This window comes from Halomonas sp. G11 (assembly GCF_001663515.1).
In the GTDB taxonomy this organism is placed as follows: Bacteria; Pseudomonadota; Gammaproteobacteria; order Pseudomonadales; family Halomonadaceae; genus Vreelandella.
Genome location: NZ_LYXG01000040.1, coordinates 113970 through 154572, shown reverse-complemented (window position 1 = coordinate 154572; position 40603 = coordinate 113970). Strand labels below are relative to the sequence as shown.

38 protein-coding genes and 1 riboswitch are annotated in these 40603 nt (G+C 58.8%); of the genes, 23 read left to right on the top strand and 15 right to left on the bottom strand.

Annotation, left to right across the window (positions count from 1 at the left end; all coding sequences use genetic code 11):
* The 5 genes from ADS46_RS14485 to epmB form a co-directional block, all read right to left on the bottom strand.
* Positions 1-620, bottom strand: a 620-nt coding sequence (locus ADS46_RS14485) for an urea amidolyase associated protein UAAP1 (protein ID WP_066321217.1), incomplete at its 3' end; no start/stop codon positions are given.
* Entirely contained in the window at positions 617-1411 is a 795-nt protein-coding gene (locus ADS46_RS14480; RefSeq protein ID WP_066321215.1) for an ABC transporter ATP-binding protein, read from the bottom strand. The genes ADS46_RS14480 and ADS46_RS14485, both read right to left, overlap by 4 nt.
* On the bottom strand, positions 1408-2235 hold the full coding sequence (locus tag ADS46_RS14475) for an ABC transporter permease (RefSeq protein WP_066321213.1): 828 nt from the start codon (positions 2233-2235) through the stop codon (positions 1408-1410). The genes ADS46_RS14480 and ADS46_RS14475 overlap by 4 nt, the downstream gene beginning before the upstream one ends.
* A gap of 60 nt (positions 2236-2295) precedes the next feature.
* Complete coding sequence (locus tag ADS46_RS14470; protein ID WP_066321212.1) at positions 2296-3372, bottom strand: putative urea ABC transporter substrate-binding protein; 1077 nt, start codon at positions 3370-3372, stop codon at positions 2296-2298.
* 57 nt (positions 3373-3429) lie between these two features.
* A riboswitch (guanidine-I (ykkC/yxkD leader) is annotated at positions 3430-3552 on the bottom strand.
* A 208-nt stretch (positions 3553-3760) separates the two neighbouring features.
* Positions 3761-4780 carry an EF-P beta-lysylation protein EpmB gene (epmB, locus tag ADS46_RS14465; protein ID WP_066321210.1) on the bottom strand — a complete coding sequence of 340 codons (1020 nt, stop codon included), beginning with the start codon at positions 4778-4780 and terminating at the stop codon, positions 3761-3763.
* Positions 4781-4885: 105 nt separating this feature from the next.
* Between epmB and efp the strand changes: the two genes are divergently transcribed.
* Entirely contained in the window at positions 4886-5452 is a 567-nt protein-coding gene (gene efp / locus ADS46_RS14460) for an elongation factor P (protein ID WP_066321208.1), read from the top strand.
* Positions 5453-5523: 71 nt separating this feature from the next.
* Complete coding sequence (epmA, locus tag ADS46_RS14455) at positions 5524-6504, top strand: EF-P lysine aminoacylase EpmA (RefSeq protein WP_066321207.1); 981 nt, start codon at positions 5524-5526, stop codon at positions 6502-6504.
* Positions 6505-6522: 18 nt separating this feature from the next.
* On the opposite strand, the gene asd is transcribed toward epmA, so the two are convergent.
* Genes asd through rsgA form a run of 3 tightly spaced genes read right to left on the bottom strand, consistent with a single transcriptional unit; the run spans position 6523 to position 9246 of the window.
* Positions 6523-7356 (bottom strand): archaetidylserine decarboxylase, encoded by an 834-nt coding sequence (asd, locus tag ADS46_RS14450; protein WP_066321206.1) that lies wholly within the window; start codon positions 7354-7356, stop codon positions 6523-6525.
* Positions 7357-7366: 10 nt separating this feature from the next.
* Positions 7367-8209 carry a sulfurtransferase gene (locus ADS46_RS14445; protein ID WP_066321205.1) on the bottom strand — a complete coding sequence of 281 codons (843 nt, stop codon included), beginning with the start codon at positions 8207-8209 and terminating at the stop codon, positions 7367-7369.
* Complete coding sequence (gene rsgA, locus ADS46_RS14440; RefSeq protein ID WP_066321203.1) at positions 8206-9246, bottom strand: small ribosomal subunit biogenesis GTPase RsgA; 1041 nt, start codon at positions 9244-9246, stop codon at positions 8206-8208. The genes ADS46_RS14445 and rsgA overlap by 4 nt, the downstream gene beginning before the upstream one ends.
* A gap of 88 nt (positions 9247-9334) precedes the next feature.
* Here rsgA and orn point away from each other — a divergent pair, with 88 nt between their 5' ends.
* Entirely contained in the window at positions 9335-9916 is a 582-nt protein-coding gene (orn, locus tag ADS46_RS14435) for an oligoribonuclease (RefSeq protein ID WP_066321201.1), read from the top strand.
* Between the two features lie 14 nt (positions 9917-9930).
* Here the strand turns inward: orn and queG are convergent, their stop codons facing one another.
* Positions 9931-11022 carry a tRNA epoxyqueuosine(34) reductase QueG gene (gene queG / locus ADS46_RS14430; protein ID WP_066321200.1) on the bottom strand — a complete coding sequence of 364 codons (1092 nt, stop codon included), beginning with the start codon at positions 11020-11022 and terminating at the stop codon, positions 9931-9933.
* 127 nt (positions 11023-11149) lie between these two features.
* Here queG and ADS46_RS14425 point away from each other — a divergent pair, with 127 nt between their 5' ends.
* The 11 genes from ADS46_RS14425 (at position 11150) to ADS46_RS14375 (ending at position 24210) form a co-directional block, all read left to right on the top strand.
* Positions 11150-12643, top strand: a complete 1494-nt coding sequence (locus ADS46_RS14425) for an NAD(P)H-hydrate dehydratase (RefSeq protein WP_066321199.1) — start codon at positions 11150-11152, stop codon at positions 12641-12643.
* An 11-nt stretch (positions 12644-12654) separates the two neighbouring features.
* Entirely contained in the window at positions 12655-13152 is a 498-nt protein-coding gene (tsaE, locus tag ADS46_RS14420) for a tRNA (adenosine(37)-N6)-threonylcarbamoyltransferase complex ATPase subunit type 1 TsaE (RefSeq protein WP_066321198.1), read from the top strand.
* A gap of 50 nt (positions 13153-13202) precedes the next feature.
* Positions 13203-14642, top strand: a complete 1440-nt coding sequence (locus ADS46_RS14415) for an N-acetylmuramoyl-L-alanine amidase (RefSeq protein ID WP_234346841.1) — start codon at positions 13203-13205, stop codon at positions 14640-14642.
* A gap of 30 nt (positions 14643-14672) precedes the next feature.
* On the top strand, positions 14673-16577 hold the full coding sequence (gene mutL / locus ADS46_RS14410; RefSeq protein WP_066321196.1) for a DNA mismatch repair endonuclease MutL: 1905 nt from the start codon (positions 14673-14675) through the stop codon (positions 16575-16577).
* 45 nt (positions 16578-16622) lie between these two features.
* Positions 16623-17561, top strand: a complete 939-nt coding sequence (gene miaA, locus ADS46_RS14405; protein WP_066321195.1) for a tRNA (adenosine(37)-N6)-dimethylallyltransferase MiaA — start codon at positions 16623-16625, stop codon at positions 17559-17561.
* 136 nt (positions 17562-17697) lie between these two features.
* A complete protein-coding gene (hfq, locus tag ADS46_RS14400) occupies positions 17698-17946 on the top strand; it encodes an RNA chaperone Hfq (protein WP_066321194.1) in 249 nt (82 codons plus the stop codon).
* A 37-nt stretch (positions 17947-17983) separates the two neighbouring features.
* Complete coding sequence (gene hflX, locus ADS46_RS14395; protein ID WP_066321190.1) at positions 17984-19294, top strand: ribosome rescue GTPase HflX; 1311 nt, start codon at positions 17984-17986, stop codon at positions 19292-19294.
* 138 nt (positions 19295-19432) lie between these two features.
* Positions 19433-20692 (top strand): FtsH protease activity modulator HflK, encoded by a 1260-nt coding sequence (gene hflK, locus ADS46_RS14390; RefSeq protein WP_066321189.1) that lies wholly within the window; start codon positions 19433-19435, stop codon positions 20690-20692.
* The gene (hflC, locus tag ADS46_RS14385) at positions 20693-21577 is read left to right on the top strand and encodes a protease modulator HflC (protein ID WP_066321187.1); all 885 of its coding nucleotides are present in this window, start codon (positions 20693-20695) and stop codon (positions 21575-21577) included. It begins immediately after the preceding gene.
* A 144-nt stretch (positions 21578-21721) separates the two neighbouring features.
* Positions 21722-22915 carry an ATP phosphoribosyltransferase regulatory subunit gene (locus tag ADS46_RS14380; RefSeq protein ID WP_066321185.1) on the top strand — a complete coding sequence of 398 codons (1194 nt, stop codon included), beginning with the start codon at positions 21722-21724 and terminating at the stop codon, positions 22913-22915.
* Complete coding sequence (locus ADS46_RS14375) at positions 22915-24210, top strand: adenylosuccinate synthase (RefSeq protein WP_066321184.1); 1296 nt, start codon at positions 22915-22917, stop codon at positions 24208-24210. Before ADS46_RS14380 ends, ADS46_RS14375 begins: the two co-directional genes overlap by 1 nt.
* Before the next feature lie 86 nt (positions 24211-24296).
* On the opposite strand, the gene cobO is transcribed toward ADS46_RS14375, so the two are convergent.
* Entirely contained in the window at positions 24297-24896 is a 600-nt protein-coding gene (gene cobO / locus ADS46_RS14370; RefSeq protein WP_066321182.1) for a cob(I)yrinic acid a,c-diamide adenosyltransferase, read from the bottom strand.
* Positions 24897-25098: 202 nt separating this feature from the next.
* Here cobO and ADS46_RS14365 point away from each other — a divergent pair, with 202 nt between their 5' ends.
* The 4 genes from ADS46_RS14365 (at position 25099) to ADS46_RS14350 (ending at position 30077) form a co-directional block, all read left to right on the top strand.
* Positions 25099-25584, top strand: coding sequence for a YajQ family cyclic di-GMP-binding protein (locus ADS46_RS14365; RefSeq protein ID WP_066321180.1), 486 nt, complete (start codon positions 25099-25101; stop codon positions 25582-25584).
* A gap of 64 nt (positions 25585-25648) precedes the next feature.
* Positions 25649-28279 carry an aminopeptidase N gene (pepN, locus tag ADS46_RS14360; RefSeq protein ID WP_066321179.1) on the top strand — a complete coding sequence of 877 codons (2631 nt, stop codon included), beginning with the start codon at positions 25649-25651 and terminating at the stop codon, positions 28277-28279.
* A 35-nt stretch (positions 28280-28314) separates the two neighbouring features.
* On the top strand, positions 28315-29274 hold the full coding sequence (gene yegS, locus ADS46_RS14355) for a lipid kinase YegS (protein ID WP_066321178.1): 960 nt from the start codon (positions 28315-28317) through the stop codon (positions 29272-29274).
* Positions 29275-29342: 68 nt separating this feature from the next.
* Positions 29343-30077 (top strand): hypothetical protein, encoded by a 735-nt coding sequence (locus ADS46_RS14350; protein ID WP_066321173.1) that lies wholly within the window; start codon positions 29343-29345, stop codon positions 30075-30077.
* A gap of 71 nt (positions 30078-30148) precedes the next feature.
* On the opposite strand, the gene ADS46_RS14345 is transcribed toward ADS46_RS14350, so the two are convergent.
* Entirely contained in the window at positions 30149-30352 is a 204-nt protein-coding gene (locus ADS46_RS14345) for a cold-shock protein (RefSeq protein ID WP_066321172.1), read from the bottom strand.
* Positions 30353-30485: 133 nt separating this feature from the next.
* Here ADS46_RS14345 and ADS46_RS14340 point away from each other — a divergent pair, with 133 nt between their 5' ends.
* Positions 30486-31142 carry a LysE family translocator gene (locus ADS46_RS14340; protein ID WP_066321171.1) on the top strand — a complete coding sequence of 219 codons (657 nt, stop codon included), beginning with the start codon at positions 30486-30488 and terminating at the stop codon, positions 31140-31142.
* A 29-nt stretch (positions 31143-31171) separates the two neighbouring features.
* Here the strand turns inward: ADS46_RS14340 and ADS46_RS14335 are convergent, their stop codons facing one another.
* Positions 31172-33106 (bottom strand): transglycosylase SLT domain-containing protein, encoded by a 1935-nt coding sequence (locus tag ADS46_RS14335; protein WP_066321170.1) that lies wholly within the window; start codon positions 33104-33106, stop codon positions 31172-31174.
* 96 nt (positions 33107-33202) lie between these two features.
* Between ADS46_RS14335 and ADS46_RS14330 the strand changes: the two genes are divergently transcribed.
* The 4 genes from ADS46_RS14330 to sixA all read left to right on the top strand — a co-directional run bounded on the left by ADS46_RS14330 (position 33203) and on the right by sixA (position 37225).
* The gene (locus tag ADS46_RS14330) at positions 33203-33550 is read left to right on the top strand and encodes a YkvA family protein (RefSeq protein ID WP_066321168.1); all 348 of its coding nucleotides are present in this window, start codon (positions 33203-33205) and stop codon (positions 33548-33550) included.
* A 100-nt stretch (positions 33551-33650) separates the two neighbouring features.
* Complete coding sequence (htpG, locus tag ADS46_RS14325) at positions 33651-35555, top strand: molecular chaperone HtpG (protein WP_066321166.1); 1905 nt, start codon at positions 33651-33653, stop codon at positions 35553-35555.
* A gap of 118 nt (positions 35556-35673) precedes the next feature.
* Entirely contained in the window at positions 35674-36741 is a 1068-nt protein-coding gene (locus ADS46_RS14320; RefSeq protein ID WP_066321164.1) for an NAD(P)H-dependent glycerol-3-phosphate dehydrogenase, read from the top strand.
* Entirely contained in the window at positions 36734-37225 is a 492-nt protein-coding gene (sixA, locus tag ADS46_RS14315) for a phosphohistidine phosphatase SixA (RefSeq protein ID WP_066321162.1), read from the top strand. Before ADS46_RS14320 ends, sixA begins: the two co-directional genes overlap by 8 nt.
* 50 nt (positions 37226-37275) lie before the next feature.
* Here sixA and gatB read toward each other — a convergent pair whose 3' ends face one another.
* The 3 genes from gatB to gatC all read right to left on the bottom strand — a co-directional run bounded on the left by gatB (position 37276) and on the right by gatC (position 40543).
* Entirely contained in the window at positions 37276-38730 is a 1455-nt protein-coding gene (gene gatB, locus ADS46_RS14310) for an Asp-tRNA(Asn)/Glu-tRNA(Gln) amidotransferase subunit GatB (protein WP_066321160.1), read from the bottom strand.
* Positions 38730-40190 (bottom strand): Asp-tRNA(Asn)/Glu-tRNA(Gln) amidotransferase subunit GatA, encoded by a 1461-nt coding sequence (gene gatA, locus ADS46_RS14305; protein ID WP_066321159.1) that lies wholly within the window; start codon positions 40188-40190, stop codon positions 38730-38732. Before gatA ends, gatB begins: the two co-directional genes overlap by 1 nt.
* 65 nt (positions 40191-40255) lie before the next feature.
* Positions 40256-40543, bottom strand: a complete 288-nt coding sequence (gatC, locus tag ADS46_RS14300; protein ID WP_066321240.1) for an Asp-tRNA(Asn)/Glu-tRNA(Gln) amidotransferase subunit GatC — start codon at positions 40541-40543, stop codon at positions 40256-40258.
* Between the last annotated feature and the right edge of the window lie 60 nt (positions 40544-40603).

Genomic DNA, 40603 nt, shown 5'->3' with positions numbered 1-40603 from the left:
AGGGCAATATCGACGCCGCGGCGGGGGTAGTCTGGGCTGGGATCGAGGGGGTGGGGGCAGGTGTGCAGCAGTACCAGGGTGTCCATCTCGAAACGCAGCGTGACGCTTTGGCCGGGCTTGCAGTGGCCCGGCACGTAGCGCAATTTGCCCTCGTCGTCGCTCTCGACCCGGGCGAACAGGTTGAGGTTGGCGGCCATATCCCGGCGGCCCAGGCCATATTTGGCAAGCTCGACCAGAAAGGCGTCGAAGCCGGTGTGGGTCCAGTCGTTGTGGCCCTGCTGATAGCTGACCGGCTGCCAGCCCTTGGCCAGTAAATGCCGGGGCATCAGGTTGCCGCCCACGCTGTCGTGCCAGCCCAGGTCGTCGTGAGTGATGGAGGCAAAGATTCGCCCCATGTCCGAATAAAGGCAGTGGCCCTGGGTCAGCTTGAAGGTGTGCTGGCACTTTAACGTGTCGGGCAGGTTTAAACGCTCGAGCAGGTTTTCCGGGTTGTAGCACAAAAGCCCGACGTTGCTGTCGGCGTGTTGGGCGGTCAGGGTCAGGGTGGTGCCACGGCGCAGGCGCAGCGACCAGTGATGACCGCCGGGTAAATGGGTGGTGTAGTCTGGTTCGCGCTTCATAGCAGCGTCTCCTGGGTGTGGGTTTGCAGGCCGCCCTGCTGCAGTGTTTCCTTCAATGCTTCAGACGGGCGGTCTCGCGAGATGGGCAGGTCGTAGGTGATCGTGGCGCCATAGGCTTCCGGCGCCTGGGGGTCGTGGCGGGTTTTATCGAAGACCCATAGCCGGGTGCCCAGCTCAAACGCCTCTTTCAAGTCGTGGGTGATCATGAAGATGGTCAACTGCTGCTCTTGCCACAGGCGGTTGATCAGCACGTGCATATCCTGGCGGATACCCGGATCCAGCGCGCCGAAGGGCTCATCGAGCAGCAAAATACGTGGCCGCATCATCAGCGCCTGGGCAATGGCCAGGCGCTGCTGCATGCCGCCGGAAAGTTCATGCGGGTATTTATCCAGGGCCTGGTCGAGGCCGACTTCTTCAATACGCTCGCGGGCTTTTTCAATCCCGCGACGCCTGGCGGCACCGAAACTCTTGCCCAGTAATTTAGAGCTGCGCAACTCATCGGCCATCATCACGTTGCCCAGCACCGTCAGGTGAGGGAACACCGAGTATTTCTGAAACACCACGCCACGATCGGGGCCTGGCTCGTTGGGAATGGGGTGGTCGTCCAGCATCAAGCTACCCCGCGAGGTGGCTTCGGTACCCAGCAGCATTTTTAGGAAGGTGGTTTTGCCGCAGCCCGAGGCGCCCACCAGGGTGACAAACTCGCCGGATTCAACACTGAAGTTGAGATTCTCAAGGACAACATGGTTGCCGTAATGCTTTTCTAACCGTTTGGCCGCCAGCAGGCTCATGCGTTGTCTCCTTCACTTGCGTGGTACCAGGGGAAGGCCAGGCGTGATGCCCAGGCCAGCAGCTGGTCAAGAAGAAATGCCAGCAGAGTGATCCAGGCCACATAGGGTAAAATGACGTCCATGGAGAGGTAGCGGCGTACTAGAAAAATGCGGTAACCAAGCCCTTCCTGGGCGGCAATCGCTTCGGCGGCGATTAAAAACAGCCAGGCGGTGCCCATTGCCAGGCGGGTCGCGTTTAATAGCCGAGGGGTAAGCTGGGGCAGCAGCACCCTCAGCAATACTTGCCAAGAACTGGCGCCCAGCGTTTGGGCTTTAATCAGTTGTTCATCGGGTAGACGTAATGCATGACCCTGAAGGTCGCGAATGAGAAAGGGCGTGACGCCAATCACAATCAGCGCGATTTTGGCGGCTTCACCAGTGCCAAAGGCAATAAACAGGATGGGCAATAGCGCCATCGGCGGAATCAGCGAAGCAACGGTAACCAGTGGGGAAAGCTTGGCGCGCACGAGGGGAAGCCCGCCGTTTAATATGCCCACAATCAGGCCGATCAGTGCGCTAATGCCTACGCCAATGACAATACGCTCAAGGCTGGCGAGGGTATCGCTCCAGAGTAAAATTTCACCGGTGCGAGCGTTCTCGGCGGTGGCCAGGTGGTGAAATGACTGCGCCATCTTGGCAGGCGTAGGCAGTAGGGGGTCGTTGGGGTTTTCCGCAAGCCTTGCATTAGAAAGACTTAGGTAGAGCATCCCCAGCAGTACAAAAGGCAGCAGACCCAAGAGCCAACGGCCGCCCCTGGAGGGCGTTGAGTTAATTAATCGCTTCATGGCGGTGTCCACAGAAGATGCAAGCAGGGGGAACGGCGAGCGCCGCTCCCATTGCGCGAATTATTGAGCGTCGATATAAGCTTGAGTGAAACTTGGATCGAAGCGCAGTCGCACATTGCTTTCATCGCCAAACACACCGCTGGGGGTTTCGATGCCGACGACGCCCGCATTGGGTGCCATGTCGCCGAGCAGACCGTGTTCAAAGCTGAATTGGGCGACCCTTTCCATGGTCTCGAGCAGGTCAGGGCTTTCAATCAATTCGAGGGCTTCGGCTGGGTCGGTATAGAGATATGTCGCGGCTAATTGCTCTTGATACCCTTCAAGGTCAGTGCCCGCTGCATCGGCCATGAGCGTTAGCGCGTCTTCATCTTCGTTGGCCATTACCTCCATGACCTCGTACCAGGCCCCTACCAGCGCGTGGCCTAATTCCGGGTTATCAGCAAGGGTTTGCGTATTCACTACCATGAGGTCAAGAATTTCGCCGGGAATTTCGGCAGAGGTGTACACCACATTGGCATCCGGCATCTCGGCAATCGCGCTGAGTTGAGGGTTCCAGGTGGTGACGGCTTCGGTGGATTCGCTCGAAAATAGGCCGACAATGTCAGCATCCGAGCTGTTGACGGTTTCGATGTCACGCTCTGTCAAGCCGATGCTTTCCAATGCGCGAGCCAATAAGTAATGCGACACGCTGAACTGGACAAGATTGACCTCGAGGCCCTCGATATCCGTGAGGTCGTCATTGTCTTTCAACACAATGCCATCGTTGCCATTGGAATAGTCACCGACGATTAACGCAGTGGAGTCGACGCCGCTGGCAGCCGGAAGCGTGAGGGCATCCATATTCGTCATGGCGCAACCATCGACGTTGCCCGATGTATACTGGTTGATGGACTCGACGTAGTCGTTCACCTGCACCACATCGATGCTGATGCCGTACTCGTCGGCCCATTTGTCGACCACGCCTTCAACGTCGGCGTAGGCCCAGGGCATCCAGCCAGCATAGATCGACCAGCAGACGCTGAATTCATCGCGTTCCTGCGCCTGGGCGGGCGTGATGGCAAGCGTTGATGCGAGTAGCGCGGCAGATAAGGGGGCGAGGGAGAAACTTTTGAGGGCGTTACGATTGGCAAGGGTCATGGCAGCCTCCAGCGGCAAAGGGAAAACTCGGGGGCATCGGCGCATCACTGCACCTTATCCTCCCGGGCTTTTGTCCCGCCGTGTAACCTACTGCCTAAGCATTAGGTCGATTGCTCTCGGACCAGCCACAGCCATCAGGGGGCATACGTTGATGGTGTCGGAACCCTAGCGATCTATTGGAAACTCAATTGTTGGGCAGCGTTAGCCGCCAATACCCCGTTTGTTACGCCTAGACACACAGCAAAATCGTGGCCGATCCAGTCTAAATCTTTTCTTTTCAGATAATTACAGTGCAGGCGACGCTAGAGCGCCATAAGCATCGCCTCGATGCGTGTGCGTTAATGGTGCATGAGCGCTGGCTGCTGCACTGATTTGAGACGCTTAGGCATTAAAGCGGTATCTTGCTGCCCTCGCCGGGAATTTCACGCACTAGCCGCGGCATCAAGAATCCCGGCAACAGGTCGCGCAGCGCAGCCACCAAGTCACGGGCTTCTTCATCCGAGACATCGAAATGTGCAGCGCCCTGCACGGGGTCCAATACGTGCAGGTAGTAGGGCAGAATGCCTGCTTCAAATAGCCGTTCCGACAGTGTGGCGAGGGCTGTTACGCCGTCATTAACACCACGTAGCAGGACACTCTGGTTGAGTAGCGTCACTCCGGCCTGCTTAAGCCGCGCGCAGGCATCGATCACTGCCTGATCGATTTCATTGGCGTGGTTGATATGCAACACCACGACTTTTTGCAGGCGAGTGGCAGATAGCCATCCGATCAGGGCGTCATCAACCCGGTCGGGAATCACCACCGGTAGACGCGTGTGAATGCGCAGCCGTTTGAGATGCGGGATGCTTTCAAGCTGCTCGACCAGCCAGGCCAGTTGGCGGTCATTGGCGGCTAGCGGGTCCCCCCCGGAGAGAATCGCTTCGTGAATGGAGGTGTCGGCGCGCAGGTAGTCGAGGGCTTCCTGCCACTGAGCCCTGGAGGGCGAATTCTCGCTGTAGGGGAAATGGCGGCGAAAGCAGTAGCGGCAGTTGATGGCACAGTTAGGGCTGGCGATCAGCAGCACGCGGCCCGCATACTTGTGAATCAACCCTTTGGCAGGCTGATGATCCGCCTCCTCGAGGGGGTCGGTGACATAGTTTGGCGGTGTCAGGGCCTCGTCGTCGAGCGGCAGCACCTGACGCAGCAGTGGGTCATGGGGGTTGCCGGGGGTAATGCGCGATAAGTAGGCGTCGGGAACGCAGATATCAAACAGTTGATGGCCCGTGCGAGCACCCGGTAGCCATTCATCGCTCAAGGCAAGCTGCTGGCACAGGACCGCCGGGTCGCGAATCGCTTGCGATAGCTGCCGCTGCCAAGAAGGGGCTTGGGTAATAAGTCGCTCGTCGGCGATAATGATGTTCTCCTGCAAAAAAGACCTCCTTCGGGTTATCATGCGCGCACTTATTCAACAACGATCCTCAGAGGCGAAGCGACACCTCGCTTCAGTTACTGAAATGCATCATTGAGAGGCAATATGGCGAACTATTCTACCAACGAATTCAAGGGCGGTTTGAAAGTAATGCTCGACGGCGATCCTTGCTCGATCATCGAGAACGAGCTGGTCAAGCCGGGCAAGGGCCAAGCCTTTAATCGCGTCAAGCTACGTAACCTGATGACCGGCCGCGTGGGAGAGCGGACCTTCAAGTCGGGTGATTCGTTAGAGGGTGCTGACGTCATGGAGCTTGAGATGGAGTATCTCTATAACGATAGCGAAATGTGGTACTTCATGAAAACCGACGGCTCCTTTGAGCAGTATGCGGTGGAAAAGAAGGCACTCGGCGAGACCGAAAAGTGGTTGAAGGAGCAGGTGCCTTATACCGTTACCTTGTGGAACGATAACGCCATTCACGTAGCACCGCCGAATTTCATTGAGCTGGAAGTGGTCGAAACCGACCCCGGTTTGAAAGGCGATACCGCCCAGGGCGGTTCCAAGCCTGCCACCTTGTCTTCCGGTGCCGTGGTGCGTGTGCCGCTGTTCATCAATGAAGGGGAAGTCCTGAAGATTGATACACGCAGCGGAGAATACGTATCGCGGGCCTAGAAAGGCGCCAGGAACGCGATATATTGACAGCCACGCCCCAGGGCGTGGCTTTGTTTTTGGGAGAAAGGCCAATGACGGAAAGTTGGCGACCAACGGCCACCATCGAGACGCTGCGTGAGCGAGCCCGTTTACTGGCGAGCGTGCGACGTTTTTTTGCTGCGCGCGATGTCCTGGAGGTGGAAACACCGGTGCTGGGGCAGGGGGGTAGTACCGATGTCCACCTGGTGTCGCTGGCAACGATGGCACGTACGGATAGAGGCCATCGTCGGCTGTGGCTGCAAACCTCGCCGGAATTTCATATGAAGCGGCTGTTGGCAGCGGGTAGCGGGCCCATTTTTCAGCTGGCAAGAAGCTTTCGTGATGGCGAAGTGGGCGCCCGGCACAACCTCGAATTCACCATGCTGGAATGGTATCGCCCAGGATTTACCTTGGCCGATCTGATCGACGAAACCACGGCGCTGGTCGCTAATATTCTGCCCTGTTTTCATGGACCGGTGGTGCATTACCGCTATCGTCAGCTGTTTCATACCTATCTAGCGGTCGACCCGTTCACGACGTCGCTTGAGGCATTGCGCAGGCTTGCGACCGAGCGCGGTCAGATGCCAACCGGGTCGATGGCGAACGAGGGGCGCGATACGTGCCTCGATTTGCTGATGGGGCTGGCGATCGAACCGCAGTTAGGGCGCAATGAATTGAGTGTGGTGCTGGATTACCCGGCAAGCCAGGCGGCGCTGGCACGCCGCCATCAAGATGCTGACGGTGAGTGGGTCGCTTCACGCTTTGAGCTTTATCTAAACGGCATTGAATTGGCCAACGGTTACGATGAGCTGACCGATGCGGCTGAGCAGCGCGCCCGCTTTATGGAAGATAATGCCGAGCGCCGCCGCCTGGGCTTGCCCGAGGTGGACATCGATGAACGCCTGCTGGCCGCCTTAGAGCACGGCATGCCGGATGGGGCCGGGGTGGCGCTGGGCATTGACCGTCTGGTGCAACTGGCGCTTGGCAAAGCACGCCTGGAAGACGTGCTGGCGTTCTCGACGCCTAATTGCTAGCCATCACCGGATGAGCCCTCAATAACTCCCGAGCGACTCGCCCATGCTGACCATCGAGGCGAGGGGCTGCTCTGTGAAATTGACCGCTTTGGCGAAGCACATCACCACCGTGGAGCCGAGCTTGAAGCGGCCCATTTCAGCGCCTTTTTCCAGGGTGATCGGTTGGCCAAACTGCATGCGCTGAGGATGGCCGGACAGTGGCGTGACCTGGCCCGACCAGACGGTTTCGATCGCCGCGACGATCATGGCCCCTACCAGCACCATGGCCACTGGCCCCTGCTCGGTATCAAAGATGCACACCAGGCGCTCGTTACGGGCGAATAGCCCCGGCACATAGTTGGCCGTGGCCTGGTTGACCGAGAACAGCCGCCCAGGCACATAGACCATTTCCCGCAAGGTGCCGGTGACCGGCATATGTACCCGGTGGTAGTCCTTCGGCGAGAGATACACGGTCGCAAAGCTGCCGCCGAGGAATTCCTCCGCCATTGCCGTATCACCGCCGAGCAGGGTTTGCGCAGAGTAGGTATGCCCCTTGGCCTGCACCAGTTGGCCAGCCTGGAGGCGGCCATACTGGGAAAGGGTGCCGTCGGCGGGGCTGATGATGCCTTCGTGAATCGGACGGGCATCGGCCTTTAGCGCGCGCGTGAAAAAGTCGTTAAAGGTGGCATAGGCCGTCGGGTCAGGCTCCAGAGCCTGGCTCATATCCACGTTGAAACGCTTGATAAAGGCGTTGATCAGGGTGTTTTTTACCCAGGGATTGTCGCACTGGGCAAATTTCCCTGTCAGCCGCGACAGGGCATGCTGCGGTAATGGGTACTGAAGCAGGGAAAAAGCGTGTTGGGAAACAGTCACAGTGGTGTTTTCACTTCTCAATCGGTGTGTCGTCGCGGTTGCCCCATTCGCCCCAGGAGCCCGCATAGCCGCGCATATTGAAGCCCAGTGCCTTGCCGACCAGCCAGGTAAAGCTGCTGCGGTGGTGGCTCTGGCAGTGGGTGGCGATTTCCATTTCAGGGGTCAGGCCGAGTGCATCCAGCTCGGTAACCAGTTCGGCGTAATCGCGGATGCGCAGCGCCCGGTGGCGATCCATGACGTTCAGCCAGTCCATGTTGACCGCCCCCGGAATATGCCCCAGGTGCTTGTTGTTACCCTTCTCGCCCTCGTATTCGGCGGTTGAGCGTGCATCCCAGATGGCAAACTGTTTATCGTCGAGCTTCTGTTTGATCTCGTCGCAGGTAATCAACGCCTGGGGGTTCAGGATTTCGGCCCGATAGTCGCTGGGTGTCGGCGCCTTGGGTTCGGTACTTTCTTCAAGCCCTTCATCGCGCCAGGCGTGTATGCCGCCGTTCAGGTAGGAATAGCGGGTATGGCCGACAAGTTCCAGCGTCCACAGTAGCCGCGCCGCCCAGCCGCCGCCTTCGTCGTCGTAGGCAACGACATGGGTATCACGGGTAAGGCCCAGCGCGCTGAACAGCCGCGAAAGCGCCTCAACGCTGGGAACGTCGCTGGGAACAGGCCCTTCGCCCCGCATCAAATGGCGAAAATCAAGGAAAACGGCGCCGGGTACATGGCCCTGGCGATAGCTGTCGGCGTTTACCGGCACATCGATGATGAGTAGCTGAGGGTCGCCCAGGCACGCCTGAAGCTGCTCGGGCTCGACAATCAGCGGTAGCACGTTGGTTTCAGACGAATGGCGCTCGGTGCTCATGGGCGACTCCTTATGGGTTCAGCGTTCAGGCTATCAACAATACGCCTGTAGCTGGCAAATCGTTCTGGATGGATGTTGCCTGCCTCGACCGCTTCAAGTAAAGCACAACCCGGCTCAGCGCGATGGCGGCAGTCGCGGAACCGACAGTGGCCGATAAACGGCCGGAACTCAATGAAACCGTCGGTGACCGCCTGTTCATCAAGATGGATCAGGCCAAATTCACGAATCCCGGGCGAATCGATCAATTCGCCGTCGATGACCTCATCCGTGCGCATGGCATAAAGCCTTGCCGTTGTCGTCGTATGGGTGCCTTTGCGTGAATCCTCGGACAGCGCCCCGATGCGCAGGCTTTCATCGGGCAGCAGCAGATCGATGAGCGATGACTTGCCCACGCCGCTCTGACCGACAAATACCGACGTGCGTCCTTCGAGCTGGCGGCGTAACGCATCAAGCCCTGAATCTGTCGCGGTGGTCGTGCGCACCACGGTATAACCCAAATCGCGGTAGCGCTCCAATAGCTGCCCCAACTCGCCACCATCGTCCGGTAGCAGATCGGTTTTATTGAGCACCAGCACCGGTGCAATGCCAGTGGCCTCGGCAGCCACCAGGTAGCGGTCGATCAAATTGGGGTGAGGCGCGGGTTCGACGGCAAAAACGATGAGTATCTGGTCAATATTAGCGGCCACTGGCTTGAGCAGACCGCGCGCATCAGGGCGCTTTAGGACGCTGGCACGTTCATCGCGGGCCACCACCACCCCGGAGCCCTCCTGGCCTGCCCGCCAGATGACCCGGTCACCGGTTACCAATCCATCAAGGTTGGCACGCAGATGGCAGCGCACGGGCATGCCATCGGCATTGCGTACCTCCAGCGTACGGCCAAAATGCGCCATTACGCGACCCGGCTGCTCGGCACCGTATTCACCGGCGGCAAGCTTCTCGGCATCCTGTGTATCGCGCTTTTCAGCGCGCTGGGCGCGTTCTGCCTGGACCTTCTCGACCCGCCAGCGTTGCTGACGGCTTAATTTACGTTTGCTCATGACCACCCGATGCTCGGTACAATGGCATCATTGTACCTGTTAACTGCCGCTGGGTAACTTGATATACCCACTACCGTTGGAGAGCACTATGAGCGAACATGTTGCACCGCGTGATGACCGGCTGGTCTGGATTGACCTGGAGATGACCGGGCTGGACCCCGACAAGGAGCGCATTATTGAAGTGGCCACCCTGGTGACCGACGCGAACTTGAACGTCGTGGCGGAAGGGCCGGTGATCGCGGTCAAGCAGCCCGATAGCCTGCTGGCGCAGATGGATGACTGGAATCAAAAGACCCACGGTGAATCGGGGTTGGTGGCTCGAGTGAAAGCCAGCGCGGTGGAAACGGCTGAAGCAGAACAGCAGACGCTCGACTTTCTACGCCAGTACGTAACGCCGGGTTCCTCGCCCATGTGCGGCAACAGCATCCATCAGGACCGGCGTTTTCTGGAGCGTGAAATGCCTGCGTTGTGGGCGTTCTTTCACTACCGCAACCTGGATGTATCCACCGTGAAAGAACTGGCCAAGCGCTGGAACCCTGGCGCACTGGCAGGGTTCAAGAAGCAAAATGTCCACCTGGCAATGGACGATATTAAAGAGTCGATTGCCGAGCTTTCCCATTATCGCAGCACGTTTTTGCGCCTCGAGACGCAGAGCGACGAAGAGGAATAGGTATCTGATGACGGCTAAGAGGCGGCGGTGGCAATGCGTGTTGCGCCCTTGAAGCGCTGTTCTTCCAGCGCCCAGGTGACGTGTTCGCGTACCAGGGCGCTGGGGTAGGCGCGCCGTGCCCAGAGTGCCGTCTCAACGGCTTCGCTCCAGGGTGCATTGCCAAGGCCAACAGCAATATTACGCAGCCAGCGCTCGTAGCCGATGCGACGGATGGGGCTGCCTGCGGTTTTGGCCAGGAACTCCTCTTCTCCCCAGGCAAACAGGCGAACCAGCGAGGCGCGGTCAAGATCATGGCGCGGCGCGAAATCGTCTTCCTGGGTCGCGCGTGTAAAGCGGGTGAAAGGACATACCAGTTGGCAGTCGTCGCAGCCATAAATGCGGTTACCCATGGCACGCCGATACTCAACGGGAATGCTACCGTGCAGCTCAATCGTCAGGTACGAAATGCACTTGCGTGAATCAATGACCTTGTCATCGACGATGGCGCCGGTGGGGCAGGCGGTGCGGCAGGCGCTGCAACTGCCGCAGTGTTCTTCTTCAAAGGGAGCATCGACGGGCAGTGGCAGGTCAGTGTACAGCTCGCCCAGGAAAAACAGCGAGCCGGCCTTGGGATTGAGCAGCATGGCGTTCTTGCCAAACCAGCCAAGGCCGGCTTTCTGAGCCAGCGCCCGTTCCATGACCGGTGCAGAATCGACAAAGGCACGGTAGCCAAACGCACCGACCTCGTGCTCGATCTGTTTCGCCAACTGTGCCAGGCGTTTGCGCATCAATTTGTGATAGTCCCGGCCAAGGGCATAGCGCGACACATAGGCGCGGCGGGGTTGGCCGAGAACCTTGGTGCTTTCCACCTCGGCGGGGAGGTAATCCATGCGCACGCTGATGACCCGCCGGGTGCCTGGCTCGAGCTCGGCCGGGCGGGTGCGCTTGGTGCCGTGCTTGGCCATGAAGCCCATTTCGCCGTGGTACCCTTTGTCCAGCCAGGCGTTGAGGTGCGCTTCATGGTCGCCCAGTTGGGTGTCGGTGATGCCAACCTGCTGGAAGCCAAGCTCGCGACCCCAGGTTTTGATGAGCTCTGCAAGATCGGCAAGGGTATCGTCTGAAAGCATGGGAGCGCCGCTTCGTCGCAAAAAAAAGAAAAGCCAGAGAAAATTGGGCGTTGATACTCAACGGTCAGGCGTCAGCCGCGCTATGCTAACGCATTGCTGGCCGTCACAACATGTGCAAGGAGAGATCGTGTCTCGCTTAACAACGTCTACGTTACGCCCTCTTTATAAAGCCGCTCAAGTGCGCGAGCTGGATCGGCGTACCATTGCCGGAGGAATCGATGGTTTTGCCTTGATGCAGCGCGCGGCATCGAGTGCGTGGCACAGTTTCCGCTCCCGCTGGCCCCAGGCACGTAGCGTCACGGTGCTGTGCGGCAGCGGCAATAATGGCGGTGATGGCCATGTGCTGGCAGCACTGGCGATGCAGTCGGGGCTTAAGGTCCAGCGTATTTCGTTAAAGCCGCTGGACGAACTGAAGGGCGATGCTTTTCGTGCCGCGCAACTGGCCAGCCAAGCTGGCGTGAGCTGCGAGGAGTGGCATCCCGCGACGGTGTTGTCGGGTGAAGTGATCGTCGATGCACTGCTGGGCACCGGTCTGAATGGCGAGGTGTCGGGGCGCTATCAGCGGGCTATTGAGCTGATCAACGCAGCTTCCCAGCCGGTGTTATCGATTGATATTCCGTCAGGGTTGGCGGCCGATACGGGGGCGGTACTTGGCGTGGCAGTGGAAGCCGCCTGCACGGTGACGTTTATCGGCGACAAGATTGGTCTGCATACCGGAGAAGCACCCGCTTACACGGGCGAAATCGACTTCCGTCCGCTGAGTGTCAAGGCCCAGGCGTTTTTTGACATTCCGCCCACTGCCTGGCGTCTTGATGAAGACATGCTCAGCGAGGCGTTCAGACCCCGCTCGCGGACCAGTCACAAAGGCCGTATGGGGCACGTATTGGTCATGGGGGGTGCGCCAGGCTTCGGCGGTGCGGCGTTGCTGGCGTCTCAGGCCGCGGCGCGCTTGGGGGCGGGCAAAGTCAGTCTGGCAACGGCTGCCGAGCACATTACCGCCAGTCTGGTGCGTTGCCCGGAAGTCATGGCTCATGCGATTCGCGGCGGAGCGGAAGCCAGTGAACTGCCGCATCAGGCCGATGCGGTGGTAGTCGGGCCGGGACTTGGGCAGGCTGCCTGGGGGCAGGCGGTGCTGCAGAGTGCGCTGCAGGCGAGCGTGCCGCTGGTCGTCGATGCCGATGGGTTGACGCTGTTGGCACGGCACTGGCCTGATTTACGCCGTGATGACTGGGTGCTTACGCCTCATCCAGGCGAGGCAGCCCATTTACTGGGCTGTTCGGTGGAGGATATCCAGACTGATCGACCGGCCGCGGCTCAGGCGCTCCAGCGCGCACGGGGTGGCGTGGTGATACTCAAGGGGGCAGGCAGTCTGGTGGCAGGCCCCGGCGGCTTGATGGTATGTCCCTATGGCAACCCTGGCATGGCCAGTGGCGGCATGGGGGATGCGCTGAGCGGGATGCTGGGCGCGCTGATTGCCCAGCGGGGCGATATCGAAACCAGTGCCTGGCTAGGCACCCTGGTGCATGCGTTGGCGGCAGATCGAGCGGCGACAGCGTTCGGTGAGCGTGGCTTGCTGGCGAGCGATCTGGCATTCTATGCGCGAGAATTAATTAACCCGTGAAGGCAGCCCAAATGCAGGTGCAACTGGATAATGAACAAGCTCAGGTCGCTTTCGGTGAAGCCCTGGGTAACGTATTGCAGGGACGCGGGCGTATTTATCTGGAAGGCGACTTGGGCGCAGGGAAAACGACGCTGACCCGCGGTGTATTGCGGGCCTATGGCTATCAGGGGGCGGTCAAGAGCCCCACCTATACGCTGGTAGAGCCTTATGAACTGGCAGGCCAGCGGCTTTACCATCTGGACCTGTACCGCTTGTCTGACCCTGAAGAGCTAGAGTTTATCGGCGGACGTGAGGTATTGGCAGATGATGCGCTGTGCTTGATTGAATGGGCAAGCCGGGGCGAGGGCTGGTTGCCAGCGGCGGATGTCTGCCTGCAGTTGGCGGTGGACGAGCCCGGACGCAGAGCCCGGCTAAGTGCCGGTAGCGACTTCGGCGAAAAGGTGTTGGCCACGTTAGCTGACCGCTTGTCTGGCTGTCCCCGGCAGGACGGTGTGTTTCAATGGTCATAAGCGCGATGGGGATCATTGCAAAGGTGATGAAAGTGTTGTCATTGCGCCAGATGGCGCTGAGCGTTGTGGCGATCATATCGGCGGGTCTTTGGACGTCGCTTCAGGCGGCTACCGTCGAGGGTATGCGGCTCTGGGCGGCGCCAGACCATGCGCGCCTGGTTTTCGACCTGTCGGGCGCGACATCGGCTGACGTATTTTCCCTGGATAATCCCGCTCGGCTGGTCATCGACCTGGAAAACAGCCAGCTTGAAGCCGACCCTGATAGCCTGTCGCTTGAAGACAGCGCCATCAGCGCGCTGCGCACCGGCACCCGTGAAGGTAATGGGCTGCGCGTAGTCCTTGAGCTCAATCGTGACGTTGAGCCGCGCCATTTTACACTGGCACCCAACGACCAATATGGACACCGGCTTGTGGTCGATCTGGAGTATCCTGGTGAAAGTGCGGTGGAAAACCCTATCGACCCTATCGAGGCGATGATTCGCGACCAGGAAATGGAAGCGCAGCGCGCCAGCGCTGAGACGCAGGTGGGAGACAGTCAGCAGGCGTCTTTGCCAGCAGATGAGCCGAGGGCCGCTGAAGAAGCCAAGCCGCACCCCAAGCGCGATATCATTATTGCCGTGGATGCAGGCCATGGTGGTGAAGACCCTGGGGCAATCGGCCCGTCAGGCACCCGTGAAAAAGACGTCGTACTCGATATTAGCCAACGCCTGGCCGATACCATCAATGCGGCCGAAGGTTTCAAAGCGGTGCTGATTCGCGATGGCGACTATTACCTTGGACTGCGTCAACGAACCCAGCTTGCCCGTGAACAGAAAGCCGATTTTTTTGTCTCGATTCACGCCGATGCGTTTAACAGTCCGCGCCCACAGGGAAGTTCGGTGTATGCGCTTTCTCAGCGCGGCGCAACCTCAGAAACGGCGCAGTGGCTGGCCGACAGCGAAAACCGCTCCGACCTGATTGGTGGGGTGGATGGCAACCTGTCTCTGCGCGATAAAGACCAGGTATTGCGGGGTGTGCTGCTGGATTTAACCATGACGGCGACACTCAACGACTCGCTGTCGATTGGCGGTCAGGTGCTGGATCAACTGGGCCGGGTTAACCGGCTGCATAAGTCACGGGTTGAACAAGCGGGCTTTATGGTGCTCAAGTCGCCCGATATCCCCTCACTGCTGATCGAGACTGGCTTTATCTCCAACCCTGACGAAGAGCGACGCTTGCGGGACCCTGTTCATCAGCAGCAGGTAGCCGAAGCGGTTTTCAGCGGCCTGAAGAGCCATTTTGAACGCTATCCGCCGCCGGCAAGCCTGCTAGCCTGGCAGCGGGATAATCAGCGCCGCCCAAGCGGCGACGAGTACCGCATTCAGTCTGGCGATACCCTGTCGGCGATTGCCGTGCGCCACGGCGTGCCGGTGAACCAGTTAAAGCAGGCGAACGACCTCAACGGGGATGTTATCCGGGTGGGTCAAGTATTGCGTATTCCCAGTTCATGAGGTTCTGTATTGACTGAAACAACGTCCACTATGCCGCGCATACACGTCTTGGATCCCCGGTTGGCGAACCAGATTGCCGCTGGGGAAGTGGTCGAGCGACCGGCCTCGGTGACCAAGGAATTGATCGAAAACGCCATTGACGCGGGCAGCCAGCGCATCGAAGTCGATATTGAAGCGGGCGGTGCGCGGCTCATCAAGATTCGCGACGATGGTATCGGCATTGGTGAGCAGGATCTGCCGTTGGCGCTTGCCCGCCATGCCACCAGCAAAATCGATAGCCTGGAAGACCTGGAAGGTGTCAGCTCACTGGGTTTTCGCGGTGAAGCGCTGGCGTCAATCAGCTCGGTATCGCGCCTGGAGCTGGTGTCCAATGCGCTGGACGACCCGCGCCAGGGTTGGCGAGTGGTGGCTGAAGGGCGTGGCATGGAGACGCGGGTAACGCCGGCGCCTCATCCTCGAGGCACCAGCGTGTCGGTTCGCGACCTGTTTTTTAATACCCCCGCGCGACGTAAGTTTCTACGTACCGAAAAAACCGAATTTGCCCACGTCGAGGAAGCTTTCCGCCGCCAGGCTCTATCGCGCTACGACATTGCCTGGACCCTGCGACATAATCAGAAAGTGGTCCATCAACTGCCACCGGGCGATACGGAAACGGCCCGTGAGCGACGCATTGCCTCGCTGCTCGGCAATAACTTTATTGAGCACGCACGCTATATCGAGCGCGAAGCCGGGGCACTTCGCCTGAGCGGTTGGGTAGGCTTGCCCACTCACTCCCGCGCCCAGGCGGATCAACAATACTTTTTTGTTAACGGCCGTGTGGTGCGCGATCGGCTGGTTGCCCATGCCGTTCGACAGGCGTACCGCGATGTTCTCTACAACGGGCGCCACCCGGTCTTTGTTCTTTACTTGACGCTTGACCCCGATGTGGTGGATGTCAATGTTCATCCTACCAAGCACGAGGTGCGTTTCCGCGACGGGCGGATGGTGCACGACTTTCTTTATTCAAGCCTGCATCACAGCCTGGCAGACGCCCGGCCCAACGCCGAAGACGCAAGCGCTGCTTCGTCATCTCAGGCAACGACCCCCGAAGAGAAAGAGACGCCGGGCGAGCCTGCCCGCTGGCAACAGCAGGGCATGGCGCTGTCACCCTCAGCGTCTCCATCAGTCGACCGGCACCCGGGTGGCGAACGGGTGCGCCGTTTCATGCAAGGGTATCAGGCGTTGCACCCTGACCATGAAGAGACATTGCTGACCCCCCAGCCGACTGCCCATGAGGGCGCACCCGACAAGGCACAGGGCGACGTGCGCGAAGTGCCGCTGGCCATGCCGGAGGCTGATCCTACCAGTGCGCCGCCGCTGGGGTTTGCCCTCGGCCAGCTTCATGGGGTCTATATATTGGCGCAGAACGTCCATGGCCTGGTGTTGGTGGATATGCACGCTGCCCACGAGCGCATCGTCTATGAGCGAATGAAAAATCAGTTGGCCGCGTCACAGGGGATCGACACGCAGCCGTTACTGGTGCCCGTGTCATTGGCCGCCAGCCGCAGCGAAGTAGCCACCGTGGAAAGTGAACGTGATGCGATCGCCAAACTGGGGGTAGAGCTGGATGTGGCGGGGCCTGAAACGCTGCTGGTGCGACAGCTTCCGGCCATGCTTGCGCAGGCGGATCCCGAGGCGCTGGTACGTGAAATGCTTGAAGAGCTGGCCCGTTTCGGGCGTACACACCAGGTCGAAGCGCGCATCCACGAACTGTTATCGACCATGGCATGCCACGGGAGCGTACGCGCCAATCGGCGACTGACGCTGGATGAAATGAATGCGCTGCTACGCGACATGGAACGTACCGAACGTAGCGATCAGTGCAATCATGGTCGCCCGACCTGGACGCAAATGGACATGAAAGCCCTGGATAGGCTATTCATGCGCGGTCAGTAACGGCTATGTTGGGATTAGGTATGGTGAGCGGAGTTTTACCAGCGAATGGCTGATACACGCCCTTGGGCAATTTTTTTAATGGGGCCGACCGCCTCGGGGAAAACCGATACGGCCATAGCGCTGCATGAGCGGTTGGGTTACCCGTTGATCAGTGTCGATTCGGCGATGGTGTATCGTGGCATGGATATCGGTAGTGCCAAGCCCAGTGCCGATGAACTTGCCCGCGCGCCACACCGATTGATCGATATCCGTGACCCGGCCGAGCCGTATTCAGCAGCCGATTTTCGCTGCGATGCGCTTGATGAGATGCGACAAATCAGCGCGGCGGGCCAGGTGCCGTTGCTGGTAGGCGGTACCATGCTTTATTACAAGCACCTGATCGAAGGTGTCGCCAATCTGCCGTCGGCGGACGCTTCCATCCGCAAAGAGTTGGAAGCGAGGTGGCAGGCAGAAGGGCTTTCAGCCCTGCATCGAACATTGGCGGAAGTGGATCCGCCTTCCGCGCAGCGTATCCATCCCAACGACCCTCAGCGCCTCATGCGTGCTCTGGAAGTGTATTACGCCAGCGGTCGTCCCATGAGCGCATTGTGGGCTGAACAGCAGCCGGAAACCTTTCCCTGGCGGGTATTGTCGATAGGGTTATTGCCCGTGGATCGTGCGATATTGCACCAGCGCATCGCACAGCGGTTTGAAATGATGTTGGCAGAGGGCTTGATAGATGAAGTCGCCGCCCTCAAACAACGTGATGACTTGCATGGTAATTTGCCCGCCATTAAAAGCGTTGGTTACCGACAGGTTTGGGATTACCTGGAAGGTCGTTATGATGACGCAATGCTACGCGAGCGCGGCATCATCGCTACCCGACAGCTCGCCAAGCGGCAAATTACCTGGCTGAGGCGTTGGCCGTCACTGCATTGGATCGATACTCTGCAGCCCGACGCCTTGGACAAGGTGCTGAAAATCGTGCGCGGAAGCGGTGCTTAGCGTAAGATAGAAGGTTCGTAAGTCATGATTTCGAGTGGCCGAGCGAGCAGGCCTTTGGCCAATAAGATGTCGGCGTAGCACCAGTTGGGCACGCCATCCATAATTAACCCCCAACGACAGTTTTAGGGAGAGCAACATGTCCAAAGGGCAGTCCCTTCAAGACCCGTACCTGAATATTTTGCGCAAGGAGCGCATTCCGGTCTCTATTTTCCTGGTCAACGGCATCAAGCTGCAGGGCCAGATCGAATCGTTTGACCAGTTTGTCATCTTGCTGCGCAATACCGTCAGCCAGATGGTTTATAAACATGCGATTTCAACCGTCGTACCATCACGAAATGTGCGGTTGCCTGCACAAGATCCGGCCGCTCCGGACGAAGATGAGTAACACGGTGGGATCAGCAAAACAGTCCACGAGGTATTGATTGTTTTTTGAACGCCCTGAAGCCGGCGAAACGGCAGTGCTTGTTCACGTTGATTTTCAGGATGAGCAAGCGCGCGAAGACCCGGGTGAGTTTTTAGAGCTCGTACGTTCTGCCGGTGCAGAAGCTGCGACATTGCTCACGGCCAGCCGACACCGCCCTGATTCGCGCACTTTTATCGGGTCGGGCAAGTTGGAAGAGCTGCGGGCAATGCTCGCAGCTCACCAGGCTGAGCTGGTCATCTTTAACCATGGTCTAGGCCCATCGCAGCAGCGTAATCTTGAGCGTGAGCTCAAATGTCGCGTGCTGGACCGGACGGGCCTGATTCTGGATATTTTTGCACAGCGTGCACGCACCCATGAAGGTAAGCTACAGGTTGAGCTTGCTCAGCTTGAATACGTATCCACGCGCTTGATTCGCGGGTGGACTCACCTGGAGCGCCAGAAGGGCGGTATTGGTCTGCGCGGCCCGGGTGAAACACAGTTGGAAACCGATCGGCGGCTCCTCCGTGGCCGTATCAAATCGATAAACAAGCGACTTGATAAAGTGCGCAGCCAGCGTGAGCAGAACCGCCGAGCCCGTGCGCGAGCCGAGATTCACAGCGTCTCGCTGGTTGGCTATACCAACGCAGGAAAATCAACCCTCTTCAATGCATTAACGCAGTCGCACGTGTATGCTGCCGATCAGTTGTTCGCAACGCTTGACCCGACATTGAGACGTCTGGAAATTGAAGATGTAGGGCCCGTCGTGATGGCCGATACCGTCGGTTTTATCCGTCACCTGCCCCACAAACTCGTGGAAGCGTTTCAGGCCACGCTCCAGGAAGCGGCTGAAGCAACCCTGCTGGTGCATGTCATCGATGCCGCCGACCCCGACCGTGACCTTAACGTCGAGCAGGTCGAGCGTGTTCTGGAAGAAATTGGTGCCGATGATGTTCCGGTCCTGAAGGTCATGAATAAAATTGACAAGCTGGACAGCGCGCCCCGCATTGAGCGTGATGGACAGGGAAGGCCCGATGTCGTGTGGCTTTCAGCTCAGGAAGGCAAGGGGCTTGAGTTACTCCACGAAGCGCTCACGGAGCGTCTGGCGAGCGATGTCATTGGCTTTTCGCTAACGCTAGCCCCCGAGCAGGGCAAGCTGCGTGCGGGTCTTCACGAATTGAATGCCGTGCAGGAGGAAGCATTCGATGAACAGGGACGTTCGGTGTTGAACGTGCGTTTACCGCGACGCGACTTTAACCAGTTGATGGCGCAGCTTGGCGAACGCGCCAATACCTACTTGCCCGCCGATCTGCGCGAAACGAGCGAATGGTGAGCTCTCGTGGCAGCGGGCGGGCACGAGCGCCCGGTCAGTGACCGAACAAGCTCCAGATTGCATAATACTAAATTGCGCTTTGGCCCCGTGTTAACGTCGGTGCTTGAGCGTGAGTGAATACCTCAGTGGAGACGAAGTATGGCCTGGAATGAGCCCGGTGGTGGCAACCAGCATGACCCTTGGAGTGGTGGTGGCCGACGAGGCGGTAGCGACGGCGGTGGAAACCGCGGTGGCAATAACGATGGCAACAACGGCAACAAAGGAGGCAACAACCAAGGACCACCCGATCTCGATGAAGCGCTGAAAAAGTTTCAGGATAAGCTCAGTAGCATGCTCGGTGGTGGCAAGAAATCCGGCGGTGGCGGTAACAAGGGCAGTGGTGGCGGCAAGCCTCGTAATGTCTTTGCACTTCCGGGCTTGTTGATCATTGTCGCACTGGCGATCTGGGCCGCGATGGGCTTTTACGTAGTGGATCAATCCGAGCGTGGAGTGGTGCTTCGTTTCGGCGAATACCAGAACACCGTTACCCCAGGGCTGCAGTGGAATCCGCCGTTGATCGACGAAGTGCGAATGGTCAATGTGACGCGTGTGCGCTCGCTGACCCAGACCCAGTCGATGCTGACCCGGGATGAAAACATCGTTGAAGTGGAAATTTCCGCTCAGTATCAGGTGGCCGATCCGCGCAATTTCGTACTCAATGTACGCGACCCGGAGCTGTCGCTGGATAACGCCCTCGATTCGTCGCTGCGTCATGTGGTCGGTGGAACCGACATGATCGATATCCTGACCTCGGGTCGTGAAATCCTGGGCAGCTCGGTATCGAGCCGTCTGCAGTCCTACCTGGACAACTACGGCGCCGGTATTCAGCTGCAGACCATCAACATCGAGTCTACTTCTGCGCCGGAGCCAGTCATCGATGCGTTCGATGACGTTATCCGCGCCCGTGAAGATCGTCAGCGCACGATCAACCAAGGCATAGCCTACGCCAACGCGATCATCCCTGAGGCTCAGGGTCAGGCACAGCGGTTGGTCGAACAGGGCCAAGGTTATCGTGAATCGGTCGTGGCCGAAGCGCAGGGTCAAGCCAATCGCTTCAATTCACTGCTCGCCGAGTACGAGAATTCGCCTGATATCATGCGTGAGCGTATGTATATTGAAGCCATCGAAGATGTCTTTGGCGAAACGCCCAAGGTGCTGCTGGACGTGAGTGAGAACGCACCGATGATGTACCTGCCGCTCGAGCAGTTGAATCGTCGCCAGGGTGCCGCCGCCTCCCAGCAGGGCAACAGCGACGGTGTCGATCCGCAGGTGCTTGAAAGCCTGCGCAGCGGTAACAGCAGCAGTCAGAGCAGCAGCTCCTCATCCAACAGCAGCTCTATCCGCAGGGAGGGCCGGTAAATGATCAATAATCGATCCCTGCTAATCGTTGGCGGCATTGCCGCCGTTGCGTGGCTTGCCAGTAACACGCTTTATGTTGTCGATGAAACCGAACGTGCGGTCAAACTGCGCTTCGGTGAGGTCATCGAAGAGGACATTCAGCCAGGCCTGCACGCCAAGATGCCGATTGCACAGACCGTACGTACCTTCGATACTCGTCTGCTGACGCTGGATACCGACACCAGTCGCTATCTGACCCAAGAGCAGAAAGCGGTCATTGTCGATTCCTACGTCAAGTGGCAGGTGGTCAATCCCACTCGCTACTACGAGGCCACCGCAGGGGATGAAATGATGGCGACGCGCCTGATTCAGCCCCGCGTCGACGAAAGCCTGCGCAACCAGTTTGGTCGCTTGAACCTTCAGCAGATCATCGCCGAGGAGCGCGACGACCTGATGGACGGCCCGACCGAGGAGCTCGACGCGCTGATGCGTGAAGAGCTTGGCGTGGCGATTCGCGATATCCGTATCAAGCGTATCGACCTGCCGGACGACGTATCGGCCGCAGTCTATGAGCGGATGCGCTCAGAGCGCGAGCGTGAAGCCCGGGAATGGCGTGCCCAGGGTCAAGAAGAGGCCGAGCGCATCCGTGCGAACGCGGATCGCCGCCGCCAGGTGCTTCTGGCCCAGGCCACTGAGCGTGCCGAAACCCTGCGCGGTGAGGGGGATGCCCAGGCAGCTGCGATCTTCTCGGAAGCCTACGGTCAAGACCCGGAGTTCTTCACTTTCTGGCGCAGTCTGAATGCCTATCGTGAGAGCTTCTCGGGAGATGACAATCTGCTGGTGCTGGAGCCGGATAGCGACTTCTTCCGCTACCTGCGCAGCGCCATGCCCGACGAAGACAGTTAAGCATTTGACGTAGTCCCCGTCGGACACCGGCGGGGTTCAACGCGTCACAAAACGTGGTAGACTTTATCAACCGGGCGTCGCCCGGTTTTTTTGTGGCCCTATGTCATTGGGTCTTCATTATTGTCGTCTCGCAGGATTGTTCACATGACCATTGCTGACCGCTGGCTATTGCCCGACGGCATGGACGAAGTGCTGCCGCCTCAGGCAAGCCGTATGGAAGAGCTACGCCGGACGTTGCTGGATCTATACCATGGCTGGGGCTATGACCAAGTCATGCCACCGCCGGTGGAGTTTCTGGACTCTCTGCTTACCGGCACGGGAACCGACCTGGACCTCCAGACCTTCAAGTTGACCGACCAGTTGACGGGGCGGATGATGGGCGCGTCGGCGGATGTCACGCCGCAGGTGGCGAGAATGGACGCCCATTCGCTCAAACGCCAGGGGCCGGTGCGCCTGTGCTATTGCACCAACGTATTGCGTGCCAAGGCAGATCAGCACCAGGGGGGACGCAGTCCTGTCCAGGTGGGGGTCGAGCTGTTTGGCCACGCCGGGCTTGATGCCGATAAGGAAATTATCCACCTGGCGTTGTCCAGCCTGCAGGCGGCAGGTGCCGAGGAAATCCACCTGGCGTTGGGGCATATAGGCATCTATCGGAGCCTGGTAGAGGCGGCGGAATTGAACGCCGAGCAAGAAGCGCAGCTGTTTGACGCCCTGGCGCTGAAGTCACCAGGCCTGCTGGCAGAAAACGTCAGCGCCAGCGTGACAGATCCTGCCTTGGCCGAGATGCTATTGGCCCTGGGCGAACTGCATGGGGATGCGGATATTTTGCTTCAAGCGCGCGAACGCCTGGCGGGTGCACCCGCGTCGGTGGTCGCGGCGCTGGACCAGCTGGATGCCCTCTATCAAGGTGTGCTGGCACAGTTTGATGTGTCGTTGTATTTTGATCTGGCCGAGTTGCGCGGCTATCAATACCACACCGGCATGATGTTTGCGGCCTATGTGCCAGGCTACGGCCATGCCCTGGCGAAAGGCGGTCGCTACGATGATACGGGGCGTGCCTTCGGTCGTGCGCGCCCGGCAACCGGCTTTTCGATGGACTTGAAGCAACTGGCCTCACTGGACGTGGCCTCGCCGGCGCAAGGCGCAATATGGGCGCCCGCCGAGCAGGCCGCATCGCTTGATGCTGCCATTGCCGTGCTGCGTGAGCAGGGCGAGCGGGTAATTCAGGCGCTGCCAGGGCAGCGTACGGGACCGGCGGAACACGGTTGTGACCGCCGTCTTGAGTTTATCGATGGTCGTTGGCAGCCAACGACACTGACACAAGAGACGAGTGCATAATGGGTAAGAATGTCGTAGTCCTGGGAACCCAGTGGGGCGATGAAGGCAAAGGCAAGATCGTTGATTTGCTGACCGAGTCAGCGTCGGCGGTGGTGCGGTTTCAGGGTGGTCATAACGCGGGTCATACGCTGGTGATCGACGGTGAAAAAACCGTGCTTCACCTGATTCCTTCCGGCGTGCTGCGGCCTGGCAAGACCTGCATCATCGGCAATGGCGTGGTGCTCTCGCCGGAAGCGCTGATCAAGGAAATTCGCGAGCTTGAAGCCAAAGGCGTTCCGGTGCGTGAACGGCTGCGCTTATCGCCGGCCTGCCCGTTGATCCTGCCATACCACGTGTGCCTTGATCAGGCGCGGGAAAAGGCCCGCGGTATCGCCAAGATTGGCACGACAGGCCGGGGGATTGGCCCCGCGTATGAAGATAAGGTTGCCCGCCGGGGGTTGCGCCTGGGTGATATGCTTCACCGCGAACGGTTTGCTTCCAAGCTGGGCGAAGTGCTCGACTACCACAACTTTGTCCTGGTCAATTACCACGGCGAGCCAGCTGTGGACTTCCAGAAGGTGCTCGATAACGCCATGCAGATGGCCGAAGAGCTGCGCCCCATGGTGAGCGATACGGTAAGCATGGTTCACGATCTGCGCAAAGCCGGAGAGAATATTCTCTTCGAAGGTGCCCAGGGGTCGCTGCTGGATATCGACCACGGGACCTATCCGTTCGTGACCAGCTCCAACACCACCGCGGGTGGTACGGCGACGGGGTCCGGTGTTGGTCCGCTGTATCTGGACTATGTGCTGGGTATCACCAAAGCCTACACCACCCGCGTCGGGTCGGGTCCGTTTCCCACCGAGCTGTTTGACGCCCACGGCCGCCATCTGGCCGAGAAGGGCCACGAGTTCGGCGCTACCACCGGCCGTCCGCGGCGCTGTGGCTGGTTCGATGCCGTCGCGCTCCGCCATGCGGTGCAAATCAATTCGGTGTCGGGTATCTGTCTGACCAAGCTGGACGTGCTCGACGGGCTGGAAAATATCCGCGTCTGCGTTGGTTACCGCAGCAAAGACGGTGACGTGCTCGATACGCCAGTGGATTCGGAAGGCTACGAGGCTCTCGAGCCGGTCTATGAGGATCTGCCTGGCTGGAAAGAGTCGACCCTGGGCGTGAAAAAGGTCGAAGACCTGCCGGCCAATGCACGGGCCTACATCAGCTTCCTGGAAGAACAAGTCGGCACCAGCATCGACATTATTTCCACGGGCCCGGACCGTATCGAAACGATTGTGCTGCGCAATCCGTTCGATGGATGATCGCTGAATAGCTGACATATTCTGTCGGGTGGGCGTAAAAAGGGGGCGACGTGTTCGCCCCCTTTTTAGGTCTGGCATTCGAACGCTTAAAAATCGATGCCCCGGCGCGCCTGGATGCCGTTGTTGAAGGCGTGGCGGACTTCCTGCATTTCGGTCACCGTATCGGCCATGGCGACGAGTTCGCGGTGGGCGTTACGGCCGGTAATAATCACGGTCTGTTCGCGTGGCCGCTTTTCTATGGCGGCCTTGACCGTGGCAATATCCAGATAGCCAAACTTGAGCATGTAGGTGATCTCGTCCAGCACCACCAGGTAGGTGTCGGGGTCGGCCAGCATTTTCTCTGCGTCTTGCCATACCGCCTGGCAGGCCTGGGTATCCGCTTCACGGTTTTGCGTTTCCCAGGTGAAACCGGTGGCCATGATGGCAACGCTCAGGTTGGGATCTTCTTCCAGGCGGTTGCGCTCGCCGCACTCCCACAGCCCCTTGATAAACTGAACAACGCCAACTTTATAGCCGTAGCCAAGGGCGCGGGTCACCGTACCCCAGGCCGCTGTCGTCTTGCCCTTGCCGTTGCCGGTGTTGATGAGCACTAGACCACGCTGCTCGGTGGCATCTGCGACCTTCTCATCGACGCGTGCCTTGAGTTTTTCCATTGATGCTTTATGGCGTGTATTGCGGTCAGACATGGATTTTCCTCAGGGTCGAGAATAGGGGGTGCGGTGTCCTAGGTTAAGCGATTCATCGTGCCTTGAACATCAAGGCGTATCCCCTTTTATTCCACGATAAGTTGGCTGGATTCAGTATTTTGGCGATTTCTACCGACAGAATTGGCCGGTAGGGGGCTGGCTGCTCTAGAATAGTGGGTCATGTCCTGTCAGGAATCCGTCTATGCCCTCATTTGATATTGTCTCTGAGTTTGATCAGCACGAAGCGGCCAATGCCGTCGACCAAGCGAATCGCGAAGTCCAGTCACGTTTTGATTTCAAAGGGGTGGATGCTTCGTTCATCCTCGAAAAGGACACTGTTCAGTTGGAGGCAGAGGTCGATTTTCAGCTCAAGCAGATGCTCGACGTGCTGCGTAATCGGTTAATTGCACGAGGCATCGACGCGCGCTGCATGGATATCAAGGATCCCGTTCTGTCCGGTGTCAAAGCCCGCCAGGAAGTCGCTCTCAAGCAAGGCCTGGATCAAGCCGAGGCCAAGGACATCGTCAAGCGTATCAAGGCCAGTAAGCTTAAAGTCCAGGCACAAATTCAGGGTGAAAAGGTGCGTGTCACAGGTAAAAAGCGTGACGACTTGCAAAGCGTCATGTCGCTATTGCGCGGTGAGGGAGGACCGGAACTACCGCTTCAGTTCGATAACTTCCGGGATTGACCCGACGCCCTGATAGTCTCTGTACGCCGCCAATAACAGCACTGACCATAAGGAGTTTCTCATCATGTCTGATCCGCAGCCGGTTTATTTAAGCGATTACCAGCCTCCCGCCTATCGGGTGACCCATACCGAGCTGACGTTTGATCTTGACCCCGCCGCGACCCGAGTAAAAGCGCGCCTGCAAATCGAGCGACAAGCATCGGCCAATGCTGATGAACCACTCACGCTTGACGGTCAGCAACTGACCCTTGACGCCTTGCTGATTGATGGTAGCCCATTGGCGGATAACGATTATCAGGTAAGCGATGAGGGGCTCCGTATAGAACGGGTGCCTGCGCGCTTTACCCTGGAAAGTGAGGTGCAACTCTCGCCCAAGGATAACACCGCCCTGGAAGGCCTTTACCAATCCAACGGCATGTTTTGCACCCAGTGTGAGGCGGAGGGGTTCCGCCGTATCACCTTTTACCCTGATCGTCCGGATGTGATGTCGACCTTTAAAGTGACCGTCATCGGCGATCGCGAGCGCGAACCCATTCTGCTCGCCAACGGTAACCCGATTGAGCAAGGCGATCTTGAAAACGGTCGTCACTTTGCCGTCTGGGAAGATCCGCACCCCAAACCCTGCTACCTGTTTGCTCTGGTCGCTGGGGATCTGCATAAGGTGGAAGACCACTTTACCACCCAGTCTGGGCGAGACGTAACACTGCAGCTTTGGGTGGAAGAGGAGAATCTGCAGAAAACCGATCACGCCATGGGGTCACTCAAGCGCGCCATGGCGTGGGATGAGGAAGCTTACGGGCGTGAATACGATCTTGATCTGTTCATGATCGTGGCGGTCAACGACTTCAATATGGGGGCCATGGAAAACAAAGGCCTCAATATCTTTAATTCGGCGGCGGTATTAGCCCATCCTGATACGGCCACCGATGGCGCCTTTCAGACAGTTGAGGGCATCGTTGCCCACGAATATTTTCACAACTGGTCGGGGAACCGGGTGACCTGCCGCGACTGGTTTCAGCTGTCCCTGAAAGAGGGTTTCACCGTCTTCCGCGACCAATGTTTTTCCGCCGAGACCAATTCTGCACCTGTTAAGCGCATTCAGGACGTGTCGTTTTTCCGCACGGCACAGTTTGCCGAAGACGCGGGACCAACGGCCCACCCGGTACGGCCTGATCACTATATTGAGATCACCAATTTCTATACGCTGACCATTTATGAAAAGGGCGCTGAAATCGTCCGCATGTTGTGCAATCTGGTCGGCTGGGACGCCTTTCGGCAAGGGGCGGATCGTTACTTTGCGCGCTTCGACGGCCAGGCGGTAACCATCGAAGACTTCGTGGATTGCATGGCAGAGGCCTCGGGACTTGACCTCAGTCAGTTCATGCGCTGGTACTCCCAGGCGGGAACCCCGGAAATCGATGCCCATGGCGAGTATGACTATGCCCACGGCGAGTACCATTTGACGCTGCGTCAGCGGACCCCCGCCACGCCGGGCCAGGTGGATAAAGAGCCGTTGCATATCCCCATCGCCATGGGCCTGGTGGGTACCAAGTCGGGCCAGGACCTGGCGCTTACCCTGGAAGGCGAAAAGCTCGGCAAAGAGACCGTCATCCACCTGCGCGAAGACGAGCAGACCTTCGTATTTACCGACGTGGCCGAGGCCCCTGTGCCTTCGCTGCTACGTAACTTCTCCGCCCCAGTGAAGCTGCATTTCCCGTATTCACGTGAAGATCTTGCCTTCCTGCTGACCCAGGATAGCGATGGATTCAACCGCTGGGATGCCGGGCAGCGGCTGGCGATGCTGGCGCTTGATGACTTGATTGCCGCTCACCGCAATGGTGTTGAGAAGGTAATGGACAGTCGTGTCGTCGAGGCATTCCGAACGCTATTGAGCAATACACCGTCGGACAAGGCGGTGTTGGCCGAAATGCTGACGCTACCTTCGGAAGCGTACATTGCCGAGCAACAGCCGATTGTCGACGTCGATGCCATTCATGCAGCCCGAGAGTTTGTCCGACAGTCACTGGCGATGGCGCTGCGTGATGAGTTCATGGCGACCTTTGAGGCCAATCGTTCCAGTGAACCCTATGCGCCGACCCCTGAGCAGATTGCCCAGCGCAGCTTGAAGAACGTGGCGCTCAGCTACCTGATGTCGATTGAAGACGAGCAGGGCGTGGCGCTTTGTGAAGGTCAGTTTGCGGCGAACCACAACATGACCGATGTTCGCCATGCCTTGACGCTGCTGGTTCACAGTGACCGCGACGACCTGGCCTCTCCGGCGCTTAAGACCTTCGGTGAAAAGTGGGCCCATGACCCGCTGGTCATGGATCAGTGGTTCACGATTCAGGTGTCGCGTCCCCAGCCGGACGTGCTCGATCGAGTGAAGTACCTGATGGACCATCCGGCCTTCTCGCTGAAAAACCCCAATCGCGTGCGCGCGCTGATTGGTGCTTTTGCCCAGAACCGTGTCAACTTTCATCGCCTGGATGGACAGGGCTACGCCCTGCTGGCGGATGTGGTGATTGAGCTGAATCGGTTGAACCCGGAAATAGCGGCACGTCTGATTACGCCGCTGACCCGTTGGCAGCGGTTCGATGAAACGCGGCAGGACTTGATGCGGTCAGAGCTTGAGCGCATTCAACGCGAACCGCTCTCGAGTAATGTATACGAGGTGGTTGAAAAAGCACTTGCGTAATGATCACGAAGGAGCGACGACGAAAGGAAATCTCAGTGACGACACCAAAGAAGCGTTTTTTACTCATTGTTAATGGTAAATCAGCCGGTAATGCGGCGTTACGTGAAGCGGTAGCTGAGCAGAGAAAGGCAGGGATGCCGATTAGTGTTCGGGTAACCTGGGAAGCAGGTGATGCCGAGCATTTTGCCGAGTCCGCCGTCGATATGGGAATGACGCATGTGATTGCCTGTGGCGGGGATGGTACCGTCAACGAGGTGATGAACGGCCTGATGCGTCTGGATAAGGACCGACGGCCGGTCATGGGGATTGTGCCGCTGGGTAGCGCTAATGACTTTGCCACCTCGGTAGGCTTGCCGCTGGAGCCGTCAGAGGCGCTCTCGGCGGCGTTGACGCTGTCTGATTACCCGATTGACGTCGTTAAACTATGTGCCGAGAGCGACACTGAGTCGGTCTCCAGCTATTACGTTAATATGATGACGGCAGGCTTTGGTGCTGAAATTACCTCGTCGACCCCCAAAATGCTCAAGCGCATGTTGGGGGGTGGGGCTTATTCCCTTATGGGAGCCGTCAAGGCATGGCGACATCATAGCTACCGTGGCACGCTATATTGGGATGGTCACGAAGAGTCGACGTCGCTTTTACTGCTGGCGATTGGCAATGGTCGCCAGTCAGGCGGTGGGCAGGTGTTGGCTCCCAGGGCGAAATTGGACGACGGTCATCTCGATATTCTCGTGGTCAAGGATTTTCTCACCGCGAAAGCGCTGCCGGACTTGGTTAGCGAATTACAGAATTTCCCCAGCCAGGGTCGTTTCGTGCGCTATGTGTCGGCGGATGCGCTCAGCGTGTCGACACTATCTGAAGACCCTCCCTGGCCGTTAACACTGGATGGTGAAGCGCGCCATTATCGACGCTTTCGCGCTGACGTTGTGCCGTTGGCCATCCATGTGGTGCTGCCCGATGAATGTCCACTACTGTCATCGGTCGTAGAGACCTGAAACTGATAACCCGTCATTGACCCATTTTACAGAGGCGATGAGGCGTACACATTGAGGAGACAACATAAATGACTAAAAGCGTTTGGCTGCCCGTGCTAGCAGCTGTCATGTTGGTGGTCAGTGGCTGTGGCGATAACGACGAAACGTCGAACGCCAACCAGCAGGAAGAGTCCGCTTCACCATCAAATGATGCAGACGCAGAGTCTGCTGATGCTGAAGTAGCGACTGACGCAGCTACTGAAGAAGAGACAGAGGCGGCCGCCGACGCGCCTGACACCAGCGGCGACGAGGCAGAGGGCAATGCCACTGAATCGCGCCAGGCGGAAGAAGAGTTGGAGAGAACCGAGGCCGCCCTTACGAGTGAGCAGGCTGAGGAAGACACGACCCCACAGACTGAAGATGTCGACGCCGACGAGGACACCCTGGCCGCTGACCCTGAAGACGTGCTGGAGGAAGGCGGGGCAATGCCCGGTGAAGCAACACGGTCGGATGTTGACGACATGATTGCCGAAACCGAACGCCGCTTCGATGAGGCGCAGCAGCGGCTGGAAGAACAGTTCCAGGAGGTCGAGCAGCAGTCACCTGTTGTCGAGCCTATCAGCGATGAAGAGATGGAGGAGCGCTGGGAGTTTGAAAGCAGTCTACCTGAGTCGGTGCGGGACGGAGAGCGTACGCGCGGTAGTAATATCGATGAGCTGATCGAAGACACCGAGCGGCGCTTTGAAGAGGCCGAGCAGCGGTTGAATGAACAGTTTGAATCAATCGAGGAAGAACGCCCCGAGAGTTTTGAACTGGAGGAGTGATTTCCCTGGTGAGGCTTTCAGGGACATAAAAAGGCCCGCATCAAGATGCGGGCCTTGGGCGCGATGGCATATTACGCAACGCGGATGTTGGAAGCCTGGAGGCCTTTTTTACCTTGGGTCACCTCAAAGCTGACTTTCTGACCATCCTGCAGGCTTTTGAAACCTTCAGCTTGAATTTCGGAGAAGTGAGCAAACAGATCGTCACCACCGTCATCCGGAGAGATGAAGCCGTAGCCTTTGGTATCGTTGAACCACTTGACAGTGCCAGTTGCCATTTTACATTTCCTTCACGAGCTTGATGTTCAAGCGAGGCGCTATTGCAGCCCCGCCTGAATTACTCTAGAAGTAAAAAAACCAGTCGTCCAGTCACAATGTGATGAATCTCTTCTACTCTGTGAGTGCCTTTTTATGACGCCATTCAACCTAATCGATGCACAGTTTGTGCCGTTCGTCATTGCCATCACGTTGCTGTCGATCACCCCGGGGGTCGATACGCTGCTGGTGATTCGCAACACCGCCAGGGGCGGTCTGCGTGACGGCGTTGCCACCAGCATGGCGATCTGCAGCGGACTGTTCGTGCACGCTACCATCTCGGCAATGGGGATTTCGCTGATCCTGCTACAGTCGGCCTGGGCGTTTCACGTCTTGAAGCTGGTGGGGGCTGGCTATTTGATTTGGCTGGGCATCAGCAGCCTGCTGGCGGCGCGGCGTGGCCAGCCATTGCCGGTAAAAGGTGTGATGGCCTCTGATACGGCCGTTCCGCTCTGGCAGCCGCTGAAAGAAGGGTTTTTATCCAATGTGCTCAACCCCAAGACGGTGGTGTTTTACATGGCATTTTTGCCGCAGTTCATTGCCCCGAGCGACCCGGCCCTGGTCAAATCGCTATGGTTGGCAGGCGTACACTTCGTGATTGCCAACCTCTGGCAAATCAGTGTGGTACTGATGGTCGGCAGCGCCGGAAAATGGCTGGCCAGCGCGCGTTTTGCGCAAACGCTCAACGCCATGACCGGCGCTGTACTGGTGATGCTGGGTATTCGCCTGGCATTTTCTCAGCGGCCGGTGTAACGCGGCCGCGGCCCGTCTCTGGGCGTATATCAATCGCGAATCACCAGCGCCCGGTTGTAACGCACCTGCTTTTCGCCGTCGCTCAACAGCGACACCCCGTCGCTCGAGCCATTGGCAAGGCTTTCAAAAATGGCGCGATAACTCAGCACGGCCTGTACGTAGTTGCGCGTTTCACGGTAGGGAATGCGCTCCACAAAGAGGTCAAAGGCCTCGATGCTGTAATCTCCCAGCCAGCGATCCACTCGTCCAGGGCCTGCGTTGTACGCCGCCGCAGCGGCTAAACGATTGCCCTGGTAACGCTGCAGCTTGTCGCGCAGGTAAGTGCTGCCCAGGCGAATGTTCAACTCCGGGTCAAGTACGCCGTAGGGGCCAGGGTCATCGAGACCCAGTTGGCGGCTTACCTGGGCGGCGGTGCCGGGCATCAGTTGCATCAGCCCCCGGGCACCGGCAGGTGACAGGGCATTGGGGTTGTAGGCGCTTTCACGGCGGGTAATCGCCATTAGCAGGTAAGGGTCCACGCCGCTAATGCGTCCCCAGTGGATGAAATCGTCGTGGTAGGCCTGCGGGAAGCGCCACTCGAGAGCATCCCACATGCCCGCCGCGATGGTGGTCTGTACCAGCCGCGCATGCCAGCCTTGTTCGGCGGCGAAATCGGCCAGCGCCCGGGCTTCTTGCGTAGATGCCTGCTGAACGGCATGCAGCCATTCACTGTTGGCCAAGCCGTCTTCGCCGATGCGCATCAATGCCTGGGTACGCTGCACCATGGGGAGTTGCGCGATACGCTCACGTGACGCGTCGTCAAAATAGAAGCGTTCATTGTTCAATGCCAACGGTTGCCCCAGGCGCTCAGCAGCGGCAAAACCGTAAAAATTACGCTGTGAAGCCGCTTGCTGGAAATGCGTTGTGGCCGCCGTTTGATCGCCTAGCTGCTCGCTGGCCCGGGCGAGCCAGTATTGCCACCGTGCATCCGCTTTCTGCTCGGCGGGCATTTGGGTAATCCAGTGGCGCACCGCTTCCCATTGATGAGCTTGAAGAGCGCGGCGAACCCGCAACTCGAAGACGCGCTCGCTGTCCAGGCGTGGCAAGACGCTATCCACCCACGCCATCGAATTGGGCACTTCACGCACCAGTACGTAATACGCCAGCTCTTCTTCGATAAGCCGCTGATCGCTGGGCAACAGGCTCAAACGCTCGGCCAGGGAGCGCCACACGGAGAGGGCCTGCGGGGTGTCATCCAGCGTAAGGCGCTGCATTGCCGCCTGGTAAAAAGTGGCCGTGGCCTTGCATTCAGGGCCCAGGCAGGTGGGAGCACCGAGTATGCGCTGCGGGTCGCTGTCCACCGCTTCGTAGGTATCAATGGCGGTTTGCCAGCGTCCGCTTAATTGATTGCTCAGGTAGTCGGCCAGCCCAGGATTACCTGCCTGCCAGGCGAGCATCAGGCGTTCCCAAATCAACTCGCCATCGATGGTGCCGTTAGCCCTCAAGCGGTCAAACAGCGGATCGCAGGCGTTCGGTTGGGATTGGCCCACAAGCCAGAGGCGTTGGCCTGCCTCGGCCGCTTGTTGAGGGGCAATGTCAAAATGAGCCGTGTGGTAGTGGCATTGCCGGGCAGCGCCGTTGGGCTCACCATTGCTGACCGCCCGCACACGCCCATACTGGCCTGCCTCTCCGTATTGGTCGATGGCCTGACCGCGCATCCAGTCGCTCAACGGCGAGTCGCTGTGGGTATCGATATAGCGGTTGACCGTTTCCGGCGGCAGGTCAGGTAGCTGGTTGCGCAACCGATGATAAGTGACATAGCCACTTAACGGATGATCTTCAATGGCCGCCATATCAATACGGTCCCATTGCTGGTTGCGAGCGGCATCAAGGGCATCGCGCATTGCACTGTCGCTGACGCCCCACGACATGCTTGGTAAACAGGCAATGAAAGCAATGGATAATACGCGGGCAGTGCGGGGCATGGTGCTTCCTCAATACGGCATTGGGTGGCCTGGGGTGCTGAACTATCCTAACGCAAAAGACTCCGACAACTGAACGTCTGGGAGGATTCAATACTGATGGCTCTATTATCCAGCTGGTGGTGGCTGCGTCGACTTAAATCTCGTGCTTGGGTATTCAAGCGTATGTGGCGTGCGCTGACATTGTTTTTTCCCATGACCCGTGACGTCGTCAGAGGCCGTTTTCGGCCTGTGCCCTGGTCAGCTTTCGGGTTGATGGCGGTGGCGCTGATTTATCTGGTGTTACCGTTTGATTTGATCCCCGATTTTCTGATGTTGATAGGCGTGGTCGACGATGCCGTCGTTGTTGGTTGGCTGCTCAACCGCATGGACCAGCAGTTGGCTGGCTATCGCGCCTGGAAATACCCCGACAGCGAATCCACTGATTCGCCGCACACGGCCGCTTGAAAAATTTTCCCTCAGCCCCATATCTCGTTCACACCGATTTTTATGCCTTTGCCATCTTGGCGAGGCGCTTTACGTACCGAGATCAATGAGGGCTGAGCGAATGTCCAACACGACCCACGAAGAAACTCTTGGCTTTCAAACGGAAGTTAAGCAGCTGTTGAATCTGATGATTCACTCGCTGTACTCAAATCGGGAAATTTTCCTGCGCGAGCTGATATCCAACGCTGCCGACGCCTGCGACAAGCTACGCTATGCGGCCCTGGACAACGACGGGCTCTACGAAGGCGACAGCGAGCTACGTGTCGAAATCGAACACGATGCCGACGCCGGAACGATCACTCTGCGCGACAACGGTATCGGCATGACGCGTGATGATGTGATTGCCAACCTGGGCACCATTGCGCGCAGTGGTACGTCCGAGTTCCTCAAGCAGTTGTCAGGTGAACAGCAGAAAGATGCCAAGTTGATCGGTCAGTTCGGCGTGGGTTTCTATTCCAGCTTTATTGTCGCCGACGATGTGACGGTTCGCACACGCAAGGCTGGCGAAGACGCAAGCACCGGCGTGGAATGGCGTTCGAAAGGCGAGGGCGAGTTCACCGTCGCTGACATCGATCTCGAACAGCACGGCACCGAAATTACCCTGCACCTGAAAGACGACGCCAAGGAATTCGCTGACGACTTTCGTCTGCAGAACCTGGTGCGCAAGTACTCGGACCATATCGAAGTGCCGGTACGCATGCCCAAGACCGAAACCGCCAAGGACGATGATGGCAATCCGGTCGAAGGCAGCGAGGTGACCACCTGGGAAACCATCAACGAAGCCACGGCCCTCTGGGTGCGCCCCAAGAGCGAAATTTCCGACGACGAGTACAAGGCGTTCTACAAGCACGTGGCCCACGACTTCAGTGACCCGCTCACCTGGAGCCACAACAAGGTGGAAGGCAAGCTGGAATATACCAGCCTGTTGTTTGTACCCGGTCGCGCGCCGTTTGACATGTTCGACCGCGACGGTGCCCGGGGTGTAAAGCTCTACGTGCAGCGCGTCTTCATCATGGACGATGCCGAGCAGTTCCTGCCGCTTTACCTGCGTTTCATCAAAGGCGTGCTGGATACCCGCGACCTGTCGCTCAACGTCTCCCGCGAGCTTCTGCAGCAGGATCCCAAGGTCGACAAGATCAAGGGCGCCCTGACCAAGCGCGCGCTGGATATGCTCAAGAAGCTCGCCAAGGATAGCGAGCAGTACCAAACCTTCTGGAACACCTTCGGTAACGTCCTCAAGGAAGGCCCGGGTGAAGACGCCGCCAACCGTGAGAAAATCGCCGGTCTGCTGCGCTTTGCCTCGACGCACACCGATACGGCCGCCCAGGAGCATTCGCTTGCCGACTACGTCGGGCGCATGAAAGAAGGTCAGCAGAAGATCTATTACGTGGTGGCCGACAGCTTCAATGCCGCCAAGCACAGCCCTCACCTGGAAATCTTCCGCAAGAAAGGCATCGAGGTGCTGCTGCTTTCCGACCGCATCGACGAGTGGCTGATGAGCCACCTTACCGAGTTCGACGGCAAATCCTTTGCTGACGTGGGTAAAGGCGAGCTCGATCTTGGCGATGTGGAAGATGAAGCCGAGAAAAAAGAGCAGGAAGAAACCGCCAAAGCCAAGGAATCATTGGTCAAGCGGGTCAAGGAAGCCTTGGGCGAAGGTGTGCAGGACGTCAAGGTTACCCACCGCCTCACCGACTCGCCGGCCTGTGTGGTGCTGCCGGAGCACGAAATGGGCTATCAGATGCGCCGCATCATGGAAGCCGCCGGACAGCCGCTGCCCGAGGTCAAGCCGATTCTGGAGCTGAATCCCAGCCACTCACTGGTGGCACGCCTGGAAAGCGCCGATGACGGGCTGTTTGCCGACCTGGCCCATATCCTGCTGGACCAGGCGATTATCGCCGAAGGCGGCCACCTGGATGATCCGGCCGCTTACGTGAAGCGCCTCAACGGGGTGCTGGCGGCATAACGCTTACTTGACGGCGTATAACGGCCCCTTGGGGAGTTACCCCAAGCGGGCCGTTTGTTTTTGTCGTACCCTTCAGCGAGGCTTATCGTCTTTCGCTTACCAACGATCCGGGATTTCCATGGCTGAGCAGCAGATTCAGGTCGCCGTACTGGGCGGCGGTAGTTTTGGCACTGCCCTGGCAAGCATTGCCGCTGACAACGGCGCGCAGGTGCGTCAATGGATGCGCGATGAAGCGCTGGTGGAACAGATCAATCGGGAGCGACGCAACGGTCGCTATTTGCCGAATTATGCCATTAACCCCGCGGTACAGGCGTCCACCGACCTTGAAACGGTGCTCCACGACGCTGAGCTGGTGCTGATTGCGATTCCGTCCCAGGCCTTTCGCAGCGTCGTTCAGGCGGCCAAGCCGTGGCTAAGGCCCGAGCAGATCCTGGTCAGTACCACCAAGGGGATTGAGCAATCCGGCTTTTTATTGATGAGCCAGGTGCTGGAGCAGGAAACCGGCTTTACCCATATCGGGGTGATTGCGGGTCCCAACCTCGCCTCGGAAATTGCCGATAAACAGCTCACCGCCACGGTGATCGCCAGCGCCGATGCCTTGACCCGCACCCGGGTTCAGCAGGCGCTGGGTTGCCGCTACTTCCGTGTCTATGCCAGCAATGACCGCCATGGTGTCGAACTGGGCGGGGCGCTGAAAAATATCTACGCCATCGCCGCGGGCATGGCCGCGGCACTCGGCATGGGTGAGAATACCCGCAGCATGCTGATGACCCGGGCATTGGCCGAAATGAGCCGTTTCGCCGTTGCCCAGGGGGCCAACCCCATGACGTTTTTGGGCCTTGCCGGGGTGGGGGATTTAATCGTCACCTGCTCGTCGAACTTGTCGCGTAATTACCGGGTAGGGCACGCCATCGGCGAGGGGCGCACCCTGGACGAAGCTGTGGATGCCCTTGGCCAGGTGGCCGAAGGCGTCAATACCGTCAGGCTGGTCTGCACCAAGGCGGCCGAGATTGGCGTGTACATGCCGCTGGCCGAAGGGCTGTATCACGTGCTGTTCGACGGCGTGCCGCCACAGGACATGGCAAAAACGCTGATGATGGGTGAGCAAAGCAGTGACGTCGAGTTCATCCTTCCCCGCGAAGACGTTCAGCAAGCTCACCGGGAAACAGGGGGGTGGCATGACTGATCAAGCGCAGCGACTCTGGCTGATGCGCCACGGCGAAGCGGGCCCCGGTCGGCCCGATGACCAGCGCACGCTGACATCGCACGGCGAGCAGGAAGTCGCCAAGGTCGGGGCGTGGCTGGCCGCGCAGATAGCCGCCCAGCCAGGGTCGCCGCCGAGGCTGCTGGCAAGTCCCTATCGCCGCGCCCAGCAGACGGCCTTTCGGTTGAGTGCGGCGCTGTCGGTGCCGGTGGAAACCCTGCCGCTGATCACCCCGGACGACGCCCCCGAAGCGGTCATCGACTGGCTGGTCGAGCAGACCGATGAACGACTGATTCTTGTCAGCCATATGCCGCTGGTTGGGGAGCTTGCCGAGACGCTGGTCGACGGTCGTTCAGCCCGCGGAGTTGGATTTCCCACCGCAGGCCTTGCCGAGTTCACCGCGCCGGTATGGGCAAAAGGCTGCGCGCAGCTGCAACGCTTTGTGCATCCCGGACAGTTAACGTAGCGAAAAAAAACGGCCGCAAACGCGGCCGTTTTAAGTTGGCAAGGGGGGCCCTAGAGCAGCGCGTCCAGCTTCTCTTTCAGCAGGCCATTGACCTGCTGCGGATTGGCGGTCCCTCGCGAGGCCTTCATGACTTGGCCGACAAAGTAGCCAATCATCTTGCCGCGTTTCTCGGGTTCGGCGTCGCAGTACTGCGCCACCTGAGCGGGGCTGTCGGCAATCACCTGGTCAATCATCGCTTCGATGGCGCCGGTGTCGGTGACCTGCTTCAACCCCTTTGCCTCGATGATGGCATCGGCGCTTGCGCCTTCACCGTGCCACAGTGCCTGGAAAACCTGTTTGGCGGCTTTGCCGTTAATGGTGTCGTCAAGTACCCGCTGGACCAGTTCACCCAGTTGGTTGGCGCTGACCGGGCTGTTGGCGATGCTGAGGTTTTCGCGGTTGAGCGCGCCGGACAGCTCACCCTGCACCCAGTTGGCGGCCTGTTTGGCGTCGCCACAGACGCGATGGACGGCCTCGAAATATTCGGCCATGTCGCGGCTGGCGGAAAGCACGGAGGCATCGTAGGCCGACAGCCCCAGCGCCTGCTGAAAGCGCTCGCGTTTTTCAGCAGGCAGCTCCGGTAGCTGGCTGCGCAGATGGTCCAGGTAGGCCTGGTCGAGTACCACCGGCAGAAGGTCGGGGCAGGGGAAGTAGCGGTAGTCGTTGGCTTCTTCCTTGGTGCGCATGCTGCGTGTCTCGTCGCGCTCAGGGTCGAACAGACGCGTCTCCTGGACGACCTTGCCGCCGTCCTCGATCAGTTCGATCTGCCGCTCGACTTCAAAGGCAATGGCCTTTTCCACAAAGCGGAAAGAGTTGACGTTCTTGATCTCGGCCCGGGTGCCGAAGGCTTCCTGCCCCTTGGGGCGCACCGAGACGTTGACGTCGCAGCGCATCGACCCCTCCGCCATGTTGCCGTCGGAAATGCCCAGATAGGTGACGATCGAGTGAATCGCCTTGAGGTAGGCGGCCGCCTCTTTGGCACTGCGCATATCCGGCTCGGAGACGATCTCCAGCAGCGGCGTGCCTGCACGATTCAGGTCAATGCCGGTCATGCCATGGAAGTCTTCGTGCAGCGACTTGCCCGCGTCCTCTTCCAGGTGGGCATGGTGGATGCGGATCTGCTTGGTGGTGTCGTCGTCCAGGGTAATCTCCACCTCGCCGTGGCCGACGATGGGGTGGTACATCTGACTGGTCTGATAACCCTTGGGCAGGTCCGGGTAGAAGTAGTTCTTGCGATCGAACACCGATACTTCAGCGATATCGGCATGCACGGCCAGACCAAACTGCACCGCCATGGCCACCGCCTGCTCGTTGAGTACCGGCAGCACACCCGGCAGGCCGAGGTCGACCGCGCAAGCCTGGCTGTTCGGCTCGGCGCCAAATGCTGTCGAGGCGCCAGAGAAAATCTTTGAGTGGGTGGCGAGCTGAACGTGGACTTCTAGCCCAATCACGGTTTCCCATTGCATTAGGCGCTCTCCTCGGCAAAATCAGGGCGTTGCAAGTGCCAATCGGTCGTTTGCTGGAACTGGTGGGCGACGTTCAACAGCTGGGCTTCGGCAAAGTGGGTGCCCAGTATCTGCAGGCCGATCGGACGGCCACCGGCGAAGCCGGCCGGTACGCTGATGCCGGGGATGCCCGCCAGGTTGACAGCAATCGTATAAATGTCCTGCAGGTACATGGATACCGGATCCTTCTTGGCGCCCAGATCAAAAGCCGGTGTCGGTGAGGCAGGGCCCATCAGGACGTCCACATCTTCAAAGGTATCCAGGAAGTCCTGGCGAATCAGACGGCGAACCTTCTGCGCCTTGGTATAATAGGCGTCAAAGAAGCCTTCCGACAGCGTGTGAGTACCGATCAGGATACGACGTTGTACCTCGTCGCCGAAGCCCTCGGCCCGCGAGCGCTTGTAGAGGTCGATCAGGTCGCTTGGGTCGTCGCAGCGGTGCCCAAAACGCACGCCGTCAAAGCGTGACAGGTTGGAGGAGGCTTCGGCAGGTGCAATGACGTAATACGCAGGGATGGCGTAATGCGTGTGAGGCAGGCTGACATCCCGCACGGTAGCGCCCAGCGACTCATAGACGCTAACCGCCTCACGCACGGCTTTTTCGACCTCAGGGTCGAGGCCTTCGCCGAAGTACTCTTTAGGGAGGCCGATTTTCAGCCCTGAAAGCGGCGCATTGAGCGTTTCCGCGTAGTCGGGCACCCCGCGGGCCACACTGGTGGAGTCGCGTACATCATGACCCGCCATGACGTTCAACAGGTGCGCGCAGTCTTCTGCGCTGCGTGCCATGGGACCCGCCTGGTCGAGGCTTGAGGCGTAGGCGATCATGCCGTAGCGGGAAACGCGTCCGTAGGTCGGTTTGAGGCCGGTAATCCCGCAGAACGCCGCTGGCTGACGAATCGAGCCGCCGGTATCGGTGCCCAGCGCTGCCGGCGTGAGCCCCGCGGCCACCGCCGCGGCGCTGCCGCCGGAGCTGCCACCGGGCACGGCGGTGAGGTCCCAGGGGTTTTTGACCGGTCCGTAGTAGCTGTTTTCGTTGGACGAGCCCATGGCAAACTCATCCATGTTGGTCTTGCCTAGGGTAACCGTGCCCGCTGTCTTGAGCTTTTCCACCACGGTGGCATCGTAAGGCGCGTCGAAATTATCCAGCATTCTGGAGCCGCAGCTGGTTTTGATGCCCTGGGTGCAAAAAATGTCCTTCAGTGCCAATGGCACGCCCGTCAACAGACTCGCCGTGCCTTTGGCGCGCGCCTGGTCGGCGGTGTCGGCCTGTTCCAGGGCCTGATCAGCGGTGACGGTAATAAAACTGTTCAGGATGGCACCGCTCTGCTGAATGCGTTGCAGGTAGTGTTCAGTTAACTCGCGGCTGGATAGTTCACCGCTGCCCAGCGCCTTGGCGAGTTGTGTCAGTGTCTTGTCGTGCATGACCTGAGAGCTCCGTTCGAAGCAAAAGATAAGGATGAAAAGACGGCTAATGCCTTGGTGATGCGTTATTCGACCACACGGGGCACCAGGTACAGACCGTTTTCAACCGCTGGGGCGCAGCGCTGGAAAGTGTCGCGCTGGTTGGTTTCGGTGACTTCGTCGGCGCGCAGGCGCTGGGTGGCATCGAGCGGATGGGCCAGGGGCGCAACGCCGTCGGTGTTGACGCCTTGCAGCTGGTCGACCATGTCCAGAATCCGGCTCAGGTCCTCTACGAAACCGCTGGCTTGGTCATCGCTGACGGCGATCCGGGCTAGATGAGCGGCCCGGCGCACATGAGAGTCTTCAAGCGCCATGATCGGAAATTCCTCGCGAAGGTGATGGAACATATCCCGCATTACGCGGTATACAGTCAG

Coding starts and splice junctions, on each gene's coding strand:
- ADS46_RS14480 (WP_066321215.1), bottom strand. CDS start 1,411: ATGAGCCTGCTGGCGGCCAAACGGTTAGAAAAGCATTACGGCAACCAT.
- ADS46_RS14475 (WP_066321213.1), bottom strand. CDS start 2,235: ATGAAGCGATTAATTAACTCAACGCCCTCCAGGGGCGGCCGTTGGCTC.
- ADS46_RS14470 (WP_066321212.1), bottom strand. CDS start 3,372: ATGACCCTTGCCAATCGTAACGCCCTCAAAAGTTTCTCCCTCGCCCCC.
- efp (WP_066321208.1), top strand. CDS start 4,886: ATGGCGAACTATTCTACCAACGAATTCAAGGGCGGTTTGAAAGTAATG.
- epmA (WP_066321207.1), top strand. CDS start 5,524: ATGACGGAAAGTTGGCGACCAACGGCCACCATCGAGACGCTGCGTGAG.
- ADS46_RS14445 (WP_066321205.1), bottom strand. CDS start 8,209: ATGAGCACCGAGCGCCATTCGTCTGAAACCAACGTGCTACCGCTGATT.
- rsgA (WP_066321203.1), bottom strand. CDS start 9,246: ATGAGCAAACGTAAATTAAGCCGTCAGCAACGCTGGCGGGTCGAGAAG.
- orn (WP_066321201.1), top strand. CDS start 9,335: ATGAGCGAACATGTTGCACCGCGTGATGACCGGCTGGTCTGGATTGAC.
- queG (WP_066321200.1), bottom strand. CDS start 11,022: ATGCTTTCAGACGATACCCTTGCCGATCTTGCAGAGCTCATCAAAACC.
- tsaE (WP_066321198.1), top strand. CDS start 12,655: ATGCAGGTGCAACTGGATAATGAACAAGCTCAGGTCGCTTTCGGTGAA.
- ADS46_RS14415 (WP_234346841.1), top strand. CDS start 13,203: ATGGCGCTGAGCGTTGTGGCGATCATATCGGCGGGTCTTTGGACGTCG.
- mutL (WP_066321196.1), top strand. CDS start 14,673: ATGCCGCGCATACACGTCTTGGATCCCCGGTTGGCGAACCAGATTGCC.
- miaA (WP_066321195.1), top strand. CDS start 16,623: ATGGCTGATACACGCCCTTGGGCAATTTTTTTAATGGGGCCGACCGCC.
- hfq (WP_066321194.1), top strand. CDS start 17,698: ATGTCCAAAGGGCAGTCCCTTCAAGACCCGTACCTGAATATTTTGCGC.
- hflK (WP_066321189.1), top strand. CDS start 19,433: ATGGCCTGGAATGAGCCCGGTGGTGGCAACCAGCATGACCCTTGGAGT.
- hflC (WP_066321187.1), top strand. CDS start 20,693: ATGATCAATAATCGATCCCTGCTAATCGTTGGCGGCATTGCCGCCGTT.
- ADS46_RS14380 (WP_066321185.1), top strand. CDS start 21,722: ATGACCATTGCTGACCGCTGGCTATTGCCCGACGGCATGGACGAAGTG.
- ADS46_RS14375 (WP_066321184.1), top strand. CDS start 22,915: ATGGGTAAGAATGTCGTAGTCCTGGGAACCCAGTGGGGCGATGAAGGC.
- cobO (WP_066321182.1), bottom strand. CDS start 24,896: ATGTCTGACCGCAATACACGCCATAAAGCATCAATGGAAAAACTCAAG.
- ADS46_RS14365 (WP_066321180.1), top strand. CDS start 25,099: ATGCCCTCATTTGATATTGTCTCTGAGTTTGATCAGCACGAAGCGGCC.
- pepN (WP_066321179.1), top strand. CDS start 25,649: ATGTCTGATCCGCAGCCGGTTTATTTAAGCGATTACCAGCCTCCCGCC.
- ADS46_RS14350 (WP_066321173.1), top strand. CDS start 29,343: ATGACTAAAAGCGTTTGGCTGCCCGTGCTAGCAGCTGTCATGTTGGTG.
- ADS46_RS14345 (WP_066321172.1), bottom strand. CDS start 30,352: ATGGCAACTGGCACTGTCAAGTGGTTCAACGATACCAAAGGCTACGGC.
- ADS46_RS14340 (WP_066321171.1), top strand. CDS start 30,486: ATGACGCCATTCAACCTAATCGATGCACAGTTTGTGCCGTTCGTCATT.
- ADS46_RS14335 (WP_066321170.1), bottom strand. CDS start 33,106: ATGCCCCGCACTGCCCGCGTATTATCCATTGCTTTCATTGCCTGTTTA.
- ADS46_RS14330 (WP_066321168.1), top strand. CDS start 33,203: ATGGCTCTATTATCCAGCTGGTGGTGGCTGCGTCGACTTAAATCTCGT.
- htpG (WP_066321166.1), top strand. CDS start 33,651: ATGTCCAACACGACCCACGAAGAAACTCTTGGCTTTCAAACGGAAGTT.
- ADS46_RS14320 (WP_066321164.1), top strand. CDS start 35,674: ATGGCTGAGCAGCAGATTCAGGTCGCCGTACTGGGCGGCGGTAGTTTT.
- sixA (WP_066321162.1), top strand. CDS start 36,734: ATGACTGATCAAGCGCAGCGACTCTGGCTGATGCGCCACGGCGAAGCG.
- gatB (WP_066321160.1), bottom strand. CDS start 38,730: ATGCAATGGGAAACCGTGATTGGGCTAGAAGTCCACGTTCAGCTCGCC.
- gatA (WP_066321159.1), bottom strand. CDS start 40,190: ATGCACGACAAGACACTGACACAACTCGCCAAGGCGCTGGGCAGCGGT.
- gatC (WP_066321240.1), bottom strand. CDS start 40,543: ATGGCGCTTGAAGACTCTCATGTGCGCCGGGCCGCTCATCTAGCCCGG.